Source organism: Candidatus Accumulibacter contiguus, assembly GCF_036625285.1.
In the GTDB taxonomy this organism is placed as follows: domain Bacteria; phylum Pseudomonadota; class Gammaproteobacteria; order Burkholderiales; family Rhodocyclaceae; genus Accumulibacter; species Accumulibacter contiguus.
Map to the genome: position 1 here is coordinate 3,598,754 of NZ_JAZKUC010000001.1, position 57,671 is coordinate 3,656,424.

Below are 57,671 nucleotides of genomic sequence, written 5' to 3' on the forward strand. Positions count from 1 at the left end.
GTCCGGAGGTGATGCGGGATGTGGTCGCGCAGGAGCCCGAAGACCTGCCCTCCTGGTCAACACTGCTGACCTCGGTGACCCTGGAACCCTGGGCTGAAGCGCTCGCCGAACTCGTCCTCAAGGACCCGAACGGCGACCAGTTCATGGTGGTGACCGCCGGCCTGGAATATCTGCAAGGGCGATCTGCGAGTTCATCGGAACCAGCTCAGCAGCGGCCGACGAGCGGATGCGGCGATGCTGACGGCGATGGCGACCAGAACGACCGGGACTTCGATGACGACCTCGACCTCGAAGAGGCGGGCGCCGACTGGCTTGCCGAACAGGGTTTTGATCGGAAAGATCGATTTTCGGGGGATCACTGATGAGCCATCCGGTGCTGGTGAAAGCCGGGAGACTGATCCAGGTCGGCGATATTGTCGGTGCCGAGGCTGCTCTGTCTTCGCTGGTGGAAAGCGATGGTGACGATGCCCTGGTAGTGGCTCTCGACGATTTTCCAGCGAAGGACCTGCTGGCCGTCCTGCGCGACTTCGATTCATCTCGGGAATCGGTAGTGAACCTGTTGGTCTCCCCAGAGCAGTTCGCCCGCGCGATCGTCCTTGAACGGCGTTACGGCGACCAAAGTCATGAGCGACTGCACGGCATGATCAATTCGGTGGTCTTCCGGGCCGGCAGCGATCCCGGTGAGTTCATCGAGGCCATCGGTGAGATCGAAGGTGGCTGCGAGGTGCTGGCCGATTATCTCTGCGAGCGTGGCGAAAACATCGAGCATTTCTTCAAGACGGCAACCTTTGATTTTTTCGCCGACGCCGACGAATCTGCTGACGACATGACCGACGAGGAGCGTCTGGACGCGCTCGCCGATCCCGGCGTCAATCGTCCTTTCCTGACCCACAGCGAAGTCAACGATCACGACTGGATGGAACTGGCGTGGACGCTCCGTTACCAACACCCGGAGATCTTTCGCGATGTCCTGCTGATCCTGCGTGCGCGTGCCAGGGCCGAAGGACTCGCGCCGGCTGGCTCTGCGCCGTCGAGCCCTGCGAACAGGCCTCCTGCCGAGCCGGAGGAAGAGTCCGCGCTGTAGGCCACAAGAAGGATGTCACCGCCCATGCCGCCTAGCCGCCACGAAGTCGCCGTTTTCGACACTCGGCCGTTTTTCGAAAAGGCGCTCGTTTACGGGGTGCAGAACGGGATCATCAACCAGGACAGGGTCGCCCATATCCTGAACGATGCACCGAAAGGGATGCTGCAGATTGCCGAGTATTTCGGCACACAGTACCTGCGGCCGAATATCGAAGAGGCGCGTACGCGGATCGTTAATCTCGTCAGCCTGTTCCTCCTGGACCGCAGCGGCGGTGATCTCGACAAAGCAGCACGCTCGCTGCGGGACAACACTTTTCTGTCGCATTCGCGGGGCGGATCGGAAATGCTCAAAGCGCTCTGGGCAATGCCCGAGTGCGACGTCATTGGCAGCGTGGACGAGAGGTCCCAAAGGGAGTTCCTGGCTGACTGGTCGCTGAGGGATCTGGCCGAATATCGACTCACCCGCGAACACAGGCGGGAGTATCACCTGGCGATTTCAGCAGCACTCTGGTTTGCCGAACACCTTGGCGTGGCCCCTGCCAGCCTTTCGATGGTGCCCGTTGGATCCTTCTTGCGTACGGCCATGCTCGTCCATCTTGCTGGGAACAGCCCGCCTGCAATCCCCAATGCCGCCGGTTTCGTCAGCATCCTTGAGGCAATCAGGAAGAAGGGGGTACCGGCGAAGGGCAGAAAGCGAATCAGGGAGGTATTCCAGATACTGCCTGAATCGTACCAGGCGATTGCCAGACGGTATCTGCAGGAAGTCGAAACCGAGGACCTGCCAAGGATTCTCGATACCTCGTACCCGCTCGACAAACTGCTGGAAGAGCTTGTTCAGAAAGGGTATTTTCTGCGGGATTTTGATCTCGAAGATGCCAGTCTTTTCGATGCAGCGGTCTCGAAGAAATGGCAAAAGATTACTGGTGGCAAGACCGACGATGATTCGCTGCTGACGATTTTTGTCTGCATCGCTGCCGACATGCTCCCCAAACCCGCTCTGACGCGAGCCGTAGCGAGAGCCTTGATCCGCAAGGTCCGTACCGACGGATTCCAGCGAGAGCCGGTGCTCGCTTTCATCCGTGCCTGTGCGCCCCATGAGATGCAGGACGGCCTGGAAAGGCTATGGAATGAATTTTTCCAGGAGGCGGAGACCTATCTGCTCGACACCTCCGATAGCACACTCGGCGAGGCCCTGGCCTTCCTCAAGGAAAACTGTTTCGTCGTGTAGCGCGCCGGTCCTGCGGGTGACTCTGCGGTCAGCACGCCGATTCGGGCGGCAGATCGGCGCCGTTGCTCGCTGCTGCTGGCATCGGTGAGGGTGTCGAGACGCGGCCATCACTCGCCAAGCACCCTGCCTTCACGCCGCGGATCGGCACCACCGGCATAGCCGCCCGAGGTCTTCTCGATGGCTTGCAAGCCGCTGTTCATGCCGACTTCGTTCACCACGTGGCCTCTGGCCTTGAGCGCTTCGACAAAGGACGGAGAAAAGCGCTTTTCCTCGAGCAGCGTCGGGCCGTTCAAGGAACCAAAATTGGGCAGGTCGATGGCCTGCTGTGGCGCCAGCCCCCAGTTCAGCATCGCGTAGAGCAGCTTGGCAGTATAGTGGATGATCAATGCGCCGCCCGGTGAGCCGCCGCTGATCACCAGATCGCCGCTGTCCTGGGTAAAGACCAGCGTCGGGCTCATCGACGAGCGCGGGCGCTTGCCTGGCTCGACGCGGTTGGCGACGGGCAAGCCGTTGCCGTCGGTCGGGGTAAAGGCGAAATCGCTGAGCTGGTTGTTGAGGAGAAATCCCCTCACCATCTGGCGCGCGCCGAAGGCATCCTCGATGGTGGTGGTCATTGCCAACGCGTTGCCGTGCTGGTCGACGACGCTGAGGTGCGAGGTGCCGTATTCCGGCTGTTCGGGCATCGCTGCATGGCTCGCGGGTCCCGGCGATGGCGAGCCCGGTCGGGCGACCTGCATGCTCTTTGGGCCGATCAGCCGTGCTCTCTCAGCGAGGTAGTCCGGCTGGATCAATGAGTACCAATTGCCCGCCGGTGCGGCGACGAAGTCGGGATCGGCGACATACTGGGCGCGATCGGCGAAAGCCAGGCGCGATGCTTCGCTGTAATAGTGCATCCAGAGCGGGTCGGCAAACGGCAGGAATGCGGCCTCGGTGGAATCGACGATGCCGAGGATCTGGGCGATGGCAATCGCTCCCGAAGCGGGTGGAGGAAAACCGCAGATCAGGTACCTTCGCGGGGGCTCGACACGCTTCGGCGTATAGCTGCTGCACAGCGGCGAACGTCGCTGCGGCTGGTATGCAGCCAGATCAGTCATGGTGAGTTTGCCAGGGTTTTCCGGGTGTTGCTGCACCTTGTCGACGATCGCCTGGGCGATCTCACCTTCGTGCAAGGCTCGCGATCCTTGTCTGGCGATCCTGCGCAGGACCTCTGCCAGTTCCGGGTTGTGCAACAGGCTGCCGACGGCGACTGGCTGACCATCGGCATCGTAAAAATAGGCCGCGGCTTGCGGATCCTTCCTGAGGTGGGGGTCGACCTTGAGCAGCGTGTGCAGGCGCTGGCTGACCGGAAATCCGTTCTCGGCAAGCCGGATCGCCGGATCGAACAGGCTCGCCCAGGGTAAGCGGCCGTATTCGGCGTGTGCCATTTCGAGCATCCGCAGTGCCCCCGGCACGCCGACCGCGCGGCCACCGACGATCGCTTCCCGAAAAGTCATCGCTTTGCCGTCGGCCTGGACGAACAGTGTCTCGCCGACTGCTGCCGGCGCCGTCTCGCGACCATCGAAGGCGACCGTATGGCGACCGTCGTGGTGGAGCAGAAAGGCGCCGCCGCCGATGCCGCTGGATTGCGGTTCGACGAGGGTCAGCACCATCTGCGCGGCAACTGCCGCGTCGATCGCCGCTCCTCCGTCTTTGAGCACGGTGAGTCCGGCGGCGCTGGCCAGCGGATTGGCCGTGGCGATGGCAAACTTCTGGCCGTGCCATCCGGGCTGAACGCTGACGCCTGCGGCGCCTTCCGGCTGACGGTTGTCGACAGTCGCGGGCGCGATCCTCGATGGGGAATGAGCGCAGCCCGCGAGCAGCAGGAACAGGACGAGGTAAAGGATGTGCATGCTCATACTCCGATCGGGAGACCCCTGCTTTGTCTCATTCCAGGCCCTCTCTCGTCAAGTCCGCAAGCTTGTGCCCTGGTGCGCACATTCGTGTCGCTTGCACATTGTCTTGGTGAAATGGCGATTTCCGGCAAAGTTTTGCCGTTCGCACACAAAAGATCGAAAAAAACGACTCAACCATAATCGCTGCGCAGCCGTTAACCAATGCAGAGGCCTCGTTCTAAGGAGAAATGTCATGATGCATATCTGTACCGACCGGACCGATCTCGACGAACTGATCGGCAAGCAAGACTGGGAAGGGCAAGATCTGCTTTTTCGTTACGGACCGCTTGCGCAAGCCATGAAACGGGGGGAGGAGTTGATTCTCGAACATAGTGACGCGCTCTCCCCCTTCCTGCTCGCCAAGGTCGAGTTCCTGCGGGGCGACCTCTTCATTGACGACACGGCGGAGCAGATCCACCCGCACGACGGCTTCCGGCTTACGCTCCGGCGCTCGGTGGCGATAGAGAATGTCAGCGAACCGACACCCGCACGAGGAGCACGGTGAAACGTAATGGTTGCCTCTCAGAACGACGCAAGGCCCTGCAGGGCTTGCCGGAGAGCGTGCAGATCGCTCTTCTTGTCGTAGAAAGCATAAGCTCCGGCTTCCAGGCACCGCCGGCGATAAACCGGCTCGGCGAAGTTCGTGAAGACCATGACCTTCACGCCCGGATGCTCCGTGCTCACCGCACGCAGGACCTCCAGCCCGCTGCCGTTGACCAGTTGAATATCGAGCAATACGACGTCCGGCGGGTGGTTCCGAATGCTTTCGATGGCCGGGGCGGGACTTTCGAATTCACCCACGACTTCTGCACCTTCGATCTTCGCGAGCATCTCGCGCAACATGCCGCGGACAACAGCTGAGTCATCGACGATCAGGATTGACATCACGTTCGGTCACAAAAGAGGGTGAATCGAAATGCCCGGTGCCGGGGGTGTGCGCTTAGCACGCATGCAGCGAGGGATGTTCCGCACCTCCAGCGAGTGCGCCGCTGGCGGAATGCTGGCAGAATAGATGTCAGTGAAGTAGCCTAGGGGGCTTCGACGAGTTGTGCCGGAGCATCAACTTCTCGATCTGCTCATGCACCAGCAGCGCGACATTGGGCAGGAGACTCAGCGAGGTCAATCCCGGGATGCTGGTGATTCCTCGGGGCAGCACGATCACGATCAGCGGCTTGGTCTGGGCGGAGGAGTGGTTCGCCAGTACGGCATGCACAAAAGCCCGCGACGCCTTTCCCCAGCTGATGACGATCACATCAGGCTTGTGCCTCGCCGTGCAATCGTAGGCATCTTCAATGGAACGGGCAATCGCCACGACATCGATGTTTTCGTTCGCTTGTAGCGCGCCACCCACGCCGTCGAGAAACAGATTATCCGTGTCCACCAGAAGGAAACGGGTGGGGCTGTGCTGCAGGGCGGTCGATGCGCAGGCATCCATGATGATCTCCTCTGTGATTGAGGCGCGCCAGGAAGAAGCTCTTTCTCGCGCGAATCGATATTTCCAGGACGCATCATCCCGCACACACCAATCATCGACTATCGGCAACGCGTGTAATTTTCCTGTAGGCGATCGCCGACACTGCACCCGTCGGGAATTCCCTACACGGCCAGCGTGCCGATGCCATGCACGCTCGAACAGCCGATGGACACGCGCTGCCTCGTCGCCGAACAAGCGGTACCGGACTCGTTTGGCGTTGGATTCCGGTCGCCCCGGCTCAAGAGAGCATGCCCTTTTCCAGGGCATAACGAGTGAGTTCTGCGTTGCTGTGCAGCCCGGTCTTTTCGACGATTCGGGCACGATAGGTGGTCACCGTCTTGGGACTGAGATACAGCGCTTCGGCGATCTGGTTCAAGCTCTCTCCGGAGGCAATCCGCCGCAGCACTTCGATCTCCCGATCCGAAAGTGCTTCAGAATCGGATTTCCTGCCTCGCCCCACCTCGACCGCCAGACGCTCCAGCAGCGCGGGGCTCACATGCTTGCCGCCACTGGCGACTTTGCGTATTGCCGCGAGGAGCGTGCTTGGGGGGCTGTTCTTGGTCAGGTAGCCGGATGCGCCGGCTTTCAGCGCGCGTACGGCATAGACCTCCTCGGCGTACATGCTGAGCATCAACACGGCAAGCTTCGGCCGCTCCGTCTTGATCTGTTTCAACAGGTCCAGACCACCCTTGCCGGGCAGGCCGATATCGACCAGCGCGACGTCGAATTCGCTTTGGCGGATCATGAGGATCGCCTGTTCGGCGTCCTCCGCCTCGCTCGCCACCTCCATATCGTCGGTCTGATCCAGGATCAGCCGCAAGCCGCCGCGGACCACGGCGTGATCATCCACCAGCAGGACCTGGAGCTTGCTTGTGCTCATCGCTCCTCAAACCGGCATGTGCAGAACAATGACCGTTCCCTTCTTGACGCCGCGCGACAGTCTGATGTTGCCGCCGAAGCGGGCGGCACGTTCCTGGATCCCCAGCAGGCCCCAGGATTCGGTCTTGATCCCGGCCTCGTCGCCAATGCCCACCCCGTCGTCCTCTACTGCGATCATCACGGCGCCGGCTTCATGGTGGATACGGATCTCGACGTGCGCAGCCTGGGCATGGCGGACACAGTTGGTCAACGCTTCCTGGACGATGCGAAACATCGCGGTGGCACGCTCGGAATCAAGCTCGATTGCCAAGGCCTCGGCAGAAATCGCAACCTTGCATTGCAGACCGGTCTGTTCTTGAACCTGCCCGGCGTACCACTCGATCGCCGTCCATACCCCGAGCTGGTCGAGGACACTTGGCCGTAGATCGCTGATGATACGGCGCATCGTATCGACTGCCGAATCCAGCAATTGCGACGCGCGGACAAGCTGTTCGTCGCCAGGCAGCGCTGCCTCTTGAGCGCGATCGATCGCCATCGTGACCGCCCATTTGACACCCGTCAGCGTGCTGCCGAGGTCATCGTGCAGCTCCCGCGCGATGCGTACCCGCTCCTCCTCGCGTATCCGCTCCAGGTATTGGGTAAGCTGACGCAGCTTTTCGTTGGATTCGATCAGTAAATCCTGACTGTGTTTCAGCGCGGTCATATCGACCACGTTCACGAGGACGCCGTCGATGTCGCCGTTGGCGTTCCGATGGGGCGCATAAGAGGATAAGGTCCAGAGAAGATGCGGATCGTCGCGACGCAGCGTCGCGGCCTCCGGCGCAAGGAGTTCCGTCGTGCCAAGCAGGCGCGGTACGAACTCGTCGGCAACGACCATCTCGCCCGCCAAGGCACGCATCAGGTACGCTTCCAGTCCGAGATCTCGCGCGTCCGGGAAAAGCGCATGGAGATGCTTGCCGATGGCCAGTTCGCGTGGCACCCCGGTGGCGTGCTCGAGGAATCGGTTCCAGACGACCACCCTGAGCGCTCGGTCATAGACGACAAATCCTTGATGGACATTGTCCAGCACCTCCTGAGCGAAACCCTCGGCCTGCAGGCGCGCGGTGATATCCTGAACGGTCGCGACGAAGAAGTCCACGCGTCCGTCTTCGTGCCGAACTGCCCTCACATCGGTCATCGCATTGATGACTTTGCCATCCTTGCGAACGAAGCGCTTGTCCATCTGAAAGCCGTTCCTCGCGCCGCTCAACACCTGCTCGAACTGGATCCGGTCGGCGTCGACGTCGTCGCGGTGCGTGAGCTGTGCCCAGGTCTTGTCGATCAATTCCTCGCGGGGGTAAGCCAGGATTTCGCACAGGCGGTCGTTGAAACGCAGCCAGCGCATGTGGTCCGTCGAGAGAAATGTCATGCCCACGAAGGGAAGATCGAAGAAGAACCTGAGCAGGCGGTCCTTCTCCATGCCCTGGGTGGCCAGCTCGAGTTGGTGAGTGCGCAGTTGCTGGCGCCACAGCAGGAGGATCAGGAGCGCGACGACCAGGACGGCGGAGGTCGCGACCAGGCCGACCCAGAACACCAGGTGGCGCAGCGGAGAGAGCACTTCATCGCGGTCGACTTTCGCCACCAGATGCCACGGCGTAGCTCTTATCGGGCGCGTCGCAGCCAACACCCTGACTCCGCGGTAGTCCTTTCCCTCCATGACCTGCGCCGCACTGCCCAAGACCGCGCGGGCAGATGGCAATTCGGGATCGTCGAGGGCCTGGCTGAATACCAGCGCGGTTGCCTTGCGATGGCGCAATTCGTTCAGAAACAACACGGAATCTCCCTCCCGGCGCACCAGCAGGGTCTCGGCGCTCGGGCTCGGTGTCGGCCAGCTCTGGATCAACGGGAAAACGATACTTTCGACCGGAGTGTCGAGGATCACGGCACCCACCACCTGCCGCGCGCCATCGATGGTCTTCACCAGCGGCGCAACCAGGTCCAGGTGGACGTGGCCCGACGCGCTCAGATAGAGATCGGTCATCGTCAGCTGAGTGGTCTGGAATGCAGTCTGGAGCGCCCTCCGGACAGGTGCCTCGGCCAAGATGTCGTGTAACCCCAGGCTGAGGATTCTCCGGGCGCTTCCGTCTACCAGCACGAAGCCGTCGTAGGCGTATGCCCGTTTGATCGTCTCGAAACGTTCCACCAGGCGCTGCCGTGCATGGACATCCTCGTCACGCGCCATCCGTACGGTATCTTCTATGAGGCCGGGGCTGGCGCCAAGGATCATCGCGTCTCCTCTGCGCTCGTCCAGCCATGCTTCGATCTGGCCGGCCTTCAGGCTGGCGATGGCGTTGACATCCGCAAAGGCCTGCTGCTTCAGACGTGGGTGCTCCAGATACACGATACCCACGCCGAGCAGGGGCACGATCGCCAGCAACCCCAGGATGACCCCGACCATGCCGCGCCACCGCGATTTGGGCAGCATACCAGCGCTAACGGTCATGACTTTTCCAGGCACCCCCGACCAGGAAAGTCATGACCGATTCTCTCTGCCACGACTCCTCCCACGGCCCGAGCTGCATCGCGGGCCGGCTGCGGCGGCGCGGAGCAGCGCTCCGCGAAACCCCGCCTTCGCCTCCCGCGAGTGGGGATGGGAGATTCCGGACTGATTGGCCGCATCTGGGTCCTCAAGACTGGCCGGCAAAAACCAGAAGTTGAACGAACAGTTGAATCTTCATGTTCGCCTCCGGCGGGAGTGAGGTGAACTCGGAACCCATGCGAACAATCCCGTTCGCAGGCTTGCGATTCAGGATCTTGGCGTAAACGTCACGCGCCTGATAGGCGACTATCGGCAAGTCAAGACTGAGCTTTATTTCACAATAAATGGGAAGCTGACATTCCAGTTCAAGAAGAGCGCCGTGGTAGCCAAGATCGAGAATCGTGCCAGGGCGCATCTCGGGAAAGACAATGCCGTTTTCGATGATCTGGTAGCCGAACGGCAACTTGACCTGAATGCGGTGAGAACGACGTTTTTCCTGGCGGGGAACATGGAGACCCAGCGAAGGAATGCCAATCAGCTCGCGCAGGCTAACGGGTACTGGTTTCCCCTTGAGATAGATGTCGATCGGACCTCTGGTGTCGACGAAGTCCTTGCAGCGCTCATAGGTGCTCTGACTGATCAGAACCTGACCGCGCAAGCTCAAAGCCTCGATGCGCGCAGCCAGATTGACTTCGTCACCAATCACGGTGTACTCGTTATAGAGGTTCGATCCCAGCGTACCAGCCAGAACTTCTCCTGTGTTGATGCCAATGCCCATGTACAGTTCCGGCATTCCCTGCTGCCTGTGCGCAAGGTTGAGGGTATCCATCGTCATCTGCATTTCGACAGCACAGGCAAGTGCTCGCTGAACATCGTCGGGGCGCCGCACTGGCGCGCCGAACAGCGCCATGATCGAATCACCCATGAACTTGTCGATGCTTCCCTGATACTTGAAAATGATCTCGCTCATCTGGACGAGGCAGGGATTGAGAATCCTGATGACGGTATCCGCCGGTTGATTTGCGAGCATTGCCGTAAACCCGCGCAGATCGGCGAACAGTATGGTGACCTCGCGGTTCAGGAATTCCTGCCCGAGTTGCGAAGGAAGGGACTGCGTGTCGAGTTCATCGAGCAAGGTTTTGACCTCTGCTTCGGCCGAGCCGCTGAGCATCTTGCCCGTATCGCTGGCGATGATGTCGTGCAGACGTTGCAGCACATGCTGCACTGAACTAAGTCTCATATCGTGAGGAGAATGCAATGCTCCAGCCATTCATCATTGATTTACAGAAAGTCAGGCATGCGCAGCTGCAGTGCGTCGTGTTCACGTCTGGCAGACTGTCGAACTTCAGCAAACTAAGCGATAATGTCGCGAAAGCGAGCCAAAAACTCTATTATTTTGATTGTCCTGGATTTTACTCGTTTTTCCCTTGCTTCCTTAGGGTGAACGCAATACGGGCTGATGCCAACCCCTGGTTGCCGGTCGAAGGTGAGCGAGGCCGAGGAGTGAACGCAATGAAGAAACCCCTGCTTGGATTTGCCGCACTGGCGCTATTTGCGATCATTGGGGGTAGCGCCATCGCCCAAGGTCGTGGAAGTGGAGGCTACTACGATGGCCGCAGGGTCGTCCATGTGGGTGGTGGAAACTGGCACGCAGGCGGCTACTACGGTGGCTGGCACGGCCATCGCGGCACATGGGGAGGCAGGTACTGGGGTCCTGGCGTCGGATTGTATTTTGGTGGACCTACTTATTGGGGGGCCTGGCCCTATGCTTATCCCTACGGCTACGGCTACGGCTACGGCTACGCCCCGTATGCAAGCTACGCGGTGGTGGGGCCGACAGTCTATGTAGAGCAGCAGATCGAAGTGCCCACCCCGCCCCAATACGATCCAAATCCGCCGTCCGTAGCGGGTAATCCTGATTCACCACCGACATTCTGGTTTTATTGCACCAAACCGGCGGGTTACTACCCTTACGTGCGAGATTGCAGCAAGACTTGGTTGCGGGTGGTGCCGCAGGCAAATACGGATACGATGACCCGGCCCAAGCTGGCCGAGTAGGCCGTAACGGAGATCCATCATGGAAAAGCGAATTTTTTTACTGCCGCTTGCGGCCAGTTTGTTCCTGACAGGATGCGTGACCCTTCCGACAGGTCCCACGGTGCTGGTTCTGCCGGGACAACAAAAATCCTTCGACCAGTTCCGGATCGACGACATCGCGTGCCAACAATATGCGCTGGCGGTCACCGCGCCCGCTGGCCAGGCCGCTGCCGACGCGGCGGTTGGCACGGCGGCCGTGGCGACCGCCATCGGCGCCGCAGCGGGTGCGATCATCGGTTCCGCGACGGGACAGGCGGGCCAGGGTGCCGCGATCGGCGCGGGGACCGGATTGCTTTTCGGCAGCGCTGCGGGCGGCAACACCGCCTATGTTTCCTCCTACGAGCTGCAGCGCCGCTACGACACCACCTATTTGCAATGCATGTACTCGCGCGGGAATCAACTACCGGGACAAGTCGTGTATCGCAGGGCACCGCCGAGTTACCCGCCACCCACAGTGCCCCCATCCGGCTATCCACCAGCGAACACGCCTGCCCCGTACCCATCGCCGCAGTCCGCTCCACCGGCGAGCTATCCGCCGCCGCACACGCTGCCACCGGAGGGCATTTCTTCCAAACGATAACGGTCAGGGCTTTCATCATCCGGGGTGTCTCACAAAGCCATGACCGTTAGAGCGAACATCGCGACGGCCGCCAGCCGATCGCTTGTGATTCCACGCACATCACACAGACCGATCAAGAACTTATACTTTCCGGAGTCGAACAGGAAAGGGTCGTGATGATGAAAGAGCTGCTTCGCCATGCTCGGTTGCTGCGTTTGCTGCTGGTGATGTGGGTGCTTCTGGCGCCGGCGTCGGCAGTGCACGCGTCCGCTGCCGTTGGCGAAGTGACCCTGTGCATCGGCAGCAGCCAGATTCAACGCGAAGGCAGGAGCGAGCCCGTCTCCAGGGGATACCGTATCGTCCCCGGCGATGTCATTCGCACCACCACCAGCGGACATGTGCATATCCGTTTCGTCGACGGTGCGCTGGTCAGTGTCCGGCCGGATTCGGTGCTGCAAGTGGTCGAATACCGCTACGACGCGGCCAATCCCTCGGCGTCATTGATCAAGTTCTACCTCGAAACGGGGACCGTACGCGGCATCTCGGGACTGGCGGCACAAGCGGCCCGTGACAAGTTTCGCCTGAACACACCGCTGGTAGCCATTGGCGTCAAGGGGACGGACTTCGTCACCCAGGCCGATGCGAAGCGCGCGGTCGTCCTGGTCAACCAGGGGGCGATCGTACTTGCCCCGCTCGATAACATCTGCCGTGCCGATGGTTTCGGGCCCTGTGCCACCCCCCGTTCGCGGGAACTGGCGGCGACCATGGACGGCATGGCGCTGGTGTATCGCCAGGCAGCCCGCGAGCCGCTGCTGCAGCCGGTCAATTCCCTGCAAGGGGCCGACAAGATCACTCCGGCCTTGTTGCAGGAGCGGGTCAGCAACGCCAGTACGGCGACCGCAGTGGCGGACAGCAGGAGTCCTGGACAGGCTCTGGCGCAGGAAGCGGCCGCAGTGGCAGAGAGCCGGGCGCGGGCGGAACGGGCGCGGGCCGAGCAACAGACGCCACCCCGGACCGAAAGCCTGACCTGGGGACGCTGGGCCACCGACCCGCGGCCGGGCGACAACCTGACCATTCCTTTCCGGGAAGCGCGCAACGACAAGAAGATCACGGTCGGCGAAGACTACTACATGCTGTTCCGCAACGAGACCATCACCAATACCCTCACCAATGCCAGCGGTCTGGCGAACTTCCGACTGGAGAGCAGCACCGCCTCTTATCGTGATCCATACAGTGTGCTGTCGGCGGCGACTGTGAACGGCGGCTCGCTGAGCATCGATTTCGGTCGCAACACCTTCGCCACACAGCTTGCCGTCACCGCCCAGAGCGTCGGCACCCAGGCGGTGACCGCGACCGGAACGATCGATCGGACGACCGGGGTCTTTCTCAGCAACGGCGCCGCCGACCGGGTATCCGGCGCCGTTTCACTGGATACCAGCCAGGCCGGCTATTTCTTCAGTAAATCCATAGGGAATGGCGCCCTGATGGGTGCCACGCTCTGGCGTCGCTGAAAGCCCGTGTCCATGACCGATCATTCCAGAGGGGTTTTCCGTCGCATCCCTTCGGCATTCACCGCTGGCCTGCTGCAGAAACCGGTGCGACTGCGACTCGCCGCGCTTTTCGCCGCGATGGCCCTGACGCTGCTGGCCATTGGCCTGTCGGACTTGTCCCAATGGGACGAACTCTCGGCCAGCCTGTCCTGGCGAATGGCCGACCAGCAGGCAGTGGAGCGGCGCATCGTGGTCGTCGATATCGATGAAAAAAGCATTCAGGCGATCGGCGCCTGGCCATGGCCGCGCGCCCGCCAGGCCGAGTTGCTCGAGAAACTGGACCAGGCGGGCGTCAGCCTGAAAATCCTCGACATCCTCTTCGAAGGTTCCAGTCCGGACGATGCCCGCCTGTCCAGCGCCCTGGCGAGCCCGGTGCCTACGGTCATGGCGCAGCTCTTCTCCTTGTCGCCCGAGCCGGTAGTGCACAGCGGCCAATTGGCGGGTGCACTGCCTTTCCCCGACTGTCCCCGGCCGACCGAGCGGGCGTACGGCTACATGGCCAGCGACGACCAGCTTCGCACTCCGCCTTTCGCCGGCCACATCACGCCGCTGGTGGATCCCGACGGCGCCGTCCGCCAGGTGCCGGCGCTGATCTGTCACGGCGGCAAAACCTACGCCTCGCTGGCGATTGCCGGTGCCATCGCCGCGAGTCAGGCCGTCCCCGAACTGCACTCCGGCGTATCACTGCTCGATCCGCCCTGGTGGCTGGACCTCGGCGGCCTGCGTCTGCCTCTGGACGATGCCGGCCACCTGCGCGTCTCCTACCAGATGCCGCGTTCCGGCCTGCTGGCCGTCTCGGCCGCGGACCTGCTGCAGGGCAAGGCACCTGCCGACCTGCTGCAGGGAGCCTGGGTACTGGTGGGCGCCACCGCTTTCGGTGCCCGCGACGCCATCCCCACTCCGCAGGGACGCGCGGTCAGCGGCGTCGAAGTGCATGCGCAGTTGCTCTCTGCCATGCTCGACGATCGCACGCCCTATCGGCCACTCGGCGCTGCGCTGTGGTCCTGGCTGCTGGGCGGCCTGAGCGCGCTGCTGCTGCTCGCTGCCTTGCGCCTGGCGCCGCGCAGCGCAGCGATCGTCCTCCCCATGGTGGCCCTGGCCAACATCCTGGCGATTTTTGGTTTGAGCACCCTGCTGCTGCTCAAACAACACCTGTGGCTGGGCTGGGTTGCTCCCGGCTTGTTCACCGGATTCGCTGCGACGCTGCTCAGCGCCGGTGAATTTGCCCGCCTGCGCTGCGAGCGCGAGCGCCTCTACTCCCATCTGGCCAGCTACCTGCCCGAACCGGTGGCACGCCAGGTGGCCACCCAGGAGCCGTGTGCGCAGGTCCGCGCCACGCGCTGCGAAGCCACTGTGCTGCACGCCGATCTGCGCAACTTCTCCGCCTATTGCGCAGGCCGTCCGCCGGAGGAAACCGCCATGGTCCTGCACCTGTTCTTCACCACCGCCAGCCGCATCGTCGAAGCGCACGGCGGGGTAGTGGAACAGATGGTCGGCGACAGCCTGCTGGCGGTCTGGAACGGCTCGGCGCCCTGTACCGACCACGGCGCCCGCGCCCTCGATGCCGCGGAAGAACTTTGGCGGGTCTGTACGCCGCAGTTACCGCGCATCGCTTCACGGCATGTACCGCCGCTCGATCTCGGCATCGGCCTGGAAACCGGCACGGTCCTGATCGGCTCATTTGGACCGGCCGCCAGACGAACGCACGCCGTATTGGGCGAGGCAGTGACCGTCGCCACGCGCCTGCAAGCGCTGACCGGCGAATTGGCCCATCCCATCCTGATCGGTGCCACGGTGGCCCGCGCCGCCTCTGGACGTACGCACCGGCTCGGCGACTTCCTGCTGGCCGGACTGACCGAGCCACGCACGGTATATGCGATCCCTGTAAAATATCCCGCGGGTCATCTACGCCTCGTTTTCGATGCGGAAGCCGAGCAGCAGACCAGCGGCTGACTGTGGCATGGCCTCCGCTGTCGAGTACAGACCCCCTCTCCCCCAACCCCTCCCCCGCGAGGGGGAGGGGAGCAGGAGGGTCGAAAGGTAGTGCTCCAGACGTGGATATGAGCCTCATATAGTATTTTATAATCAATATCTTATGGTTTTGTGTATCCACTTGAGAAACATCGCCGATTGCTGATCTCCCCTCCCCCCTTGTGGGGGAGGGGTTGGGGGAGAGCAACTGTGTTCCCAGTCAAGCTTTTTTAGGCGCATTTTGCATGCTCTGGATTCCACGGAATACCCGATTTGACTATGGCGTTCATGATCGTCAGCATCTTGTGCATGCAAGCGACCAGCGCGACTTTTTTGAGTTTTCCGTTAGCAAGCAAACGTTCATAAAAGGTCTTGATGACGGGGTTGTAACGTATGGCACTTAAGGCCGCCATGTATAAAGCGGTACGGACCGTCGCTCGACCACCCCAGGTGATGCGCTTACCCTTGTGGCGACCACTGTCCGCGTTTAATGGAGCGACTCCGACCAACTTGCCAATCTGCGCATGGGTGAGTTGGCCCAACTCAGGCAATGCCCCCATCAGACTCGCTTGCGTACACGGTCCTACCCCTTTGAAGCCTTTGAACAAAGCGAGCTTCTCGGCAAAATGCTCTTTCAGCATGCCAGCCATGCTTTTATCAACCGCCACGATCTGTCGATCCAGTATTTTGAGGACTGCCTTGATGCTCTTGTGTTGCGAACCATGGCTCAGGGCCAATCGGTTTCCTTCCGCCACGCGCATGCCAATGAGCTGGTTGTGGCGTACAAGCAAGGCTTCCAACGCCTCCTGGTTGGCATCGGGCAGTTTCATCAACAGCCGTTCCCGCTGCGCCGATTGGTGCAGTGTCCGCGCAAAGTGCGACAGGACTCGCGCATCAATGGCGTCCGTCTTGGAAAGGTATCCCATGGATTTGGCAAAGTCTCGCGCCTGCCTCGGATTGACCACCATCACCGGCAGCCCGGCCGCACAGAGTGCCGCCGCCACCTGGCGCTCGAAGCCTCCCGTGGCCTCCAATACGATCGCCCCAATCTCCTCAGAACGTGGAACGAGCTCTTTGACCAACGCCGCTATATCAGCGTCAGCATTGGCAATGCATTGGGTTTTTGATTGGTCGTCTAAAGCGATCTCCAGCGTGTCTTTGGAAACGTCAATACCCACAAACGTTGATTCAGAAGCGTTCATCTATAGCCATCCTTGCAAATACGTGGTCACGGCTTTCCGGCACGTGCCAACCAGCAACTGTTCGGTATTCAGACAAACGGCTGACAATGCACGCCAAGTGCTCTCCCACGGGCTTGATGTCCCAGAGGGGCGTCGGGCTGTGCGTCGCCTTCCGAACTCGTTTCCACCACACCTCCGTGGCACTCTACGACCTAAACCTTGGGGCTCTGCCCCAAACCCCGCACTCGCCGTGAGGCAGCGGCCGGGGATGATCAACCCCTCCCCAGCCCCTGCCTCAAGTGTACTTGGCTTACAGGATGTCAAGAGGCTTTCGCGGCATAAACGCAAGAGAAAAATACCTCTCTCGCATTTATTCCACGGTCCTCTTGACACCCTTCCAGCCATGACTTCATCTCCTCTCTTGAACGAACGAAAAACCACAAAACGAAGCATACAAGGGGGAATGGTCGCACACGAATTCGTCAAATCCCTGCGCCAGCAAATGACCGAAGCCGAAAATCTGCTCTGGCAGCATCTGCGAGGGCATCGGCTGAACGAGGAAAAGTTCAGGCGGCAGCAAGTGATTGGCCCGTATGTGGTGGATTTCGTGCATTTCGGTGCTCGTGTTGTCGTAGAAGCCGACGGTGGGCAACATAATGAATCGCCAGGCGATGCAAGACGAGATGCATGGTTGAAGTCACAGGGATTCCGGATCCTGCGATTCTGGAATCACGAGATATGCAATGACACCGAAGCCGTTCTGGAGGCAGTGCTGGCCGCAGTCGAGTGCAGGCCACCCTCTCCCCCGACCCCTCCCCCGCGAGGGGGAGGGGTCGGGGGAGAGGGGGAATGGTTGCACAAGAGTTCGTCAAATCCCCGCACCAGCACATAACCGAAGCTAAATCTGCTCTGGCAACATCTGCGAGGGCATCGGCTGAACGGGGAAAAGTTCAGGCGGCAGCAAGCGATTGGCCCGTATGTAGTGGATTTCGTGCATTTCGCTGCTCGTGTCGTCGCAGAAGCGGACGGTGGGCAACACAAGGTATCGCCAGGCGATGAAAGACGAGAGGCATGGTTGAAGTCACAAGGATTCCGGGTCCTGCGATTCTGGAATCACGAGATATGCAATGACACCGCCGTCGTTCTGGAGGCAGCGCTGACCGCGGTCGAGTACAGGCATCCCCTCTCCCCCGACCCCTCCCCCGCGAGGGGGGAGGGGAGTACATAGGGTGGAAGGGTACATCGCCATCCACCCAACACTTTCATTTGCACCCCATCGCCATGAGCCGGTCGCCCTTTTTCCACTTTTCCCCCGGCTCCATGATCCTCTGCGGGATCGCGCTGTTGGCTGCGGCCCTCGGCCCGGCGGCGGCATCCGAGCCTGCTGCCACCGATACCACCTGCCCCACCACCTTTCCCGTCCAGCCGCCGGCGCAGCCGGCCCAGCGCCAGCTCGAAGTGGCCCGTCTCTCCAGCCTGGAAGAACCCTGCCAGGATCGGGCCGACTATTTTGCCTACCAGGGGGTGCTGCAGCTGACCCTCGAGCATCCCCAGAAAGCGGCTCTGGCGCTGGAGAAAGCTCTGCTGCTCAATCCCGACCTCCCCGGCGTGCAGGTCGAGTACGCGCGGGCACTGGCTGCAGTGGGCCAACGGGAGTCCGCCATCAGCATCCTCATAGATGTATTGCAACGCCCCGACATCCCGTTAGCGTTACAGGAGTGGCTGTCCAAGCAATTCCGTGTCCCGCAGGGAGACGGCTGGCTGCTGGACTGGTCGATCGAGTTTCTGTGGGGCGCCGAGTCGAATCTCAACAGCGCCCCCGGCATTCAGTTCCTGACCCTGACCCTGCCCGGCGGCAGCGTCCCGGTGCAACTGGCCGACAACGAGCGCATTCCCGGTGGCGCTGCGCGCACGACCTGGGTCGGTTCCGCCGCCCACTCCTGGGGTCGCGGACTGGTCCTGTTCAGCGGCGAAATCAACACCCGCAACAGCCCCGGCAAGCCGGACACCAACCAGGCGATCGTCAGTGCCAACGCCGCCTACTTTCATCCCTTCCTCGATGGGCAGATCGGCCTCCGCTTCGGCCAGACCCGGCTCTGGATGGCCAATCAGCCGACGTACCTCAGCAGCGGCTGGGGTCTGCTCTATCAGCTCCCGCCGCCATTTGCACCCGCCGGCTGCGCCAGCAATCTCGGCTACAGTGTCGAAAACCGCGACTTTCCCGCGGCCCCGCTGCAGGCCGGCCGTTATGCCGGCCCCAAGGCCTGGTTATTCTGTCGAGGCGACACCTGGGACCTCAACGTCCTGTTGCAGGATCGCGAAGACCGCGCGCGTCACTCCGACCGGCTGGGCGGCGACCAGCGGCGCTCCGACATCACCCTCGGCATTGCCCGCAGACTCGGGTCCGACACCGTTTCGCTGTGGGTCCAGCGTGGCCGGGACACCGACGATCTTCCATACAGTTCGCTGCTCGGCGGGCAGCCACGCCGCGTCGATCGCCTGGCGGGCCGCCTCTCCTACGAACATCCAGTGGCAGATCAGTGGTCTATGGTGGCTTATCTCGAAAATACGTTGCAAAAAAGCAACATCGCCCTGTTCAATATGGAAAATCATGCGATATACTTCGGCCTCAAGTTTCACGGGCGCTGATCCGGGTTTTTTCTTGCGGCCGTGGGACTGATGGTTTTGTCATAGACAGGGCAGCGAACCGCGAGTTAGTTCTTTGTGATTGCAATCACAAACAGGCGGGATTCCGGCAAGCTACCATGTGCTCGTCTGATGGTGTGGCAACTCTGGCGAAAAACAGGATCGCCCGAGACCAAGCGGTTCCGGGGAAGCAACGCAGCGAAAGCAGACCGGACACGAGATGAAGCACTTTGCCTCAGACTGTTTTGGTGAGTGTCCAAAAACCAGGCCTCGGCTTTGTGCACAAAATTTGTTAACCTTTGAAAGGAAGTTTGATGATCACCCCCTCCACCAATAGTGTCGTCACTGCACGCTTCGCCGGTGCGATGTACAACCTGGCTCTTGACTACAGCACGACCCAGCAGGTTCTGGCTTCGACCGCAGCCCCCGGCGCCATGACTGATCTCGAGAACCAGTTGTTCATCCGCGACTTCTCCAATATGGCGACCGGCGACGTGGCAACCATCGTCGCCACCAATCTGGGGCTGACCGGCGATGCCTTTGATGCGGCGGTCGTTTTTCTCACCGGCTGGATCACCGGCACCGTCTTTACTGAGCGGGGCGCAGTCATCGCCCAGATCGTGAACAACTTTTCCCTGATGACCAGCGACCCGACCTTCGGTACTTTCGCCACGGCCTGGAACACCAAGGTAGGGAACGCGGTTGCCTACAGTGCGAACTCCTCGAGCACGGCCTCGGTCGCTTTCGGCAATGTTCCTACTGCACCCGAAGGTTCGTTCACGCTCACCAACGGTACCGACATCGCCACCGCCAACATCTTCACGGCGGGTCTGGTCTATACCCCGGGCGGTGACGACCGCATCAACTCCCTGCAGGACGAAGACCAACTGACCGGCACCGGCACCTCGCCGACGACCCCGACGACCCTCAACGCCACGCTGGGTAACGCCAACGACAACGGCGCCACGATCATCACGCCGAAACTGACCGGCATTGAAGTCATCAACACGGCCTTCACCGGTTCTGGTGGCGCCGCTGTCGTTGCGCTTGACCTCCAGGATGCTACCGGCCAGACCGAGGTCAACATCACCCGCATCTCCCAGGCCATCAACAGCGCTGAAGTAGGCAACCTGATGACGCCTGCCGCCACGCTTTCCCTGGCCAATACCAATGCCAACCAGCTCGGTACCGCCGAGTTCTCCTACGGTGCTGGCGTCCTCCAGGGCCCCAACGCGGGCAGTCTCAAGGTTTCCAACGTCCAGATCGGCACCCTGAACGTCGGTGAAAACACCTCGGCCATCGGCGCCCGTGGCGTTGGTCTCAACGGTTTTGAAGAACTGGCCCTGACCTCCACGGGCGGCGCATCCAACACCATCGGCATTCTGGGTCTGCCGATGGATACCGGTACCGCGGGCAAGCTCACCATCACGGGCGATCAGAACCTGGCCCTGGGTGCCCCGGTGCCCGTGATCCTCGGCAATACGGTCGAGTCGCTCACCTACCAGAATGGCGTGACGCAGGCCAATGGCCGCCTCTCCGCCATCGATGCATCCGGCTTTACCAAAAACCTGACCCTGAACATCCAGGCGGGATTGCTTTCCGCGGGCAAGGCGGACACCTCCGGCGTTCCCCAGAACGTCACCATCACCGGTGGTTCGGGTAACGACAAGTTCATCCTCGGCGACACCGTTCAGGCCGGCGACAGCCTCACCGGCGGCGCCGGTACGGACACGCTGATTGTCACCTCCGCCGGCACGGTCAACTCCGTGTCTTCAGTCGTTACCAGCATGGAAAACCTCGAGGTCCGCGCTTCCGCGGGTGGTGCCGTGACGGTTGACTTTGACAAGCTGCCGGATACCCTCCTCACCCTGGTTCGCAACGAAGGTTCAGCCAATAACGCTCCGCTCGCCAGAACCCTGGTCACCAACCTGAACAACCTGACCGCAGTCGAAGCGGCTGCACTGAACACCCAGCACAGCAACACCGGCTCCAACGGCATTACGCAAAACACCATCAACGCCACCCTGAAGACGGCGGCCGGTGCCACTGATCTCGTATCCCTGACCATCGCGGAAGGTCTGAACATCGACCCGCGCTTCAACCTGACCCTGGGCACCCAGAACGCCCCTGGCGCGACCGGTGCGGTTGAGAACGTCACTCTCGTGGATAGCGATACCGAGTCCAATACCGTTGCTCTGTCCGGCGTCGCTCAGCACACTGGCAAAGTCGTCCTGACCGGCGGCCTGGCGGGCACCTTCCTGAACCTGGATACCACCACTGCTGGCGCCAACGGCGGCATCTACCAGTATGAGACCAACGGTGCAGCCGACCTGAACAGCTCCAACGCCGGCCCCACGGTGGCGCGCATCGCCGACCAATCCCTGACTGCTGGTCAGGTCAAGCTGGTGGCGGCCACGATCGACGCTGCTGCCGAAGTGAGCAACGTCGTCGTGCGGGTCAGCACCAATGCCCTCTCCGTGGTCGGTGCACAGAACATCGCCATGGGTTCGGGCAACGACACCGTGATCTTCGATAACGTACCGGCCGGGGCGGTCCCCGACACTCGTGCAGGCCTGACGATCTCCGATACGGTTACCGGCGGTGCGGGTAATGACACTCTGGCTGTTGATGGTCAAAATACCCCCATCACCCTGGGCGCTTCCGAGTGGACCAACGTCTCCGGTTTCGAAACCATCCGTCTGGTGGGTGACGGTGCCGCGGCCAACAACGCTGCTGGTGCGGTCAACAGTTATAACCTGACCTTGACCAACAACCTGCTGGCCACCAACAAGGATAGCAATGGTTCTCTGGCCATCGTTGCCGACAATGACCTGTTCAACAACACCGGCCGTACCGCTGCTCAGGCTGCAGTGCCTGTGCCAGTGACCAATCAGGACGGTACGGTCGTCGGAGTCCCCAACGATGCCGGCCTGTCGTCCGGTGGGGTCACGCTCGATGCCCGCACTCTCAATGCCGGCAGCAAGTGGTCCTTCAAGGGCAACGAAGGTCCTGGTCGTTCCGCTGACCGCATCATCATGTCCGATGCCAACATCGATGGCAATGCGATCATCGACGGCGGTGCGATTGACAACATCACCAACAACAGCGGTATTGCCTCGCTGAACGGCACCACCGTCGTGGGTAACGGGGTGGTTGCCAACCTGGGTAACGCTGACGTCATCGAAGTTCGCAACGCTGCCGTGGTGGCTCAAGGCGACTTGGCGAATGTCAAGAACATCGGCACCCTGTCTTTCGTCAACGATCTGGCGGTCACTCAGGTCAGCACGCTGCAACTCAATGACAGCATCGTTGATTCCATGGTGGATAGCTACCAGGCCTCCGTTTCTCGTGCGGCAGTGGCCACGCAGACCACCGGCGGTGCAAACGTGGAAATTCTCACGATCAACGCCCTCGATAACCTGAACGTGGCCGGGGCGACGACCGGCCTGACGATTCAAGCCGAGACCCTGACCGACAAGTCCGACCTCGGTATCACCCTGGGCCGCGGCGCAAACAACGTGGCGACCGGTGGTGGTCAGGACAATGTAGTTCTGCTGGGCAACTACCTGACCGGTGTCTACGCTGGGGTCGTAAACAACGGGGTCGACATCAACGCTCAGGCCAATGTGGCGGTCGGTGTCGTGCCTACGCAACGGGTGATCACCGATACCATCAATCTGGGTGGCGGTGTAGACACGCTGACGACCTACGGTGCGATCAACCTGGCTGGCGCAACGCTGACGGGTATCGAGAACATCGTTTTCAACTCCGACGTGACCCTGACGCAAGCCCAGTACAACGCACTGAGCAAGATCACGTTTGTCGGTGCCACTCCCCACACCCTGACGATTACCGATACGCTCGCCGCGAATCCCGGTGGTGCTGATCCCATCAACCTGAGCAAGATTGTCGACACGACCTCGGGCAACATCACCATCACCAATAACGCCGTTGAAGGCGCTACGGGTACGCTGACGGCAGGCACCGGCACTGGTGGGACCAACACCGTCACCGGTGGTGCTCCCACTTACGCCCTGACGCCTTCGGCGGCCAGCGTGAACGAAGGAAGTTCGGTCACCTTCAACCTGGCTACGACCAACGTCGCAGCCGGTACGGTACTCAACTACGTCCTCTCCGGGACCGGCATCACCACGGCCGACACCACCGTCCCGCTGGAAGGGACCCTGACCGTCGGCGCCACCGGTGCCGCGTCTCTGGTCGTTATCCCGACCGCGGACGTAACTACAGAAGGTACAGAAACCCTGACGATGACCATCACGGGAACGGCAGCGACCAGCAATGTCTCGATCATCGATACCAGTACGACGCCTCCGGGACCTGTTCGTGTTCCTGTCAATCTGGCAGCCGGCACCGTCACCGCCAACCCGGCAGTGGCTGAGGCGTTTACGTATGCATACCAGATGGTTGGTGGTCGAGCAACCAACGCGGGTGATAACGAGGTTACCATCAATGGTTTCGATCCATTGACGGATAGCCTGGTCTTTGAGGATAGCGGTGTGGGCACTGTGTTCACGGAAGCGCAATTCGCCGTACTTCCGGGGGTGTCGATCAATGCAGATCCGTTCGCGAACCAAACAACGCTCTTTTTGGATCCGAATGGTGGCGTCGCAGGTGGTGTCACATTGACCGGTATTCAGGATGCAGCCCTGACACAAATCGTGTTGGAAACCCTGGCTTAACCTGAAGGTCAGATGTTGTTAGCGCTACAGCATGGAGCTTTCGTGCTGTAGCGTTTGACACGATGATTGAGCTAAGTCGACGTTTCACTAAAATATAGGAATTAAACACCATGGCTACTTCTGTTTCAGGGACAACCTCTGACGACCTGCTAATCCCGACTGTTAATGACGCGACGTATCGTGGAGGCGCGGGGAACGACACGTATATACTTACCAGCGCTATCCCAGCCAGCGCAATTATCACCATCAGCGATACCGAAGGGACCAACAGAATCCAGTTGGTCGACGGCTTGTCTATTCAATCCAGCTCATTCTTGAACAACGCCACGGAGCTAACTTTGTCCAGCGGCGCCAAGATCCGTATCCTCGGCGCCGTCAATTTTGTCTATGACGTTGGCGCCAACGCCACTTCGGGCGATGTCGCGGAGCACCCCAACGCCAGTTATTCGGAATTTGCTGCGGCATTGGGCGCCTCAGTGCCAGCGCCCGGTGCGCCAGCGGTGGTTGGTCCCCCAGTGGTCATCGGCCCCGGCCCCGTCAGCAGCTACACGCTCGCCTCCAGCACGGATGTCGCGATCGAAGGTTCGACGGTCACCTTCACCGTTACCCGGACCGACACCACCGCCGAGAAAACGCTGACCTTCAATACGGTTGGTGATACCAATGGCGGGACCGTGAATGCGGCTACCCCCGGTACCGATTCCACCCCGGCTTCCGGCGCCGTCACGTTTGCTGCGGGCGCGGCAACCGCCACCTTCACGATCAATGTCACAGCCGATCTGGTGTCGGAAGGTCTCGAAGGCCTCAAGGTCAGCCTGTTCGACGGCCTCACGTCGATCACCTCCAAGACCGTGCTGATCAACGAAGATCCGATCACCTACAACCTCACGGCGAGTCCGTCCAACGTCAATGAAGGCGCTACCGTCACCTTCACCCTGGCCACCACCGGCGTTGCCGACGGTACCGTTCTGCCCTACACCCTCTCCGGCACCGGTATCACCACAGACGACGTCACCGGCGGCCTCACCGGCACCGCTACCGTGCTCAGCAACAAGGCCACGATCACCGTCCCGGTGGTGGCCGACTTCACCACCGAAGGTGACGAGAGCCTGACCCTTGCCCTGGACAGCGGCAAAGCGTCCGTCTCCGCGCTGATCAAGGACACCTCCACCACCCCGGTCTTCACCGTGGCCGCCGGCGCGGCCAGCGTCGATGAAGCGGCCAATGCCACCTTCAACCTCACGGCTGACAACGCCGCGTTCAACGGCACCGTGGACTACACTCTGTCCGGCACCGGCATCACCGCGGACGACGTCGTTCCAGCCTCGCTCACCGGCAAGGCCACCTTCGTCAATGGCGTCTCCTCCGTGACGGTGGCGCTGGCCGATGACTCCACCACCGAAGGTACCGAAACCATGACCCTGACGCTCGGCGGGAAGTCCGACAGCATCGCGGTCAAGGACATCTCGGTTACGCCGGCGATGGGCGATGATACCGTGGCCGGTACCATCGTCGCTGGTCAGGGCACCGCCATCTTCACGCCGGCCGAAGTCACGGCTTTCCGCAACAACGATTTGACCAATCGGGGCGTTTCGTCGACGGGTACGGTCAACATTGATTTTGGTAGTGGGCAAGGTGGCCAGGTGGTGGAGCTGAAAAACGGCAACACCATGTTCGTTGCTGACAGCGGCGTTCGCGTCGGCTCGTTCAAGTACTCCGTCTCCGACATCGCCGGCCTGCAGGGCACAGTCAACGTCACTCTCGATACCGCTCCCACCATCGATCCGATCGCTGATCAGGCGATTCTTGAAGGCGCCAGCACTAAGATTACCCCGGTCGTGGCCGATGCCGACGGCGATGCCCTCACCACGACCGCTACCGATGGGAAGTACGGAACGGTCGTCGATAACAAGGACGGCACGTTCACCTACACGCATACCGATACGAACACCGCGGGTACCGACCTGAAGGCGGGTGAAGTAGTGAATGACACCTTCGTCCTCACGACCACCGACCCCTATGGTCTGTCAGCCTCGACCACGGTCAAGGTGGCGGTGACCGGTACGGAGGACCCTCCCCCGCCCTATACGCTCACGGCCGCTTCGACCTCCGTGAATGAAGGCGCTTCTGCGACATTCAATCTGGTGTCGACGGGAGTTGCCGCCGGGACGCTGGTGCCCTATACGCTGACCGGTGTGAGTGCCGCCGACGTGACCGGCGGTCTGACCGGAAAAGCGACCATTGGTGCCGATGGCAAGGCCACGATCACGGTCCCCGTGGTGGCCGATGCCACGACCGAAAACGTCACGGAAACCCTGACCGTGACACTCGACGGCACCACAGTCTCTGCCTCGACCATCGTCAACGACACTTCCGTCGGGCCGGAAGCCTCGTACTACCTGTTGAAAACCCAGGACATTGCGACGGCGAACAAGTTCTTTGGATCGCAGACCTACTTCAATGTCGATGGTGTCGGTCCGACGCTGAACACGGGCGACTTCCTGACCGGTACGGCCGGAAGAATCGACAACACCTTGACCGTGACCGACCTGACCCCGGGGGTTGCCAACGGCAACATCCCGGCCGGCGTGACGCTGCTCAACATCCAGAACGTCATCCTGAACAGCTCCAACAACACCTCGGCAGGTACGGGCTTCAGTACGGTCGGCTACGCCGACGTGCGCAACCTCACGGTCACTACCAACGGTGATTTGCCGGATCTCATTGCCGCCAAGAACGGTACGGACGGCACCGTCGTCACCGCCACGCATAACGGTTTTGCTGTCGCTGGTAACATGACCGTCGTCGGCGGCACCGATGTCACCACCACCAGCGTCGGTGGTAACATCGTGGTGGGTAGTCCCGCGCAAGCGCGTGTTCCGTTGTCCACCGAGGTCGCTACCGGTGCCATCGTCGTCAACCAGAACTCCACGAGCACCGGCTTGGTGGGCGTTTTCGGGGGCACGACGGTCAATGTCACCACGAGCTCGACCAGCAATACCGGTACCATCAACGTCGGCAACACGCCAGCCAATACCGGCAACACGTCCTCCGGCATCCTGGCCAATCCTTCGGGCAACATCAACGTCAAAACCTCCGGAACGGGTGTCGTCACCGTCTTTGGTGGCCAGGATATCGTCGTGACCGACAGCGCGCTCAAAGGTGCGGGCGCCATCACCGTCGGTGATGTCACTCGTGTGGATAGCGACAACCAGCCCGCCGGTACCGTCACGATCAACGAAGCGGCCCAGATTGCCTACAACGGCCTGGCGGGTTCCAGCAACAACAACACGGCGAGCGGTACGATCGGCGTCTTCGGCGGCACCAATGTCTCCGTCACCACCAACGCCGCCAACGCGGTCAACATTGGCAACCTAGGCGCTGTCAAGGAAAACAGCCTCAACCCCACCGGCACGATCAGCGTGACCAATACCGGAGTGGTAAATAGCGCGGCGGGTGTAGCCGCTACAGCCGCCGCGATTGCTGGCGCGACGCCTGCCTCCGTTGCGGCCGCCATGGCTGGTACGGCCTTCGCAACCGTGGCCAACACAGCCGCCGCGGCTGGTGGCGCGACGGCTGCCAGCGTTTCGGCGGCGGTTGCTGCCGCGACACCTCCTGTCGAGGGTGCTGTCCTGATCACCGGGGGCACTGACGTTACCGTCAGCACCACCGGCGCTAACGTTACGATTGGTCGCGCGGCCAACGCGGTAGTCGATCAGGTCAGTAACCCCACCGGCAACGTGAGCGTCACTGAAACCATGAATGGCAATGGCGCGGCTCGTACCGTCACTGTTGACGGTGGCGCGGCGGTCACCGTCAACGCCAAGGGTCAGAACGTGAACATCGGCACTGCCGTTAATAGCGCTCCGACCGGTGCCGTTACCGTGACTCAGTCCGACATGCTTACCGGTAACGGCGCCTACCTGGCCGGTACCAACGCCGGCAATGTCACGGTTGATGGCGGTACCTCGGTCACCGTGAATACGACGGGTGGTAATGTTGTCGTGGGTGCTGTCGTAGGCGGGGTCAACACCGTTCCGAGCGGCGCTGTAGGCATTACCCGCACTTTCAGCGGCCCCGGTCAAGATACAACGGCGGTTCTAGGCGGAACGACGGTGGACATCACCACGACCAAGACCCGTGGCGGCATCAATATTGGTACGGCTTCGGACACCCTGAACGCGGCGGGCAGCGCGCTCAAGGACGCCGCACTGGCACCGACGGGCAATGTCAACATCGTCAATGCCACGACAGTCGGATCCACGACCGCCTATGGCACGTCTGTCTCGCAGATTCGCACCAATGGCGCGCAAACGGTTTCCGTCAAGGGGGCTGACGTCGATGCCATCATCGACATCCAATCGACCCTCGCGACTGGCGGTAGCAACGCCGGTAAGGCCGTTGGCGTCAGCGCGCTGAAGAACGTCGTGATGGAAGGTCTGGCATTCAATGACGGTTTTGTCCTGCGGTCGGACGCGCTGGAAAGTTTGTCGGTCCTCAATACCCAAGGTGGTGCCAACACCATTACCATCACCAATAACACGGCTGCCCATCCCCTGAGCATTACCCAGGGCGGGAATAGCGCGGCCCTCTGGGTCAATGGTGCGCCGATCAACAACGCCGTATCCGTAGTTGATGCCAAGGCCACCAGCGTTACCGTGACCGACAATGGGACGGCCTCGACGGCAGTTCTGGCAGTGCAGGCGGTCAAGGCAACGGATCTGACGGTCAACAACACTGCCGCCGCAACGGTCAACCTCAACCTCGACGCCGAGCTGAAGAACATTACCCTCAAGGGCACCGGCGCCGTCACACTGCAGAACGTTGGCACGCTGGGCAAGATCGCTTCGATCGATGCGCTCGCCAGCTCGGGTGCCGTGACGACCGATCTGACCGTGACGTCAACTGCTGGCGTAAGCCAAAAGTTCACCGGCGGTACCGGCAAGGCTACGCTCACGGTCTCTAGCAACGCTTTTTCCTATGGCAATCAGGTTCTGCTGACCGGTGGTTCAGGCAGCACCGATGTCATCGTGGCCAACTACGTCGCGGCGGGCACCGACCTCGCCATGGGGAACACTGCGGCGGTCAAGGGCTTTGAGTTCCTGGGTCTGGGTACGCTGGCCAACGGCACCTACGATGCCACGGGCTTCACCGGCGTCACTCTGGGTGCTGTGGCGGGCGCTCCCACTCTCACCAACATGGCCAAGGATGCGTCGCTGTCGATTACGGCAGCACCGGGCTTTGCGACGACGCTGACCCCCAGCGCCGCCACGTTGGGGACAACCGATGGCTTGACGATCAACCTCAACACCAACACCGTCAATGCCATTACCGGCGAAACTGTCGGCATCAATGCCAATACGGTGACGGCCAACGGCTACGAGACCCTCTCGATCGTCAGCAACGGTGCCGGCGGCAACAAGCAAATCCTGGCGAACACCATGACCTTGGTGGATACCGGCACAGCGGGAACCGGCACCCTGGCCATCAGCGGCACCGGTAAGCTGACCTTGACCGATGCCAGCACACGCTTCAGCAGTATCGCCGTCACCAACTCCACTGCGGTCGATCTGGACGCTGTGGTCGTCTCCAACAAGGGTGCCGCCATCTCTGGCGGAGCAGGTTCTCTGAAGGCGACTGGTGCAACGGGGGGTACAGAGGTGGTCGTGGTCAGCCTCGGTGCGACGGCAGGCAGCGCAACGCCATTTGCAATTGCCGATACGGCTGAGGTGGTAATCGATGGCACCACATTCACATACACGGTTGCTGGTGCTGCCGCTAGCACCGCAACGGTTGCAACGGGTCTGGCCGCATTGATCAATGCCGGAGCAACCGGGGTGGTCGCTACCGCCAGTGGTGGGAATGTAGTGCTCACCAAAGCCGCCCTTTTCTCTGCGACGGTATTCCAGTCAGTTAATACCGGTACGGGTACGGTAGCCGCCTCGCTGGTTGGGGGGGCCGAAGAAGCCACGATCACGCTTTCGGGTGTTGGCGCCGCCTTTGCCGCGGGTGATACCGTTCGGGTGGTCCTGAATGGTGTTAACGTGACGTCTGCTGCCGCTGGGGCAGGGGGAGAAACCGCCGCACAGATGGCGGCCCGGCTGGTTACGGCGATCAACGCGGTTGCTGCGAATGCGGCGGCTGTTGATGCGAAGGACGGCCTGTTTTCCGCAGTCGCAAACGGAGCAAACGTGGTTATCACGGGTGGCGGGACGCTTGGTGTCGTGCAGATCGGTGCGGTGTCTCAACCAGTAAATACCGGTACGGGTGGTATTGCAATCAACGCCCCCGCGATCAACTATGCCACCGCGAACGATTCCTTCACTTCCGGTTCGGGTGGCGGCACCTACACCGTGGGTCTCGGTGGTTCCTGGAGCGATACCGTCCATCGCTACTCGTCGGGTAGCGAGACGGTCAACCTGGCCGCTTCCACCGCCACGGTGGATACGCTCAAGCTGGCAGATGGTCGCGTTGTCACCAACAACGGCACCACCGGTGGCGTCACGAGCTTCACCGTTGGTAACCTGTTGCTCAGCGATTCGCTGAACTTCGCCACGGCGGGCAAGACTCCGGTGAGCAATGTCACCGTCGCTGCTGCCGTGTCCGCCGTGACCGGCGCAGCGACCATGGCCAATGTTCTTGATCCTTCCGGTGCGCTCCTGACGGCGTTGGGCAACCTGACCTACACCATCAGCAACGGCGTGATCACCTTCAGCGCCACCGGTGGCCACAGCCTCTCGGAGTTCACTACGGCACAATTGATCAGCGCCGCCGAGCTTTTGGTGAACTCCACCTCGACCGGCGGCGCCAACAAGGTGGCCGTGTTCTCCACCGCAGGCAACAGCTATGTGGTGGCATCCGACGCTGCCGCAACGCTGGCTGCTGGTGCCAATGCCAAGGATATTCTCGTGCAACTGAGCGGAGTGGCATCGAGCACGGGCTTTGGCAGCACGGGTGCGCAGGGGGCCGTGGTCAGCGATACGGTGACCAACGTGACCTCGAATGCGGTCAACTCGGGCTCGGCAGCGGTTGCGGTCTACAACCAGGCCGGCTTCTCCGCCGACACGATCGTCGCAGCCGAGATGGGTTCGGTTTCCACGAGCATCACCAACCTGGCACCTTCGGCCAAGCTGACCCTTAACGGCGCGGCGTCCAACGAAGCGGTGAGCGTCACCCAGACCGGCACTGCCGGGCTGAACAGCCTGACCCTGGACGTCACCGCAGGTCCGCTCTACAAGTCAATCACCACCACCGGCGATGGCCTGCTGGTTCTCACCCCGAGCGCCGCAACCACCATCAACTCACTGGTCGATGGCGGCAGCACCAACACCCTGGCCACCATCAAGGTTGTCGGCGGAGGTGCGGCGCTTGATGTCAAGGCGATTACCGATACCGCGCTGACGACAATCGACTCGTCGTTGGCAACGGCAGCCGTCACGCTGGGCAGCACCACCGCCATTGCCAACAGTGGCGTGACCTTCAAGCTGGCCGTTGGGCAGAACAGCACCATTACGGCGACTGGTGCCAGTGATGTCTTTACCCAAGGCGTCCCTGGTTCGCTTCTGGCGGCGGACTCTGGTGCAGGTGTGGTCACTTTGACCGCCTCGGGCTCTGCCAACACCATCACCCTGAGCAATGGCAACAATGTAATCACCGCCAGTGGTGCCAACGACGTCATCTCGGTCGGTACGGGCACCAATACGATCACGGCTACGGGGGCCAGCGATACGATCAACGTCGCTTCGGGTGCGGGTACGACTTCTGTAACCGTGGGCACTCTCGCCACGGTCAACATCGGTACGGTGAATACAGCCAATGCCGGTGCAGAAACGGTTGTCGTGACGGCGGCTGTCACGGGAGGGACGACAGACACCTACGCCAAGACCACGGTCAATTTCGCCAGCGGTTCGACGATTACCGGCAACAAAGTCAGCTTTGCTGGAACGGGCGATGCCTTCTCCATGCTCGGTGACTCCACGCCTGGAACAGATGCTACGGCGGCGGAAGTGGCCGCGTCGCAGATCAACGTGGCTGCCGCGAGCAGTCTGGCAGACGCGCTGAACATGGCAGCCAACTACACTCTGCTCAAGCAGGCGCAGGGTTCGACGGCGGCTTCGGCCAATCTGGCGGCCAACACCGGTGTGATCGACTGGTTCCAGTACGGTGGCGACACCTATCTGGTGGCCATGGTGAACAGCACGGCTGCTGCAGTTCAGCAAACCGGGCTCGATGCCAACGACATTGTGGTGAAGATCGCGGGTCTGGTCGATCTGTCGTCGGTTTCCACCTTTACCCAAGCTACGGAACTCTTCACGATCTGACCGATCGTGCAGAGTTTGACCCACCGCCCCAGGGCGGTGGGTAGAGATTCACTAAACCCCACACCTCACAAGGGTGTGGGGTTTTTCACTCCCGCTCACGTATTCGCTATTCAGGAGCTTTCATGGCAACGATCACTATCGACGGCAAGGACTACGATGCCGACACCCTCTCCGCCGACGCCCGGACGCAGCTTATCAACTTGCAGGTGACCGATCAAAAGATCGCCGATCTACAGACCCAGATAGCCATTTATCAGACTGCGCGTGCAGCCTACGCACGCAAACTGCTGGCCCTGCTGCCCCGGGAAGGAATCCTGGCCGACCCCGATCCGGCCAACCTGGTGCACTGAACCCACGGCGAGTCCGGCTCGCCTTTTTCAAGACACTCGAACGAGGAATCCCTCCATGTCAGATTGGACTGCCGGCTACGTGGCCGACATCGGCTACACTTTTGGCTACTATAGCGAACTCAATCCGCAGCGCATCAAGCTTGCCTTCCTTAATGCGGGACTGGCCTTTCCCGAAATCGGCGCCGCTTGCGAACTGGGCTTCGGCCAGGGCCTGAGCACCAACATCCATGCCGCTGCTTCCATCGTGTCCTGGCACGCCACCGACTTCAACCCCGCCCAGGCCGGCTTCGCCCGGCAACTTGCCGCCGCTTCCGGTGCCAATGCCCACCTCTTCGACGATGCCTTCGCCGACTTCGCCCGCCGGCCCGAACTGCCCGACTTCGATTTCATCGGTCTGCACGGCATCTGGAGCTGGATCTCCGACGAGAACCGCGCGGTGATCGTCGACTTCATTCGCCGCAAGCTGAAGGTGGGTGGGGTGCTCTATATCAGTTACAACACCCAGCCCGGCTGGGCGGCCATGGTGCCGATGCGCGATCTTCTCACGGAGCACTTCGACGTCATGGGCGTCGCCGGGCAGGGAGTCGTTCCCCGTATCGACGGCGCCATCACTTTCGCCGAAAAGCTCCTCGCTACCAACCCACTCTATGCCCGCAGCAATCCGTCGGTGGTCGAACGGCTCAAGGGAATCAAAGCCCAGAATCGTAACTATGTGGCTCATGAATACTTCAATCGCGACTGGTTGCCGATGCCGTTCTCCAGCATGGCCCGGTGGCTCGCACCGGCCAGGCTCAGCTTTGCGACCTCGGCTCATTTCCTTGATCATGTCGATGCGATCAACGTGACCGGCGAGCAGCAGGGCTTGCTGCATGAAATTCCCGACGCGATGTTTCGCCAGAGCGTGCGCGACTTCATGGTCAACCAGCAATTTCGCCGCGATTACTGGGTCAAAGGCGCACGCAAACTCAATGCGTTGGAGCAGTCTGAGGCGCTTCGCGCGCAGCGCGTCGTTCTTCTCCAACCGCGGGCCGACGTTTCGCTGACGCTCACCGCCGGCCTGGGCGAAGCCAAGATGCAGGCGACGGTGTACGCCCCGATCCTTGATGCGCTGGCCACTCACCAGCCGACGACGCTGGGACAGATCGAACACGCCATCTCCGGGCAGGGTATCACCTTTGCACAGCTGGTGCAGGCGGTGGTTCTCCTGACCGGAACCGGCAGCCTGTCCGCCGTACAAGACGACGCCGCGATTTCGAGAGCGAAACCGTACACCGCAAGACTCAACGCGGCCTTGTGCGACACAGCAAGAGGCAGTAACGACATCAGCTATTTGGCCAGCCCCGTGTCCGGAGGCGGTATCGGCGTTAGCCGGTTCCACCAACTCTTCCTGCTGGCGATTGACCGGGGAAAAGAGCAACCCGTCGAATGGGCCCAGCTTGCCTGGGAGATCCTTGCGTCCCAAGGTCAGATGCTCCTGAAGGAAGGCAAACCCCTGGAAACCGCAGAGGCGAACCTTACGGAGTTGACCGCCCTGGCCGCCGACTTTGCCGTGAAGCCGTTGCCGATCCTGAAGGCGCTGCAGATTGGCTGATGCCGTCGGTGGTTGGGAAAGTCAATGGGGTCAGAGACTCATGGCGCTACGTTACGCATTCTGGCTGCTCGCTGGGCGAGGATTTTCTGGCGAGCGATAGGCCTGGGCTCGGTCAATAGTGAGAGCGGTTTGGGTCGTCGTTTAATGTGAAAGAAGCCACCCGGAAGGCGAACGAAGGCCTGCTCACCATGGGTCATGCAAATGGGTTGGCGTGAATCAAGCAGCTGCGGGGATGAAGCCGAAGCGAGTCAGCGCCTTGATCCAGCGAGGAGCGTTACGCTGCACGGAGAGCTGCTCATAGTGGGTGGCGGAATCCCGGTAATATTTGCCCCGCTTGAGTATGAAGAAGAGGGTGCGCAACATGTTGTGAGCCAAAGCGACGATGGCGCGTTTGTAGCCGCGGCGAACGATCAGCGACTGGAACGTGGACTGGAACGGGTGAGCACGGTCAGCTCCATTGATGGGAAATCGCCCCACTACAGACCTCCCGGAATCCGCTCAAACCTCCCTCGATTTTTGGACAAGGCATAGGCGATGGGCCGCTCATACGGGAGAGTCGCCGACCTCGATGCGCAGCCATTTACCGCCGGGGATTCTGGCGCCGAGGCCAGTGAGCTTGCGGCATAGTTGTTCCTGGGCATAACGACGCGCCGGTTGCTGGCTCCAGGCGCACGACCACCCAGCGCTCGTCGCTGCGTACCCAGCCGTGACAGTTGAAGATCGCGTAGAGCAGGTCCACCCGATCGCTGTCCTTGGCATAGCTATCGTCAAGCCAATCGAGAAGCTGGCGGCGCGCATTCCATACCGAACTGGTGACGAAGTCAAAGAGGTTTTTCCCTTCGTTGTCGATGGCCTGGAAGGAGCGGTAATCGGACAGTCCCGCGACATCGACGCGCTCGGGCAACTGAGCCTTGTCCGACTGCCGTTGTTTGAGTCGCGTTTCGCTCACGGTGATGGCTTCAGCGAGTAGCCGGTGCCGACTGTTGTTCCGCTCGCTGCCGTCCCGATTGAAGCGGGGTTGGGTCTTGGCGTATTGCTGGTAGAGCCTGGCGAGATGCCCCTGGGTGGTCGCGATCTGCAACACCGGCTTCCCACTTAAGCCGGGACAATCTCTAACTTCAATGGGTTATGCACAACCCGGTGGCGGGACTTCCTCGGTAAGGGAAGTTCCCCCATCTGGTTGAGCAGCCAATCGAAAAGATCAGGGAAAGAGGTGCTAAACAGACGTTCGGCTGCGATAGTGCCGTCACTACGTCTCACCCCATAGTTGTGGATAACCGTTAGCGCAGCCAGGCGGCATTTCGTCAGACCTCGCCCGTTATGATACAACTGGGACAAGCGGCCATTGCGCCCTTCGACGGCGGAGGAGCTGCGATGGAACTGTCGCACCATCCATTCCCCCCATTCTAGCCAGCGCTGCAACTCACTCTCGGAGAATCCCGAATGGAACGGGTCTGCTTTCCAGGCCTCTAATGCTCGCTGCCAAGCCTCCTGATACCGTTTCCGGTGAACCCTGTTTTGCGTTTTCCGCATTTGGTAGTGCCAATAGAGTACGGGCAACAGCTTGCTCGTCAGCCATTGCCGAGTCGCTTCATCCAGAGACCAGCCCAGCAGGATTTCTTCTACCCAAAGCCACCAAAAGCTGACGTGACTCGATAAGGCGCCGATCTGGGCACGGAACTTCTTCAGGGCGGAACGGGTATCCTGGATCCCTTGTTGCGCCGCCAGAGTTTCCAGGGCCTGTGCTCGCGTTTCCAGTCCTGCCACTACGCTCTCCGCCGTCGTGCGAGTATTCTCCTCCAGGGAGAAGGGATGGATTTCCTCGGCGATTCCCAGCAACTGCTTCTGGTACTCTTGCTGCGCCTGTTCCACTTGCGCGCGGGCTTCCCAGGCACAGGCCTGTTGTGCCGCCAAAGCCGCCTTTTCCTCGGTACTGGCTCCGCGCGACGGCTGATCAAGGGCCTTCTGGGCCAGTTCGCAGCACTGATCCGCCTTGGCTTTTCGACGTCCCAAGGCCGGTGACAACCAGCGACTGAGGCCATATTGCTCGTGGAACGTATCCGCGCCCGAGGTACACTCAAAGCCTGTGACCGCTAATTTGATCAGGGCCTTCGCCCGGTCACTGATGGCGTGGTTGACTTCGATACCCAGTGCTTCCAGGCGCGGGGTCACCTGGGCAAACCAGGTATCGAAACCCCGGTCCTTCTGAATCGACTCCAGCAATAGGTAGCCCGAGGACAAATCCATCAGCACCAAGATCAGAATCTCCCCAAAGAACGTCTCATCCGCGGCCACCACCGCTTGGCGTGTCCGCGTCGGTACCGAGGCTTCACACTGTTGCTGAAACAGGGGCAACAGCGCTTCCATCCGGCTGAGTTGGGTCTGCAAGGCGCTGGGAGACACCCCCACATGGGTATGAAGGCGGATCAATTGGAAGAAATCCGACAAGGCACCCGCCCCCACATGATGTTGCAGCCCGAACGTGTACAGCACAGCAAATACCAGCAATCTCAGCCATGCCTCCCCCTCTTCGGTTTCCCAAAACCCCGATTCAGGATGTCGGTTCCTACGGGCTTGCGCTTGCAGGTGGCGATGAACACTGCTTTTCGGGCGATGAATTAATTCCCCCACTGCACGCAGGCTTCGTTTTCCCTGGTCTGTAAGTGCGGCAAAAATGACGCGGCTGGTTGTCCGTATGGCTTGAGTCGTAGAGTTTTTTTGTCATAAAACTGATGATACAGGAGATGCGGCAACCAGTTCCCATCTCCTCAGCTCCCTTCATCCTCAGACTCTATCGGTAGCATGACTTCCCGCTTTAAGTGGGAAGCCTCAACACCGATTGAAAACTGACACAGTTTTTCCCTGGTCACCGATTCAAAACTGATACCCCCCAATGCTGCTTGATAGCGGTGGTGGGGCCTCCTGGAGGGCGGGCCGTAGGCCCAACCGGAAGGAGGCCCCACCACCGCGGCGGCGCCTACCCTCCGGCGATCGCCTTCCGGGCCTGAACCATCCCCGCCTGCCGCTGACGTTTGAGCCGGTAGCTTTCCCCGGCGATCGGTACGATCTGCGCGTGGTGCAGCAAGCGATCCAGCAAGGCCGCCGTCAGCGTGGCATCCTGGGCAAAGGTGGCATCCCATTGGCCGAACGACAGGTTGCTGGTGACGATCAGGCTGCCCTTCTCGTAGCGCGCGGCAATGACCTGGAAGAACAGGTTGGCCTGCTCGCGGCTCATCGGCAGATAGCCGATTTCGTCGATGATCAGCAGGCGGTAAGCGGCGATCGCCCGGTGCATGAGCGCTTTCAACTGGTTTTGTGCGTGCGCGGCCGACAGCGTCAGCAAGAGATCGGCGGCGGTCGTGAAACGGGTCTTGATACCGGCTTGCGCGGCGCGATAGCCCAGGGTGATCGCGAGATGGGTCTTGCCCACCCCGGAGGGGCCGACCAGCACGACATTCTCGTTGCGCTCGACAAAGGCCAGACCGGCCAGTTCGTCGATCTGGCTTCTTTTGACGCCGGCGGCGAAGGCGTAATCGAATTCCTCCAGGGTCTTGATCGCCGGGAATCCCGCCAGACGCGTCAGCAGGCTTTGCTTGCGCACCTGGCGTCCCGCGCTTTCCGCTTTCAAGAGCGCTTCGAGAAAGTCGCTGTAGGCGCTTTCCTGCGCGGCGGCTTCCTGGGCGGCGCCGACGTAGTTCTGCGCCACGAACGGCAGGTTCAGGCTGTCGCACAAGGCGAGCATTCGTTCGTACTGGAGATTCATGGCCGCCTCTCCGCAACGGTCTGCAGTTGGGTTAGCAGTTGCGCGTAGACGGCGAGCGGAGGCTGCTCCGGCGTGGGCAACGCCATTCTCTCGGCAACCGTCGGACGGACAGTGCCCGCCTCGACCAGCGGCTGCGAGGCGTCCAGGGGACGAGCGGCGGCGATGTCGCCGCGCCATGGCGGGGGAATGCCTTGCCGATGCGCCTGCTCTTCCTGCAGGCGTGGTGCAGGCTGCAGGTGCGTGCTGGCGTGGATACGCACGTTGGCCACTTCCTTGAGCCAGCGCCGGACCTCGGCATTGGCGGTCACGGCGTCCCGTGGCCGGCCTGCTTGAGCCGACTGACCAGGGGAACGTAGAAGGAGCGGCGCAGGTACCCGTTGAAGCGCTCGACCTTGCCTTTGGTCCGGGCGCGATAGGGGCGACACAGTTGGATGACGAACCCACAGGGCTTGGCGTAGTCGAGAAAGCCGGCGTGATCGCGGTGTTCGCCTGGGGCGTCGACGTCGCGTTCGAGCACCACGGTCTTCATGTGGTCGTAGAGCAGGCGCCTGGCCACGCCACCGAGCGCCTCAAAGGCATGCTGGTGGCAGTCGATCAGGGTACTGACTTTCCTGTCGGTGACGAATTCGACGTAACTCGCCCGGCTGTATCCAAGGGTCGCGCAGAAGGCATACAGCGGATCAGCGCCTTTGCGAAACTCGACCCAGTCGATTTGCAGTTGTTCGCCTGGCGCGGTCTCGAAACGAACGACCGGATCAGCAGCGACCTGCGGTCGAATCGTGCGCAGGAAGACCCGCAATTGGCTGACACCGCCGGTGTAGCCCAGGGCGCTAATCTCCCGGAACAGAACCGTCGCCGGAATCCACTGCGGCTGCGCTGCAGCCTGTCGGTCGCGCAGGTACGTTTCATGGGTCGAGAGCTTGGTGGCCTGCTTCTTCTGGCGCTGGTAGCGCGGCTGGCTGCCCTGCGCCAAGTGGCTGCGCACGGTATTCACCGCGCAGCCCACTTCGGCTGCAATCTTGCGCAGACTCAATCCATGCTTCCTCAATACTTCGATTTCCACATACACCTCCATCGTAATCATCGGCGCCTCAAAAAATCGCCGATCTTCTCCGTTCGGTGTATCAACTTTCAATCGGTGCGCTGTATCAATTTACTTCCGTTGCTGACAGAAGCCATCGGCGACCTGATCGCCCTACTCGACGAGTGGCTCGTCGGCCGCCCCGGCCTGCGCCGGATGTTCGCCGTCTGGATCCGGGCGACATTGATGCGCAAGGGCGAATACCGTATCCTTTTACCCGAGATCAACGACTTACAGGAGCTGAAAGTCATGTTGGCTGAACGACTGGAAGAATGGGCGCTCGGCTACGAGGCGAGAGGCGAGGCGCGGGGCGCGGGGCGCGGGGCGCGCGAGCAAAAAGGGTAGAGTAGAGGACAGGCTTTCGCCTGCCCTCCCTCATCAAACCGTGCATGCGATTTTCCCGCACACGGCTTTCCGATGTTCTTCACGCCAAGGCATGCGCCGAGTGCCAGCCCGCCTTCGTAGGAACTTTGTACAGCCTGTAGCGCCCGTAAAGATGAGCACTTGGAAGCCGGCGGAAGCCAGTTCCTCGATCCTTCACCTGATGACGCTTCATCAAATGGGTTCGCAACCGGTCTTCCGCATGGTTTCTGACTTTGTTCATCGACAGACTTGAGTTTCGGTAGTGGAAGTAGTTTGCCCAGCCTCTCAGGCTGCGGTTCAGGCTTCCCACGATGTCTCTCAAGGGGATGTGAGTGCGGTCAGCGGATTTGATGTTGCGATGTTCACGTACGGTGATGGTTGGTGGTAACGGTTTTTGGCCATTCCGATGCCCGGACGTCATTCCGATCGGCTGTTGGCGAGAATGAAGGAAGGTTACCGTATCTGCGCGTTAGCCAAGGAGGGGCGAGAACACACCCTGGGGCGCTGCCCCAGACCCCGCACTCGCCGTGTGGCAGCCGCCGGGGATGAAGAAACATCCCCGACCACTGCCTTGAGTGTTGGCGGCCTTCAGGGCATCAAGGGGCTTTCGCGGCATAAACGCCAGAAGCAGGCATTTATTCCACGGTCCCCTTGACTCCCTTCCGCCCGCGATTCACGGGGCTCGCCCCCCTGTCAAGCAACAGTCTCCAGCGAGTCTGCGCAAACTGGATGAGAGTACGCTAGCGTTACGGCGTAACGAATTCCTGGGCTAATCGTCGGTGTTTTTCGTAGTAGTCGCTCAGCCCATTGGGAAGCTGTGAGGCACGGTCCGCAACGTCGCCCTCTGCCTGACGAAGAAGACCGTCAAGAATCTCGCGTTGCGTTACGCCGTAACAGAATGCCAGGCGCTCCAGGGCACACTTGGCGTGGAGATCAAGAACGAGATTCAAGCGCTTACCTTTGCCTTCATCTTTGAAGTGACGTACTCGATAGTCCGCCTGTCGTTGTGCATTGCTCTTGGCCATACCTACCTTTCTGTGGATCGTTACGCCGTAACGTTCGGATAGAGCGATTGCAGCGCCGGACCTTCCTGAATTTCATCAGAAAGGGGGATCGTCGTCTGGAAGGCGGGAACGCGGACGGAGATCAGCGAGGTTGCCGAAGGATCGATCCTGGTAGAAACGGCGAATCTGATCCCCATAGTGGGATTCGAAGAGACCCAGGAAGTCGATGAGGAAGTCGTCCATCTCGACGGCGGCCTCATCGGAGAGGGGCGGCAGGCCAATTTCAACGGAGAATGAATCGGTTCGCATGAGCAGTTTCCTTCGGTCATCAGCGACCTGCCGCGACACGGCGCGGCGTGGGTCTCTCGGGTTGGGCAAAGACTTCCAGGTAAAGCTTCTCATCGAGTTGTGGGAGATCACGCTGCGCCGCAGCCGCCAGCAGCTCGGCGGCGAGGGTGGTCAGGATGCGGTAATTGCCTGCGGCGTGATCAACCAGCGTCTGCTGCAGCATCGGCGTCATCAGACTCGCGTGACCAGCGCCCGCCAGGAGGTGGTTTAAACAGGCCAGCAGCTCTTCACGACTTGCATGCTCGGTGGTGAGTCGGGTTCGGATGCGAGAGCCGAGCGGGATCAGTTCCTCACGCCGCAGTTTCTCGATCAGGCGTGCGTCACCCGCGAGCACCACACACAACAGCGGCTGCGAATCGAAGCGTGCGCTGGCCAGAAGACGGAGTTCGCAAAGCGCCGCCGGACTCATCTCCTGGGCCTCGTCGACCCACAGCACGGCTCGCCGACGGGTCGTCTCCAGATGGGCAAACCAGACCTCACGCAAGGACTTGAAGCCACCCCAGCGGTTGTGCGGGCGCAAGGGTACAGCAAAGATATCGCCCATTTCGCGATAGAAGTCCGCCAGGTTGCTCTGCGGATGATTGATCGCGCCAATCGTGACATCGGGCAAGCGCGCGAGACGTTCGGCCAGGAGGCGCAAAACGACGCTCTTCCCGGTACCGGGGTCGCCATGGATCATCGCGAAGCCCCCTTCCCGGATCTGAGCATGCTCGATCCGCCAGCAGAAGTTCTCGATCCTGGGCGGCACATAGATGGCCTCGATCGGCAATTCTGGGGAGAAAGGATTCCACTTCAGGCCGTATAGAGCGAGGAGTTTCTGGTTCATGCGGGGTCCTTGTCGAGGGGAGGTAAATACGCGGGCGGCAGGCCAGTGGCGGCGTATTCGGCAAGCAACTGGTGGAGCAAGGGGGCCCTGCCCGAAGGCGGTAGCGGCGACAGATCGAGGGTCACCGGGGTCAGGCGCCGACGCTGGCCATCGGCGTTGGCGGACTTGTCGAGCGGCTGGATCGGGCAAAGCACGGCGCCGGTCCGAGGATCGACCAGATCGACCCGGGTCAGATCCCAGCGGGCGTAACGCAGGTGCACCACAACGAGATGGCGATAGCGTGCCGGAATCTCGAAGCGCTCGCCGGCCAAGCTGACCGTGCCATCGGAGCGGCGTTGCCGGCGCGTCACCTCGACGCGAAACGCGGCAGAGAGTGCCGCGGAACTCGGGCAATCGCGCCGCACGTTGGGTCCGGCAAGATGGCGCTCCAACGGCGTCGTCTCGATCTCGGAATGGATCGTTCGGTGATATTCCTGTTCGACCCAGGCTTGGGTCGCCTGATTGAGAGACTCCAGGGTCAGGGACTCTTCACCTTCGAGCATGGCCATCAATCGCCCCTCGACACGCCCCCAGAACGACTCCTGCTTGGCGTTCTGATCAGGCGAATAAGGAAGCGTCGTCTGATGAACGATCCCCAGGGAAGCCAGGCCGGAAACGGTCTCATCCGCCAGCATGGCGGCGCCGTGGTCGGTCATCAGGGCGCGTGGCAATCCGCGCTTCATGAAGGCTTGCGACAGCCCGTGAATGAGGCTCTCGGCCGTCTCGTCGAGATACCACTGCAAGTGGCAGGCCAGGCGCGAGCGGTCGTCAAGAACCCCGAGCAGCAGGGGTTTGACCCAGATCCCGGTGCGCGTCAGCACCTTGCGTTTGGCGTGATGGAAATCGAGGTGCCAGAGTGCCGACACATGATCGACCTCGAAACTCCTGACCTCCAGCCGGTCGAGCCGGTCGCGAGCCAATAACGCGCCGTCAGTGGCGCGTATCGGACGAGCTTGGCGGAACATCCCCTGCGCCTTGAGGTAGCGTCGAACCGTGGGGTAGGACGGCAACGGCGTGTCGCTGCTGGCCAAGGCGACGCGCAGGTTGTCGAAGTGAAGTTGCGCTGTCCAGCCGGGATGCTCACGGTACTGGCGCGTCAGGCCCTCGACGGCCGCGGGCAGGAGGCTGGGGAAGCGACCGATGTTGCCGCGCAGCCGGTCTCTGAGACTGGCCACCGGATCGGCAGAACGTCGTGCCGCGTAGTACCAGCGCTCCAGCGTCGACAGACCAAAGCACACCTCGAGGCCGGAGATAGGATGTCGCCAGGATTTGACGGCGAGCGTGCTCAACGCGGCCTGTAGTTCGCCGACAGCGGGTGGTGCGGCCAGCAAGGACCCGATGATCGAGAAGCGCAAGCGCGCCCAGCGATCACGTTTCGGTGGATCGATAAAAGAACTCAAGAGAGTTTCCCAGTGAGGCGGCGCCGACGGCGCCAGAACCGGGAATGAAGGCTACAAAACCTCGACCAATCTGCCTATCGCCATCTTCTGCGGGTGATCACCGGCCCTCACGCAAGTTGATCGGCTTCACCGTCAGCGGGGACAGAAAGACCAGGAGTCGCATCAGCGCTTCTTCGGCAGACCCTGCAAACCGTTCGAGCAGACTGGCAGGGCATAAGTCGGTCGCTACCGGGGGCATGAACCGTGCACAGCTGGCTTGCCAAAGCTGGGTCAGTGGAAATTGCTTCTGCCACCACTCCCGCCAACGTTGCAGGGTGCGTACCGGAATGTCCAGCATCCCGGAAAGCCGCGCCGCCGCTGGGGTCTGCCCGGCATGCCGGGCAGACCCCAGCACCACCGCCAGCCCGAGATACACACGCCGGCCCAGGAAACGCACGGATCTTGACGTCGTACGCCGCCGACAGCGATTGCAGCAGAAGCTGAAGCGCGACTCGTAAGCCGATCGAACCTCTTTCGGACAAGCGCGTGGTTTGCGCGGGTAGTTGGCGCGGTGAAGAACACCTCCACACGCGCACCCTCCTGAGCGTGCCTCTTCGGCCAACTCTTCGTCAATGCGCAGTAAAAGGAGAAAAAACGGGGGCGATTGCACTAGGGCGTGGCACACTTGAATGGTCTCTTGGCTTAGTAACCGGAGACTCCCCCAAAGGGCACGTTTGTTCAAGTTCCCCGAGGGGGGTCACCTGCCGTCCATCACGCTACTTGACCAAAAAACCACCAAACGCCATCGCGATCAGTGACCGTACTCAGATGGGGGTCAGATTCCGTCCCGTCAGTGCCGTCAGCTTCGCCTTGATCTTCTTCAGCGATTTGTCTGCTGGCCGGACATTCGGGTACGGTTTTCCAGTCTTGGCCCCTCGACTCATCTGAATCGTGAAACCCAGGAAGTTGAAGCTTGCTTGGGTGGCGTCCACGATGTGGGTCTTCGTCTCGTTGAGGCTGAGGTCCAGACGGTCCAGGACATGACGCACCACTTTCAGCGGTTCCTCTACCTCTTTTCGGCACAGGATGACAAAGTCGTCCGCGTAACGCACGAGATGTGCGGATAGCTTGCCCTTCAGGTGCTGCCGTTGCCATATTCGGTCGAGAATATGCAGGTAGCAGTTGGCCAAGAGCGGGGAGATCACGCCGCCCTGCGGCGTGCCTTTGCGATTGGCTTTTCCACCACCTACGGTCTTCTTCACTCCGTTGTCGTCTTCGCCGATGACCGGGGCTTTGAGCCATTGCTTGATGAGGTGCAGAATCCCCCCATCGACAACACGCTCGGCCACCACGGCCAGTAGCTTGGCATGCGGAATGCTATCGAAGTACTTTGATAGATCGGCGTCTATGACTTGAGTGTAGCCGGCCCATAACGTGTGGGCGATGTCATCCACGGCATCGTGGGCCGACCTCCTGGGCCGGAATCCGTAGGAGTGCTCACAGAAGTCGGCTTCAAAGATCGGTTCGATGATGAGTTTCACCGCCATTTGTGCGACCCGATCGCGGAGCGTCGGTATCCCGAGCGGGCGCTGACTGCCATCCGCTTTGGGAATCATGACGCGCCTTACCGGCTGGGCGCGGTAGGTCTTGTCTTTCAGATCACGGGCCAGCTCCCGCAGAAACGTTTCTACCCCTATGCCGTTTTCTATGGCCTCGAAACTGATCCCATCCATACCGGGACTGCCTCGGTTCGACCGGACAAGCCGCCAGGCGTGACTGAGGATGTCTTCCCGGCTGATCTTGTCGTAGAGCGCGTAAAAGCGGTAGGCCGGTTCTTGCTTGGCCTTGGCGTAAAGCTTCCTCTGTAGCGTCCTGATGGTGTCCGGGGTGACTAGCGACATGGCAATCCCCTCATCCTCCGCTCTTCGGTTGCACGAACAAAGTAGGGTCCCTTCCCTCGACCGGGGTTATGTTGTCCCGCGATCTCGATCGGTACTATGAACCCCTCCGACTCCCGCCTGCAGCCGCTGCGCTTTCGTTTCCTTATACGCAGCGGTCGGTGGTCTCCCCACCCCCACAGACGGGTCTCCAGCACTGGGCAACAAATCTTCGAGAACATGCCGACCCTGCTACCCCGGGAGTCGATGAGTGCCACTTCCGTTATTCCAGCGCCCATCCAACGGCCTTCCCCTTCTGACCACAGGGTCGGCTTCTCCATTTAGTGTGACGAGGCTACTCATAGGTTCACTTGCGTTACGGCCTGCTCTCTTGCTGTTGGAAAACTCATGTTAGTGGCTGGAAGGAAGCGCGCATAAATGGCGCAGAAGAATGGCAGAGAATGCTGGACTGATTGAGTGGACAAAGGAGGGGCCGGTAAGGGCCCCTTGAGGATTGGAAGGTTGGTAGCGGTTAGAACGGCGGCTCTTCGGTCCAGGGGTCGTAGGGATTGGCGTCGCTGTCCCTGGATTGCTCGTCACGAAGCAGTTCAAAGAGGGCGGTCTGGTAGTGAGCGCAGATCCGGTCCCGCAAGTCGTCGAGCAGTTCGACGACGGCGAAAGCCTGGGCCGGTGTCCATTCGGCGGATATCAGGCAGTCGAGGCTGTGGTTCAATCCGGAGGGTTGGGGGTAGGGTTTCATGGGGTGCTCCCGGCGGTTGCCTTGCGTTTTCGGGAGCGCTGCTCGGCGTGCTCGCGGGCCTCTTTGTGGCGATAGGATTCGCCCTTGAGGGCGATGATCTCGGCGTGATGGACGAGACGATCGATGAGCGCGACGACGCAGGCGGCGTTGGGGAAGACCTCCGCCCAGTCCGAGAACGAGCGGTTGGTAGTGATCAAGGTGCTGCGGGTTTCGTGGCGGCGGTTGATCAGTTCGAAGAGCCGATCGGCATGGCGGTTCGAATAGGACAGGTAGCCAACCTCGTCGACGACCAAGAGAGACGGTGCGGCGTAGTGGCGCAATCGACGGCGCAGAGCCGAATCGCTATCGAGGGCGGCGAGATCATTGAGAAGTTGGCCTGCGGTCGTGAACAGCACGGTGTGGCCGTGCAGGACGGCCTGATAGGCGATGTTCTGGGCAATGGTCGACTTCCCCAGCCCGCTACTGCCGACCAGGATGACGTTGGTGGCGCTGTGCAGGAAATCGAGCCCCATCAATTCGCTGATCGCCGTTCGGTCACACTGCGTGGGCCAGTTCCAATCGAAATCGGCCAGCGGCTTGAAGCGGCCGATATGGGCGCAGCCGAGGCGGCGTTCGAGGCTGCGCCGTGCCCGTTCGGCTTCCTCCCAGGCCAGTAGCGGCTCAACCCAGGTGCTGTCGGCCAATTCTGGCCAATGGGCGAGCAGGCCATGCAGGTGCAAGGTCTCTGCGCGCCGGCGCAGGCTCTCAAGCGGGGTCATCGTCGGCCTCCGTGAGTTGGTCATAACTTGCCAGGCGGTGTGGCTGGACCGGCGTGTCGCGGCGCTGGACCTGCTCGGACAAGGTGATTTCGACCGGCGGCGGCTGATCTTGGGCTTCGCGCCGACGTTCCAGAGCCAGGCGCACCGCGTTCACGTGCGGCACCTCGCGCGCCAGTGCGTCGAGGACGCCGACGCGCAATTCGGCCGCACCATAACGATCCAGCAGGCGCAACAGAGCCCTGGTGATCGCGCCGAGATGGCCGCCACGCTCGGCAGCCCGCACGAGGAGGTCCCGGCTCTCCGGCACCGCCTGGGTCAGGCGGTCAGTACCGCGGTGCTGACTGGCCTGGTGCTTGTGTGCGGCGAGCGTCTCGAGATGGGCGGGATTCTCGATGCACTGCCCCCGATCATAGCTGCGCGCATGCGTCGCCAGGAGCGTCTGGCCCTCGAGGATGCGCACCTGCCGGGGATCCGCGACGACGCTCAGCGTGCGTTGCACGTGGGTATGGGGAACCGAGTAATCGTTGAGGTCGAAACGCGCATAGGGCGTCTTGGCGACCTTTACCGCCACCTGCTCGTCGGTTGGATAGGGATTGTCCGGCAGGGCCATGAGATGCGCCGATTCCAGCGCAAAGGCTTCGCGTACGGTCAGGGTCACGTCTTCCGGGCCGCGCCGGTCGGCGGCTTCGCCGGCGCACCAGGCATCGGCCTGAGCATTGAGATCGGCCAGATCGGCAAAGCTGCGGCCGGCAAAGAAGGCCTCTCGGATATACCGGATGGCGCGCTCAACGCGCCCTTTCTCATTTCCTCGGTACACTGCCACGGGCCGTGGTTCGTAGCGGTAATGACCGGCGAAATGCAGCAGCGTCGGGTTGAATCGGATCGCCTGGCCTTGTCGCTCCAGGACGGCGCTCTTGAGGTTGTCATAGAGCAGGACCCTCGGCACGCCGACCCAGGTCTCGAAAGCAGCGGAGTGACCGCGCAGGAAATTCTCCATGCGGGCATCGAGAAAGAAGCGCAGGAAGATCTGTCGCGACCACGACAGTACCATCACGAAAGCCATCAAAGGCCGGCGGGCGCGGCCGATATCGAGATGACCAAAGTGGGCCCAGTCGATTTGTCCTTGTTCACCGGGCAGCGTGCGCAACCGCAGGTAGGCTTCGGCGGTGGGCCGCGGTCGGTGCAAGGCGAGCAAGTGCCGGAAATGATCGGGCTGCCCGCTGTAGCCGCGGCCCTTCACCATGACGTATAGCCGACTCGCGGTCAGGCGGGGAAACTGTTCCAGGGTCTCGCGGATGAAGGGCAGGTAGGGGTCGATGCGGGAAGCGCGCCGCGGCGCGCCGACCCGTGGCAAGCCGGCCTGCGTGATGACGCGCGAGACGGTGCCGTGGTGCACCTTCAGTTGGCTGGCGATAGTGCCGATGCGCCAGTGTTCGGCGTGGAAGTAGCGCAGGATTTGCGCTTCCAGTTCAGGGGAAATGGTCAAGTGGGGTTCCTCTTCGGTCAGGTGGGACAGCGGATGGAACCCGGCAGCTGCCCAGAAAGCCCTGCCTGAGCAAGCCCGAACAGCGCGTACCGCAGAAATGGCAGCGCGCCGTTCGGGAAGGGTCGGTCGGACCGACTGCCGTCGGTTCCCGGCCCACCGCCGAGTTCGCCGCCAGTAGATCACTTTGTGCCGCTGGCATAGAACCCTGATGCGTCACATTCTGCCGGCGCAGCCGGTAACGGCGGCTTCTTTCGGCATGCTTGAGGCGGCCTCTTCGGCTCTTCTGGTAGCGGTGGCCGGCTTCCTGGACCGAAGCGCGGCGTGCGGCTTGGGCGCAGCCTCTGGCACAATAGATCTGGCCCCGGTCGCAGCGGCGGCAGACGACGACCTGGGTTCGGCAGCCATGACAAAGGAAGAGTCGGCCCGTGATTTCCATTGGCGGTTTCCGGCATGCCAATGCGCGATCGACAGGGAGATGTCGATCGTGAAATACTCTCCCTGCACCCGTGCCCAGCACGGTGTGGGGCACGGCATCGGTGTCAACTTTGCGGGTTTGGCCGGTGTCGTGCTCGTTCTTCTTGGCGGGCCCTTTTTACCGCATCGCGAACGGGCTTGTCATCTCCGCGTTGCCCCCTTCGCCGATGAGCGGCAAGCTTCCCCGATGGCCGGCGCGCGGCAGGGGGGCGTGTCGGAAGGAGCCCGAAGGGCGACTGGAGACACGCCCCCCTGCCGCATCATCGGTGACCCGGCCGCTCCGAAACCCCAATCCGTCTCGACTACGGACCATCCCTCGCCGGGAGCCTCTCCTACGCTTCTCCGCCAGCTATCGGCGGGTTTTGACCGCCACTGACACCAGACGTTCCATGGCGACGATTCGTTCCGGTGCCCAGTTCGTCAGATTGGCGATGGTTCGTGTGCAGACTTTGCCTCCCTCGCGATAGGACTCGCCAAGCAGGATGGCCGGCCTGGACTTTCGGTTGGGGACGCGGGCGATGTACATGCCGACAATAATAGCCAATAGCACATTGCTTGTAAATAGCTATTATTATATTTACATGCCTACATTTTTGCCGATTTTCTGGTTTCTTGCCATGAATCAACGACTTACCTCAAGGGCTCCGGGAAGGTCCGTCGGAGCACATTCGCGCCTACCGCCAAGTGCGGTTCGAGACCGTCAGGAACCCATAGGATTTTTCTGAAAAATTTTGTTCGCACTCGCCCGCGATCTTACCCATCCCCCCTTCCCACAAACCCGCCCCCCGGTTCGGATTCGCTTTCCATTCCCCGAAAAAGGAGTCTCTTTAGCCTCTAGCTGACGAGACTCCTTTTCTTCGTCCGTTCTCCGGACAAACGTCGTTCCCCATTGAGTCGGTCTGGCGCTGCGCCCAGCGCACCCGCCAGCCTTCCCCATAGTCGAGGTCCAGGACAACCGTCCTGATCCTCACATCCGTAGCGGCATCGTCTCCTCTGGAGCGGTGCCGCTTTCCATTGGTACCTTCAAAAGGAGCAACCCCATGAAAACCCAGGTTCAACCCATCCCCCTCACGCCGACTGTTGCCGGGAGCGAAACGCGCCTCATCAAGAGCGCCGCGCTCGTGACCTTCCGCTTCGTGCGCGCGACCATCAACGCCGCCAAGACGGTGCCCGGCATCGTCGGTCAAGCAGCCTCCGATGTCCGTGACGCGTGGGAGGAGTCCTCCCGCCCAAACGCCTGAAGGAGGAAGATCATGCTGACCACCGGTTTTACGATCTTTCTCGCGGGCGCACTGCTGCTGGCGAAACTCCCCCGGCGAGTCATGCTGCGGGCACTCAAGCACGACCTGTTGCTCGACCTGGCGGTGACGCTGCTGGTCTTTCTGATTCACTGGGGCACCTTCAGCGGTGTGATGGCAGCGACGGTGGCGGGTCTGCTGACCAGCCTGGCGACTTCGGGCCTGAAACGCCTGATCGGCTACGCGGACGGTCAGAACTACTATCCGGGACGCATCCGCCTCGACGTGTGAAGTGCAGCGGTCAGTCGCTGCGCTGGGTCCTTCTCGCTGCCGCAACCGGTGAAGCCGGACGCCAGGGGGTCCGCCTGATCCTGCGTTACAGCCTGCGCCTGCTGAGATAGCCTGCAGGCGATCTTCCCTTCCTTCCATCCCTTTCGCGCCCCCGTCCGGGTCATCCCCGGCTGGGGCGTTTCTATTTGGAGACTCGCAATGAACGACATCTATCAAAGCATCACCGACAAGATCATCGCCGAACTGGAAGCCGGCACCGTGCCGTGGATACGACCGTGGTCCGGCGGCGACGATCCGTTCCCGCGCAATGCGCTCTCGCAACGTCCCTATCGCGGCATCAATACCATCGTCCTCGGCCTGGAAGCGTTCTGCCGCGGCTACACCACCCACCAGTGGCTGACCTTCCGGCAAGCGCTGCAACTTGGAGGCCATGTCCGCAAGGGCGAGCGCAGCTCGACCATCATCTACTACGAATTACGGCAGGTCGAGAAGGAGCCTTTTCCAATGTGGTATGAGCCTGAACGAGGCGCGTATTTCCAACCAGGAATGAGCCTGAGGGAAAGAAATTGAGGGTGAACTGAAGTGTGGGTTGATCATCGCAAGGATGGTGATCCACATGAACGAAACACGGCTATGCACGATCGAGCAGATCGAACAATTTCTCAGCGCCACCGCGTCAATCGAGTTCTCGGCGACGGGCGACGACAGGGAGCGGTATGGGCACATCAGTCGCGTACTCACACGCTTTGACTACCCTGGGCGGAGCAAACGGGAGCGGGGTGTGCTGCACAGGTACCTGCAACACACCAGCGGCTACAGCCGGGCGCAGGTCACGCGTCTGGTGACCCGGTGGCATCGCAACCGGCTGGCCTCCGTTCCCTTGGCCAAGCGCTACAGCACGCCTGCTGCACCCTTTGCACGCAAGTACTCCGCGATCGATGTCGAGTTGTTGGTCGAGATGGACAAAGCCCATGAAGACGTCTGCGGACCGGCCATAGCGCACCTCCTGCAACGGGCCTACAGTGAGTATGGCGACGTGCGCTATGAGCGCCTGGCGACGCTGTCCGTCTCGCACCTGTACAACCTGCGCAAGAGCACAGGCTATCAAGCCCAGCGCATCAGTTTCACCAAGACCCGCCCGGTGTGCAATGCCATCGGGGTGCGCAAAGCCCCCAGCCCGGAGGGACGCGTGGGCTTTGTGCGCATTGATACCGTTCATCAAGGCGACCAGGACGGTGTCAAAGGGGTGTATCACATCACCTGTGTGGATGCCGTCAGCCAGTGGCAGGTCGAGGCTTGCGTGCAAGGCATCAGCGAGGCGTTTTTGTTGCCCGTGTTGGCTTTGATCATCGCCCAGTTTCCGTTTGTCATTCTCGGCTTTCACTCCGACAACGGCTCCGAGTACATCAATCATCAGGTCGCGAAGCTGCTCGAGAAACTGCGCATCGAGCAAACCAAATCACGCTCGCGCCACAGCAACGACAATGCCCTGGCCGAGAGCAAGAATGCCAGCGTGGTGCGCAAGCACATGGGCTACGATCATATCCCTCAGGAATATGCAAACCCGATCAATGCCTTCTACCAGGAAACCTTCAATCCCTGGCTCAATCTGCCCCGCCCGTGCCTGTTCGCCACCTCGATCGCCAACACCAAGGGCAAGATCATCAAGCGCTATAAGCATAAGGTGATTTCCGCAAAACGCCATACCAAGAGTCATCGCGTTAGGCCGGGCTCAGGGGCTAGCAACACAAGCCGCTGTGGTAGTTGTTCGGGATCTTGATTCCCGGAAATCGCCTAAGGATGTCAAGACGCCGCTGGAACAATTGACACTATTGGCTGCGCAGGGCTTGGTCACCCTCAAGCCGGGCATCACGATGGCGGCCCTTCAGGCTCAGGCAAAAGCGCACACCGACTTGGCCGCCGCTCAGGCCATGCAAGACGCCAAGCGCGAACTCTTTGCCAGCTTTGTCAAACCCAAACGCCGGGCTTGACTCGGACCCACCACAATGCCAAATGGATTGCTGCCGCGCTCCGCTTGCCAGACAGACGAATTGCTGCGCAATCCGCCTGCCGGAAGCCCTGCGGGCAGCAAACCGTACAACCGGCATAAATATGCCTTTGACAACAAGGTCAAAAACAAACCGCCGCGCCCATCCACCCGCCCACGTAAACCTTTAAACTTACCTTTTCAACCCGTCAACCCACATCACACAGACGCCCTTGCCGTAGCTCCTTCAGGTTCATACCTGAATTGGAAAGTACTGAAGGCCGACAGCGAAGCACTCGCCGAGGGCGACGATTCCGAGAAGCGGCTCCTGCCGCTGCTCAAGGTCTTCCACGTCTTCAATCTGGACCAGGTCGATGGCTTGCCCAACGAATACCGGGCGGCACCGGACACGGGAACCGCCTGGGAACCTTCCGAGATCGCCGAGCGGATCATCGAGTGTTCCGGCGCCGAGATTCGTCATGGCGGCTTCCGGGCCTTCTACTCGCCCCCCAACGATCTCATCTACCTGCCGCTCCGTTCCTCCTTCAGGGACCAGGCGAGTTACTACAGCACGGCACTCCATGAGCTCTGCCACTGGACGGGCCACGCCTCTCGCCTCGGCAGGAAGCTCGGCAAGCGCTTTGGCGAATCGGCGTACGCGATGGAAGAGCTGATCGCCGAGATGGGCGCGGCCTTCCTGGCCGCGCACTGCCGGCTTGAAGGTCAGGTGCAGCACGCGAACTACATCACCAGTTGGCTGGAAGTCCTCAAGCGCGACAAGCGCGCGGTGTTCACCGCTTCCGCGCAAGCCCAGAAGGCAGCCGACTATCTGCTTGAACACGCCGGGCTGATCACCCCGGCCGACGCCATGCCGCTCGCTGCCTGAAGCATACAGACGCTGTGGACAAGCCTGTGGACAAAGCTGAGGACAGACTGTGGAGAGCCGGCTCATCCACAAATTCTGTGGATAGATCGTCGAACAAGCCTGTGGAAACCTCCCGGATTTCCCGGCTGCGCTGATGTCCCGTCGGTGCTGCTGACCTATTGGGCAATCTCTTCACCGAAACGCGATCTGTCCCTGCGCCCCAGGGCGCTGGGGGGCTCTGCCGGTGACCGGCGGGGCTTCCCCCAATCACCACAAGACTGTTTGGCGACATTGATGCGGTCGATAAATCTGACAACGTCGCAACCCTGATCGCCGCCATTCCGGCGGTTCCCTGACAACGCCCGACCTGGCCCTGTGCCGGTCGGGCGTTGTCGTTTCTCGCGTTCTCTTCTGGAGTTCATCATGGAAAACACGTCCCATTCAACCAATCCCTTCCGTCGCCTGTTCCAGATCGATGTGTCGAAGCACGTCGAGAAGAAAGGCCTGTTCTCGTATCTCAGTTGGCCCTTCGCCGTGGCACAACTGCGGCTCGCCGATCCCGAAGCCAGTTGGGAGGTGCGCCGCTTCGACGGGCTGCCGTACGGGTGTAACCCGTCCCCCGCGCGGAGTTCCCCCAGAAGGCTAAGGCTTGCTTACTTCTACTTTGCCACATTTCTAAAATGGTTGAAATACAGGCTATTGAGCTACATATCTAATGCTCTACCACATAAGGAGTATGACGATGAAATCGCCAAATTTATTTATTTGGGATCGGGCGTGCGGTGGCCAGCTGCTGCGAGAATCTGACCAGCCATTTTCAGTCGTTCCGGGAGTGTTTCCGCAGTAAAACGCGAAGCACGGCCGAGCAAGCTGAACAGTACTTGCGGGGCCTTTTTCAAAGCCCTCGTGCGAACCTGGAACAGATGAGCGAGACGGTGGCGGAGACCGAGTATTACAGCCTCCACCACATGTTGAGCGATGCTGCATGGGACTTTGAGAATGTGCGTCGGGAGACGGCGCGACAAGCGGACGAGTGGATCGGTGGGCCAGAGACGGGACTGTTGCTCGATGAGTCTGGGGTCCAAAAGAAGGGCGACCATTCAGCGGGCGTGGCCAGGCAGTACAACGGTCGCCTGGGTAAGGTCGAGAACTCGCAGGTTGGAGTGTATGCCGCCTTGGCACGAGGGTCGCAGGCGGCGATCATCGACTTCGAATTGTTCCTTCCAGAGCGTTGGGTTGAAGACGCCAAGCGTTGCCAGGAAGCGGGGATTCCGGAATCGGCACGGGTCTTTCGGACTAAGCCGCAGATGGCTGCCGAGATGGTCAAGCGGGCACGAGCCGCCGGGGTGCGCTTTGGCTTCATCGGTGCCGACGGCCTCTATGGCCACGCGACTTGGCTGCTGTTTGATTGGGACGATGCAGGTGAGGTATTCGCCACCGAGGTGCACAGCGACCAGCAGTTTTACTTTACCGATCCGGGAAAGGCGTGGGTACCGGCCTGGGAAGCCCGCGAATGGGCCGCGCGCCTGAAACGAAAGGAGTGGCACCCGGTGATCCTGCGCGACGGGGAGAAGGGTGAAGTGCGCGCGATGTTTGCCCATACCCGCGTGTGGATCAGTCATCCGAACAGCGCACAGGCCCGCCAATGGCATCTCCTGGCACGCCGCGATGGCAAGGAGGTGAAGTTCATGCTCTCCAACGCGGCGCCCGACACGCCACTTCGCGAGCTGGCACGCATGCAGGCACAGCGCCACTTCATCGAGCGCGCCTTCGAGAATGCGAAAGGTTGCTGTGGGATGGCCGACTACCAGGTACGCAAGTGGCGGGCTTGGTACAACCACATGGCGCTCGTCTGCGTTGCACTACTCTTTCTCGTCAAGGAGCGGCGGCAACACTCACCCTACGCCGAGTTACTGTCCTGTGCCGATGTCGTCGACATGCTCGTGGCGCAGCTCCCGGTGAAGATTCACGGTCGCGAAGACCTCGTGCGAATCATCGCCGAGCGTCATGCACGGCGACAAAGCGCCCGCGACAGCGCCTACCGAAGGCAGCCGCCAGCACCCAAAAATGCCATTAGAATCTGTTAATGTAGAATTAATGCGGGAAGTAGGAGAAAAGTGAGTTCCTACGATATCCACCGGGAGTGTGAGGGAGGGGGATAGTTGGCACAGAGCGGGGGCGGGGGAATTGTGAGGCGGGGGGGATGAAAGGCTTGCTGTGCAAGGGTTTGAGGGGTGGGGGGCAAAAATGGCCGGCGGTTTTGGGTTTGGCACAAAATGGCTGGATTTCCGGTCCGAATGCCCGGCGTTAAGGTGGTATTTGGCACAAACTGCACAGCGTTCGGGCCTTTGATCTGGAGCAGGCGGGGCGGGGGGCGTTCTGCGTGGGGCGGCGTTACATCGGGGTCCAGGTTAGCGTCGCGAGGGATGGCGACGATGGGCCGCAACGATCCAAGGTCGCGGCGGTTGCTTTCGGTCAGGCGCTGTTCGGCCCTGCGGAGCGCCTCTATTCTGGCTTCGAGCCAGCGCATCAGGTCGGCGTAGCGGGCGGCGGGAATGAGGCGGTGCGCCGTGACCTTGGCCTTGGCGTTGAGGGCTTTCCTGGCATCGCTGCGGGTGATCTGGCGGGCCTTCAGGGTGTTGTGCAGATCGACCCATTGGTCGCGCCGTTCGACCAGGTCGGCCTTCTGGGCCTTCGAGATGAGCACGACCGACGGCGGCGCGAGCAGCACCACCTTGAGCTGCATCTGCCCCCCGCCGAGGTGGTTGATGCCGCCCTTGATGACCACCTTCTTTTCCTTGATTGGCAAGGGTTTGAGGCTGGTTGACGCTGTTTCGGTTTGCTTCATCAGGCCGATGACCTTGGCTATTTTTTCTTCTTCTTTCACCACGTTCCTCCTGGAAATGCGGCGCTACGCCGCGAGTTTGACGATATTCATGACTTTCTCCTCGGTGACGCTGGAGTCCTCCAGCAGGTCATAGACCGCCAGCAGTAACTCGGCTTTTGCGGCGGGCGCCATGACGCGCTCGGTCGCCTTCAATCCCATTTCGATGGCCTTCAGGGAGATGCGCATGCGCTCCCGATCGAGCGCGCCGGGCGTTTCCGCGCCGGCCAAGTCCTCGATCCGCATGGGACCTTCCCCCGTCATCAGCCAGTTGGCGTTGATCCCCGCCCGAACGAACGCCGCCCCAAGGGTGATCCCCGCCTCGTTACGCCCCTCCTCATTTCGTTGGTAGGTACGCACGTTGTAGCCACTTTGTACGCAAAAATTGGCTTGGCTAAGGCCGAGATACGTCCTGGCTGTCTTCATCCGAGTGCCAATTTGCTGCCTTTCAGTGGGCGATTCGACAACAGTGGAAGTGTCAACGAAAGTGTCAACGAAAGTGTCAACTTGGGCAGTGTCGTTGACACTTTCATTACCCGTTGATTTGTCTATGTTTTTCACTGTTTTGGCCGAATATAAGCAAACTCTAAAGTGTCAACGACAAACGTGTCTGTAAACGGTGTTGACTAACGACAAATTTGCGTATCTAATACCATCCATTCCAACACAAACCGATGCCGACACCAGATGACAATCCAGACCCCAAAAAAAGCCAGTCAAGAGGACTGGCACCCGGCGGACATCGTAGCCGCTTTGCATAAGCGCGGCATCACCCTGCGCGCCCTCGCCAAGCAGTGCGGGCTGACCAGCCCGACGACTCTTTCCAAGGCGATGACGCACTCCTATCCGGCCAGCGAGAAGCGGCTGGCCGATGCGGTTGGCGTCCCTGTTCAGGTGATGTTCGCCGCTCGCTACCACCCGGACGGGACGCCCAAAGGGCGCGGTATCCGGGGGGCTCACGTGCTTCATTCTAGCCATTCTGGTTGCTAACACAATGGCAATAACGCACGACGGAGTAAACACCATGAAAACGAGTTTTGATCCTCTGACCCGCGACCTTTTCGAGGTGCCTGTGGAGGTGGTTCCGGTACCCGGTTCGCTCGATTGCGGACGGGCGATCCGGCACGTGTTGACCGACCTGATGAAGCGCTCGACGCACTCTCGGCAGGCCGTTGCAGAGCAGATGAGCGCGCTGACCGGGGCGCCGATCAGCAAGCATCAACTGGACTCCTGGACGGCCGAGAGTCGCGACGGCTGGCGCTTTCCGCTGGAGTACGTGCCGGCCTTCGAGGTGGCGGTGGAGACGCGGAAGCTGACCACCTGGCTTGCCGATTTGCGCGGCTGCAAGGTGCTGGTGGGCAAGGAAGCGCTCGATGCCGAGATCGGCAAGCTGGAGCGGATCAAGGAGGACGCGGGCCGGCGCATCCGGCGGATCAAGGACGTGATGGGGACGATGCAATGAGCACATTGAAAGCCCTGTGGGCAAACGCGCTGCTGTGGTTGATTCGGCCGGCGCTGGAGGAGCAGCAGCGCCGGGAAGATGCGTATGACGAGGCGCTCATGGAGCTTCTGGAAGAGAAGGTCCACAAGCCTCATCGGGAGCGGCAGTTTCTGGAGATGCAGGCGGCGCATGAGGAGCGGGTGCGGGAGCAGCAGGCGTTTGAGGCCCGCCATGCAGCACGGAGAGCCGCTTTCGCCGCTCGCTCCGCGACAACGGGCGCAACTTAGCCCCGTCGGCCGTGATGATCGTCACCGAAAGCGCGTCATGCGCGTCCCGCATCCGTTCGATGAAGCTGCGCAGCCAGGGAAGCGCGAAATCGTTCTCGTCGAACAGTTCGCGCTTCGCGGCAATCTCTTCGAGGGTTTTGGCCCAATGCAAATTCGCTTTCGGGTGCCTCAAGAGCATAGCGCTCAGTGCTTCCAGAACCTGCTGCTGGGCTTCGCTGCGCTGCCACAAGGCCTCTGTCTTGCGGCGCAGTTCGTGGAGTTCTTCGTTGATTTCGTCGAGCGGCGATTCATTTTCCATGAGGGGTCTCCAGTGAAGTGGTTGGGTTTGCAGATTGGATGCCTGCCTGCCCATTTTAACGACGCCGGCTGACCCCTCACCCCTTTCCAGAATGCCCCCCATGAACGCCCCTTTGCCCGCTGTTTCCGTGACCGCCACAATGG

General features: G+C 61.1%; 52 protein-coding genes and 2 pseudogenes (2 of these 54 running past the window's edge). 27 read left to right on the forward strand and 27 right to left on the reverse strand.

Annotation, left to right across the window (positions count from 1 at the left end; translation table 11 throughout):
• The 3 genes in view from V5B59_RS16955 to V5B59_RS16965 are tightly spaced (at most 24 nt apart) and all read left to right on the forward strand, a layout consistent with a single transcriptional unit that may run on beyond the window.
• On the forward strand, positions 1-362 hold the 3' portion of the coding sequence (locus V5B59_RS16955) for a hypothetical protein (RefSeq protein ID WP_169072036.1). 202 nt of this gene lie to the left of the window's left edge; the window shows 362 of its 564 coding nt (coding positions 203-564); the start codon falls outside the window, past its left edge; it ends in the stop codon at positions 360-362.
• Positions 362-1,084 carry a hypothetical protein gene (locus V5B59_RS16960; RefSeq protein ID WP_034915568.1) on the forward strand — a complete coding sequence of 241 codons (723 nt, stop codon included), beginning with the start codon at positions 362-364 and terminating at the stop codon, positions 1,082-1,084. Before V5B59_RS16955 ends, V5B59_RS16960 begins: the two co-directional genes overlap by 1 nt.
• A 24-nt stretch (positions 1,085-1,108) precedes the next feature.
• Complete coding sequence (locus V5B59_RS16965) at positions 1,109-2,311, forward strand: hypothetical protein (protein ID WP_169072037.1); 1,203 nt, start codon at positions 1,109-1,111, stop codon at positions 2,309-2,311.
• A 107-nt stretch (positions 2,312-2,418) separates the two neighbouring features.
• Here the strand turns inward: V5B59_RS16965 and ggt are convergent, their stop codons facing one another.
• Positions 2,419-4,206, reverse strand: a complete 1,788-nt coding sequence (ggt, locus tag V5B59_RS16970; protein ID WP_169072038.1) for a gamma-glutamyltransferase — start codon at positions 4,204-4,206, stop codon at positions 2,419-2,421.
• 229 nt (positions 4,207-4,435) lie between these two features.
• On the opposite strand from ggt, the gene V5B59_RS16975 reads away from it, so the two are divergent.
• A complete protein-coding gene (locus V5B59_RS16975) occupies positions 4,436-4,747 on the forward strand; it encodes a hypothetical protein (RefSeq protein ID WP_332352058.1) in 312 nt (103 codons plus the stop codon).
• A 17-nt stretch (positions 4,748-4,764) separates the two neighbouring features.
• Here V5B59_RS16975 and V5B59_RS16980 read toward each other — a convergent pair whose 3' ends face one another.
• The 5 genes from V5B59_RS16980 to V5B59_RS17000 all read right to left on the reverse strand — a co-directional run bounded on the left by V5B59_RS16980 (position 4,765) and on the right by V5B59_RS17000 (position 10,353).
• A complete protein-coding gene (locus V5B59_RS16980) occupies positions 4,765-5,127 on the reverse strand; it encodes a response regulator (RefSeq protein WP_169072039.1) in 363 nt (120 codons plus the stop codon).
• 130 nt (positions 5,128-5,257) lie between these two features.
• Positions 5,258-5,677: a hypothetical protein gene (locus V5B59_RS16985; protein WP_332352060.1), complete on the reverse strand. Its 420-nt coding sequence runs from the start codon at positions 5,675-5,677 to the stop codon at positions 5,258-5,260.
• 277 nt (positions 5,678-5,954) lie between these two features.
• Positions 5,955-6,596, reverse strand: coding sequence for a response regulator (locus tag V5B59_RS16990; RefSeq protein ID WP_169072041.1), 642 nt, complete (start codon positions 6,594-6,596; stop codon positions 5,955-5,957).
• Positions 6,597-6,602: 6 nt separating this feature from the next.
• The gene (locus V5B59_RS16995) at positions 6,603-9,077 is read right to left on the reverse strand and encodes a sensor histidine kinase (RefSeq protein WP_169072042.1); all 2,475 of its coding nucleotides are present in this window, start codon (positions 9,075-9,077) and stop codon (positions 6,603-6,605) included.
• Positions 9,078-9,261: 184 nt separating this feature from the next.
• Positions 9,262-10,353: an adenylate/guanylate cyclase domain-containing protein gene (locus tag V5B59_RS17000; RefSeq protein ID WP_169072043.1), complete on the reverse strand. Its 1,092-nt coding sequence runs from the start codon at positions 10,351-10,353 to the stop codon at positions 9,262-9,264.
• A 17-nt stretch (positions 10,354-10,370) separates the two neighbouring features.
• Here V5B59_RS17000 and V5B59_RS17005 point away from each other — a divergent pair, with 17 nt between their 5' ends.
• From V5B59_RS17005 to V5B59_RS17020, 4 genes are all read left to right on the forward strand, one after another.
• A complete protein-coding gene (locus V5B59_RS17005) occupies positions 10,371-11,171 on the forward strand; it encodes a hypothetical protein (RefSeq protein ID WP_169072044.1) in 801 nt (266 codons plus the stop codon).
• 19 nt (positions 11,172-11,190) lie between these two features.
• The gene (locus V5B59_RS17010) at positions 11,191-11,790 is read left to right on the forward strand and encodes a glycine zipper family protein (RefSeq protein WP_288130746.1); all 600 of its coding nucleotides are present in this window, start codon (positions 11,191-11,193) and stop codon (positions 11,788-11,790) included.
• A gap of 155 nt (positions 11,791-11,945) precedes the next feature.
• Positions 11,946-13,280, forward strand: a complete 1,335-nt coding sequence (locus V5B59_RS17015) for a FecR family protein (RefSeq protein WP_169072045.1) — start codon at positions 11,946-11,948, stop codon at positions 13,278-13,280.
• 12 nt (positions 13,281-13,292) lie between these two features.
• Complete coding sequence (locus V5B59_RS17020) at positions 13,293-15,272, forward strand: CHASE2 domain-containing protein (RefSeq protein WP_169072046.1); 1,980 nt, start codon at positions 13,293-13,295, stop codon at positions 15,270-15,272.
• Positions 15,273-15,520: 248 nt separating this feature from the next.
• On the opposite strand, the gene V5B59_RS17025 is transcribed toward V5B59_RS17020, so the two are convergent.
• Together V5B59_RS17025 and V5B59_RS17030 are read right to left on the reverse strand one after the other, a co-directional pair.
• Positions 15,521-16,492, reverse strand: coding sequence for a transposase (locus V5B59_RS17025; RefSeq protein WP_332351565.1), 972 nt, complete (start codon positions 16,490-16,492; stop codon positions 15,521-15,523).
• A gap of 388 nt (positions 16,493-16,880) precedes the next feature.
• Complete coding sequence (locus V5B59_RS17030; RefSeq protein ID WP_332352213.1) at positions 16,881-17,126, reverse strand: hypothetical protein; 246 nt, start codon at positions 17,124-17,126, stop codon at positions 16,881-16,883.
• On the opposite strand from V5B59_RS17030, the gene V5B59_RS17035 reads away from it, so the two are divergent.
• The 7 genes from V5B59_RS17035 to V5B59_RS17065 all read left to right on the forward strand — a co-directional run bounded on the left by V5B59_RS17035 (position 17,007) and on the right by V5B59_RS17065 (position 34,079).
• Entirely contained in the window at positions 17,007-17,363 is a 357-nt protein-coding gene (locus tag V5B59_RS17035; RefSeq protein WP_332352203.1) for a DUF559 domain-containing protein, read from the forward strand. The genes V5B59_RS17030 and V5B59_RS17035 overlap by 120 nt on opposite strands.
• Positions 17,364-17,405: 42 nt before the next feature.
• Positions 17,406-17,699: an endonuclease domain-containing protein gene (locus V5B59_RS17040; RefSeq protein ID WP_332352204.1), complete on the forward strand. Its 294-nt coding sequence runs from the start codon at positions 17,406-17,408 to the stop codon at positions 17,697-17,699.
• A 116-nt stretch (positions 17,700-17,815) separates the two neighbouring features.
• Positions 17,816-19,120 (forward strand): hypothetical protein, encoded by a 1,305-nt coding sequence (locus V5B59_RS17045; protein WP_332352061.1) that lies wholly within the window; start codon positions 17,816-17,818, stop codon positions 19,118-19,120.
• A 311-nt stretch (positions 19,121-19,431) separates the two neighbouring features.
• Positions 19,432-23,817: a beta strand repeat-containing protein gene (locus V5B59_RS17050; protein ID WP_332352062.1), complete on the forward strand. Its 4,386-nt coding sequence runs from the start codon at positions 19,432-19,434 to the stop codon at positions 23,815-23,817.
• Positions 23,818-23,927: 110 nt separating this feature from the next.
• Positions 23,928-32,138 carry a beta strand repeat-containing protein gene (locus tag V5B59_RS17055; RefSeq protein WP_332352063.1) on the forward strand — a complete coding sequence of 2,737 codons (8,211 nt, stop codon included), beginning with the start codon at positions 23,928-23,930 and terminating at the stop codon, positions 32,136-32,138.
• A gap of 122 nt (positions 32,139-32,260) precedes the next feature.
• Positions 32,261-32,488, forward strand: a complete 228-nt coding sequence (locus V5B59_RS17060; RefSeq protein ID WP_169071571.1) for a DUF6447 family protein — start codon at positions 32,261-32,263, stop codon at positions 32,486-32,488.
• 55 nt (positions 32,489-32,543) lie between these two features.
• Positions 32,544-34,079 carry a class I SAM-dependent methyltransferase gene (locus V5B59_RS17065; protein WP_169071572.1) on the forward strand — a complete coding sequence of 512 codons (1,536 nt, stop codon included), beginning with the start codon at positions 32,544-32,546 and terminating at the stop codon, positions 34,077-34,079.
• A 216-nt stretch (positions 34,080-34,295) separates the two neighbouring features.
• Here the strand turns inward: V5B59_RS17065 and V5B59_RS17070 are convergent.
• The 5 genes and pseudogenes from V5B59_RS17070 to istA (V5B59_RS17090) form a co-directional block, all read right to left on the reverse strand.
• Positions 34,296-34,538, reverse strand: a pseudogene (locus tag V5B59_RS17070) (IS110 family transposase); the annotation flags it as partial.
• A gap of 121 nt (positions 34,539-34,659) precedes the next feature.
• Positions 34,660-35,160 carry a hypothetical protein gene (locus V5B59_RS17075; RefSeq protein WP_169071573.1) on the reverse strand — a complete coding sequence of 167 codons (501 nt, stop codon included), beginning with the start codon at positions 35,158-35,160 and terminating at the stop codon, positions 34,660-34,662.
• Between the two features lie 14 nt (positions 35,161-35,174).
• Entirely contained in the window at positions 35,175-36,710 is a 1,536-nt protein-coding gene (locus tag V5B59_RS17080; RefSeq protein ID WP_332351228.1) for a DUF6399 domain-containing protein, read from the reverse strand.
• Positions 36,711-37,056: 346 nt separating this feature from the next.
• Positions 37,057-37,842, reverse strand: coding sequence for an IS21-like element helper ATPase IstB (gene istB, locus V5B59_RS17085; RefSeq protein ID WP_332352064.1), 786 nt, complete (start codon positions 37,840-37,842; stop codon positions 37,057-37,059).
• Positions 37,839-38,926: pseudogene (gene istA / locus V5B59_RS17090) on the reverse strand (IS21 family transposase). The gene istB (V5B59_RS17085) and the pseudogene istA (V5B59_RS17090) overlap by 4 nt, the downstream one beginning before the upstream one ends.
• On the opposite strand from istA (V5B59_RS17090), the gene V5B59_RS17095 reads away from it, so the two are divergent.
• Positions 38,879-39,268 (forward strand): hypothetical protein, encoded by a 390-nt coding sequence (locus V5B59_RS17095; RefSeq protein WP_332352214.1) that lies wholly within the window; start codon positions 38,879-38,881, stop codon positions 39,266-39,268. The pseudogene istA (V5B59_RS17090) and the gene V5B59_RS17095 sit on opposite strands and share 48 nt — an antisense overlap.
• A 79-nt stretch (positions 39,269-39,347) precedes the next feature.
• Here V5B59_RS17095 and V5B59_RS17100 read toward each other — a convergent pair whose 3' ends face one another.
• The 11 genes from V5B59_RS17100 to V5B59_RS17150 all read right to left on the reverse strand — a co-directional run bounded on the left by V5B59_RS17100 (position 39,348) and on the right by V5B59_RS17150 (position 48,763).
• A complete protein-coding gene (locus V5B59_RS17100; RefSeq protein WP_332352065.1) occupies positions 39,348-39,707 on the reverse strand; it encodes a group II intron maturase-specific domain-containing protein in 360 nt (119 codons plus the stop codon).
• A 325-nt stretch (positions 39,708-40,032) separates the two neighbouring features.
• The gene (locus V5B59_RS17105) at positions 40,033-40,311 is read right to left on the reverse strand and encodes a hypothetical protein (RefSeq protein WP_169072209.1); all 279 of its coding nucleotides are present in this window, start codon (positions 40,309-40,311) and stop codon (positions 40,033-40,035) included.
• A gap of 75 nt (positions 40,312-40,386) precedes the next feature.
• Positions 40,387-40,599, reverse strand: coding sequence for a hypothetical protein (locus tag V5B59_RS17110; RefSeq protein WP_169072237.1), 213 nt, complete (start codon positions 40,597-40,599; stop codon positions 40,387-40,389).
• Positions 40,600-40,618: 19 nt separating this feature from the next.
• Positions 40,619-41,464, reverse strand: a complete 846-nt coding sequence (locus V5B59_RS17115; RefSeq protein ID WP_169072236.1) for an ExeA family protein — start codon at positions 41,462-41,464, stop codon at positions 40,619-40,621.
• Positions 41,461-42,903, reverse strand: coding sequence for a DDE-type integrase/transposase/recombinase (locus tag V5B59_RS17120; protein ID WP_169072235.1), 1,443 nt, complete (start codon positions 42,901-42,903; stop codon positions 41,461-41,463). Before V5B59_RS17120 ends, V5B59_RS17115 begins: the two co-directional genes overlap by 4 nt.
• 97 nt (positions 42,904-43,000) lie before the next feature.
• Positions 43,001-43,339 (reverse strand): hypothetical protein, encoded by a 339-nt coding sequence (locus V5B59_RS17125; RefSeq protein ID WP_308240219.1) that lies wholly within the window; start codon positions 43,337-43,339, stop codon positions 43,001-43,003.
• 367 nt (positions 43,340-43,706) lie between these two features.
• Complete coding sequence (gene ltrA, locus V5B59_RS17130; protein WP_332352066.1) at positions 43,707-44,783, reverse strand: group II intron reverse transcriptase/maturase; 1,077 nt, start codon at positions 44,781-44,783, stop codon at positions 43,707-43,709.
• Between the two features lie 508 nt (positions 44,784-45,291).
• Positions 45,292-45,519 carry a hypothetical protein gene (locus tag V5B59_RS17135; protein ID WP_332352067.1) on the reverse strand — a complete coding sequence of 76 codons (228 nt, stop codon included), beginning with the start codon at positions 45,517-45,519 and terminating at the stop codon, positions 45,292-45,294.
• Positions 45,516-46,277 (reverse strand): IS21-like element helper ATPase IstB, encoded by a 762-nt coding sequence (gene istB, locus V5B59_RS17140; RefSeq protein WP_332352068.1) that lies wholly within the window; start codon positions 46,275-46,277, stop codon positions 45,516-45,518. Before istB (V5B59_RS17140) ends, V5B59_RS17135 begins: the two co-directional genes overlap by 4 nt.
• Positions 46,264-47,763, reverse strand: coding sequence for an IS21 family transposase (istA, locus tag V5B59_RS17145; RefSeq protein ID WP_332351729.1), 1,500 nt, complete (start codon positions 47,761-47,763; stop codon positions 46,264-46,266). Before istA (V5B59_RS17145) ends, istB (V5B59_RS17140) begins: the two co-directional genes overlap by 14 nt.
• Positions 47,764-48,586: 823 nt before the next feature.
• Positions 48,587-48,763, reverse strand: a complete 177-nt coding sequence (locus V5B59_RS17150; RefSeq protein ID WP_332352069.1) for a hypothetical protein — start codon at positions 48,761-48,763, stop codon at positions 48,587-48,589.
• Positions 48,764-49,277: 514 nt separating this feature from the next.
• On the opposite strand from V5B59_RS17150, the gene V5B59_RS17155 reads away from it, so the two are divergent.
• The 8 genes from V5B59_RS17155 (at position 49,278) to V5B59_RS17190 (ending at position 54,705) form a co-directional block, all read left to right on the forward strand.
• Positions 49,278-49,478 carry a hypothetical protein gene (locus V5B59_RS17155; RefSeq protein WP_332352070.1) on the forward strand — a complete coding sequence of 67 codons (201 nt, stop codon included), beginning with the start codon at positions 49,278-49,280 and terminating at the stop codon, positions 49,476-49,478.
• A gap of 12 nt (positions 49,479-49,490) precedes the next feature.
• Positions 49,491-49,766 (forward strand): hypothetical protein, encoded by a 276-nt coding sequence (locus tag V5B59_RS17160; protein ID WP_332352071.1) that lies wholly within the window; start codon positions 49,491-49,493, stop codon positions 49,764-49,766.
• Between the two features lie 198 nt (positions 49,767-49,964).
• A complete protein-coding gene (locus V5B59_RS17165) occupies positions 49,965-50,336 on the forward strand; it encodes an ArdC family protein (RefSeq protein WP_332352072.1) in 372 nt (123 codons plus the stop codon).
• A 46-nt stretch (positions 50,337-50,382) separates the two neighbouring features.
• Complete coding sequence (locus V5B59_RS17170; RefSeq protein WP_332352073.1) at positions 50,383-51,546, forward strand: integrase catalytic domain-containing protein; 1,164 nt, start codon at positions 50,383-50,385, stop codon at positions 51,544-51,546.
• 67 nt (positions 51,547-51,613) lie between these two features.
• A complete protein-coding gene (locus V5B59_RS17175) occupies positions 51,614-51,757 on the forward strand; it encodes a hypothetical protein (RefSeq protein ID WP_332352074.1) in 144 nt (47 codons plus the stop codon).
• Positions 51,758-51,772: 15 nt separating this feature from the next.
• Complete coding sequence (locus V5B59_RS17180) at positions 51,773-52,639, forward strand: ArdC family protein (RefSeq protein ID WP_332352076.1); 867 nt, start codon at positions 51,773-51,775, stop codon at positions 52,637-52,639.
• Positions 52,640-53,041: 402 nt separating this feature from the next.
• Positions 53,042-53,425 (forward strand): DUF1071 domain-containing protein, encoded by a 384-nt coding sequence (locus V5B59_RS17185; RefSeq protein ID WP_332352077.1) that lies wholly within the window; start codon positions 53,042-53,044, stop codon positions 53,423-53,425.
• On the forward strand, positions 53,401-54,705 hold the full coding sequence (locus V5B59_RS17190; RefSeq protein WP_332351419.1) for an IS701 family transposase: 1,305 nt from the start codon (positions 53,401-53,403) through the stop codon (positions 54,703-54,705). The genes V5B59_RS17185 and V5B59_RS17190 overlap by 25 nt, the downstream gene beginning before the upstream one ends.
• 38 nt (positions 54,706-54,743) lie before the next feature.
• Here the strand turns inward: V5B59_RS17190 and V5B59_RS17195 are convergent, their stop codons facing one another.
• Entirely contained in the window at positions 54,744-55,505 is a 762-nt protein-coding gene (locus V5B59_RS17195; RefSeq protein WP_332352078.1) for a hypothetical protein, read from the reverse strand.
• A gap of 24 nt (positions 55,506-55,529) precedes the next feature.
• Complete coding sequence (locus tag V5B59_RS17200; protein ID WP_332352079.1) at positions 55,530-55,928, reverse strand: hypothetical protein; 399 nt, start codon at positions 55,926-55,928, stop codon at positions 55,530-55,532.
• Between the two features lie 261 nt (positions 55,929-56,189).
• On the opposite strand from V5B59_RS17200, the gene V5B59_RS17205 reads away from it, so the two are divergent.
• Both V5B59_RS17205 and V5B59_RS17210 read left to right on the forward strand, forming a co-directional pair.
• Positions 56,190-56,492, forward strand: a complete 303-nt coding sequence (locus tag V5B59_RS17205; protein ID WP_332352080.1) for a helix-turn-helix domain-containing protein — start codon at positions 56,190-56,192, stop codon at positions 56,490-56,492.
• A gap of 34 nt (positions 56,493-56,526) precedes the next feature.
• Entirely contained in the window at positions 56,527-56,964 is a 438-nt protein-coding gene (locus V5B59_RS17210; RefSeq protein ID WP_332352081.1) for a hypothetical protein, read from the forward strand.
• A 96-nt stretch (positions 56,965-57,060) separates the two neighbouring features.
• Here V5B59_RS17210 and V5B59_RS17215 read toward each other — a convergent pair whose 3' ends face one another.
• The gene (locus V5B59_RS17215) at positions 57,061-57,528 is read right to left on the reverse strand and encodes a hypothetical protein (protein WP_332352082.1); all 468 of its coding nucleotides are present in this window, start codon (positions 57,526-57,528) and stop codon (positions 57,061-57,063) included.
• A 100-nt stretch (positions 57,529-57,628) separates the two neighbouring features.
• Between V5B59_RS17215 and V5B59_RS17220 the strand changes: the two genes are divergently transcribed.
• Positions 57,629-57,671, forward strand: the 5' end (the start) of a protein-coding gene (locus V5B59_RS17220) for a DDE-type integrase/transposase/recombinase (RefSeq protein WP_332352083.1). It continues 2,267 nt past the right edge of the window; 43 of the gene's 2,310 nt are visible here — the first part of the coding sequence; its start codon is at positions 57,629-57,631; its stop codon lies off the right edge, out of view.

What these genes read in the sequence shown, in the direction of transcription:
- V5B59_RS16960 (WP_034915568.1), top strand. Translation starts at nt 362, where the DNA reads ATGAGCCATCCGGTGCTGGTGAAAGCCGGGAGACTGATCCAGGTCGGC.
- V5B59_RS16965 (WP_169072037.1), top strand. Translation starts at nt 1,109, where the DNA reads ATGCCGCCTAGCCGCCACGAAGTCGCCGTTTTCGACACTCGGCCGTTT.
- ggt (WP_169072038.1), bottom strand. Translation starts at nt 4,206, where the DNA reads ATGAGCATGCACATCCTTTACCTCGTCCTGTTCCTGCTGCTCGCGGGC.
- V5B59_RS16975 (WP_332352058.1), top strand. Translation starts at nt 4,436, where the DNA reads ATGATGCATATCTGTACCGACCGGACCGATCTCGACGAACTGATCGGC.
- V5B59_RS16980 (WP_169072039.1), bottom strand. Translation starts at nt 5,127, where the DNA reads ATGTCAATCCTGATCGTCGATGACTCAGCTGTTGTCCGCGGCATGTTG.
- V5B59_RS16985 (WP_332352060.1), bottom strand. Translation starts at nt 5,677, where the DNA reads ATGGATGCCTGCGCATCGACCGCCCTGCAGCACAGCCCCACCCGTTTC.
- V5B59_RS16990 (WP_169072041.1), bottom strand. Translation starts at nt 6,596, where the DNA reads ATGAGCACAAGCAAGCTCCAGGTCCTGCTGGTGGATGATCACGCCGTG.
- V5B59_RS16995 (WP_169072042.1), bottom strand. Translation starts at nt 9,077, where the DNA reads ATGACCGTTAGCGCTGGTATGCTGCCCAAATCGCGGTGGCGCGGCATG.
- V5B59_RS17000 (WP_169072043.1), bottom strand. Translation starts at nt 10,353, where the DNA reads ATGAGACTTAGTTCAGTGCAGCATGTGCTGCAACGTCTGCACGACATC.
- V5B59_RS17005 (WP_169072044.1), top strand. Translation starts at nt 10,371, where the DNA reads ATGCTCCAGCCATTCATCATTGATTTACAGAAAGTCAGGCATGCGCAG.
- V5B59_RS17010 (WP_288130746.1), top strand. Translation starts at nt 11,191, where the DNA reads ATGGAAAAGCGAATTTTTTTACTGCCGCTTGCGGCCAGTTTGTTCCTG.
- V5B59_RS17015 (WP_169072045.1), top strand. Translation starts at nt 11,946, where the DNA reads ATGATGAAAGAGCTGCTTCGCCATGCTCGGTTGCTGCGTTTGCTGCTG.
- V5B59_RS17020 (WP_169072046.1), top strand. Translation starts at nt 13,293, where the DNA reads ATGACCGATCATTCCAGAGGGGTTTTCCGTCGCATCCCTTCGGCATTC.
- V5B59_RS17025 (WP_332351565.1), bottom strand. Translation starts at nt 16,492, where the DNA reads ATGAACGCTTCTGAATCAACGTTTGTGGGTATTGACGTTTCCAAAGAC.
- V5B59_RS17030 (WP_332352213.1), bottom strand. Translation starts at nt 17,126, where the DNA reads ATGTTGCCCACCGTCGGCTTCTACGACAACACGAGCACCGAAATGCAC.
- V5B59_RS17050 (WP_332352062.1), top strand. Translation starts at nt 19,432, where the DNA reads ATGATCACCCCCTCCACCAATAGTGTCGTCACTGCACGCTTCGCCGGT.
- V5B59_RS17055 (WP_332352063.1), top strand. Translation starts at nt 23,928, where the DNA reads ATGGCTACTTCTGTTTCAGGGACAACCTCTGACGACCTGCTAATCCCG.
- V5B59_RS17060 (WP_169071571.1), top strand. Translation starts at nt 32,261, where the DNA reads ATGGCAACGATCACTATCGACGGCAAGGACTACGATGCCGACACCCTC.
- V5B59_RS17065 (WP_169071572.1), top strand. Translation starts at nt 32,544, where the DNA reads ATGTCAGATTGGACTGCCGGCTACGTGGCCGACATCGGCTACACTTTT.
- istB (WP_332352064.1), bottom strand. Translation starts at nt 37,842, where the DNA reads ATGAATCTCCAGTACGAACGAATGCTCGCCTTGTGCGACAGCCTGAAC.
- V5B59_RS17095 (WP_332352214.1), top strand. Translation starts at nt 38,879, where the DNA reads ATGCTTCCTCAATACTTCGATTTCCACATACACCTCCATCGTAATCAT.
- V5B59_RS17100 (WP_332352065.1), bottom strand. Translation starts at nt 39,707, where the DNA reads ATGACGTCCGGGCATCGGAATGGCCAAAAACCGTTACCACCAACCATC.
- V5B59_RS17105 (WP_169072209.1), bottom strand. Translation starts at nt 40,311, where the DNA reads ATGGCCAAGAGCAATGCACAACGACAGGCGGACTATCGAGTACGTCAC.
- V5B59_RS17110 (WP_169072237.1), bottom strand. Translation starts at nt 40,599, where the DNA reads ATGCGAACCGATTCATTCTCCGTTGAAATTGGCCTGCCGCCCCTCTCC.
- V5B59_RS17115 (WP_169072236.1), bottom strand. Translation starts at nt 41,464, where the DNA reads ATGAACCAGAAACTCCTCGCTCTATACGGCCTGAAGTGGAATCCTTTC.
- ltrA (WP_332352066.1), bottom strand. Translation starts at nt 44,783, where the DNA reads ATGTCGCTAGTCACCCCGGACACCATCAGGACGCTACAGAGGAAGCTT.
- V5B59_RS17135 (WP_332352067.1), bottom strand. Translation starts at nt 45,519, where the DNA reads ATGAAACCCTACCCCCAACCCTCCGGATTGAACCACAGCCTCGACTGC.
- istB (WP_332352068.1), bottom strand. Translation starts at nt 46,277, where the DNA reads ATGACCCCGCTTGAGAGCCTGCGCCGGCGCGCAGAGACCTTGCACCTG.
- V5B59_RS17150 (WP_332352069.1), bottom strand. Translation starts at nt 48,763, where the DNA reads ATGTACATCGCCCGCGTCCCCAACCGAAAGTCCAGGCCGGCCATCCTG.
- V5B59_RS17155 (WP_332352070.1), top strand. Translation starts at nt 49,278, where the DNA reads ATGAAAACCCAGGTTCAACCCATCCCCCTCACGCCGACTGTTGCCGGG.
- V5B59_RS17160 (WP_332352071.1), top strand. Translation starts at nt 49,491, where the DNA reads ATGCTGACCACCGGTTTTACGATCTTTCTCGCGGGCGCACTGCTGCTG.
- V5B59_RS17165 (WP_332352072.1), top strand. Translation starts at nt 49,965, where the DNA reads ATGAACGACATCTATCAAAGCATCACCGACAAGATCATCGCCGAACTG.
- V5B59_RS17170 (WP_332352073.1), top strand. Translation starts at nt 50,383, where the DNA reads ATGAACGAAACACGGCTATGCACGATCGAGCAGATCGAACAATTTCTC.
- V5B59_RS17180 (WP_332352076.1), top strand. Translation starts at nt 51,773, where the DNA reads ATGCCAAATGGATTGCTGCCGCGCTCCGCTTGCCAGACAGACGAATTG.
- V5B59_RS17185 (WP_332352077.1), top strand. Translation starts at nt 53,042, where the DNA reads ATGGAAAACACGTCCCATTCAACCAATCCCTTCCGTCGCCTGTTCCAG.
- V5B59_RS17200 (WP_332352079.1), bottom strand. Translation starts at nt 55,928, where the DNA reads ATGAAGACAGCCAGGACGTATCTCGGCCTTAGCCAAGCCAATTTTTGC.
- V5B59_RS17205 (WP_332352080.1), top strand. Translation starts at nt 56,190, where the DNA reads ATGACAATCCAGACCCCAAAAAAAGCCAGTCAAGAGGACTGGCACCCG.
- V5B59_RS17210 (WP_332352081.1), top strand. Translation starts at nt 56,527, where the DNA reads ATGAAAACGAGTTTTGATCCTCTGACCCGCGACCTTTTCGAGGTGCCT.
- V5B59_RS17215 (WP_332352082.1), bottom strand. Translation starts at nt 57,528, where the DNA reads ATGGAAAATGAATCGCCGCTCGACGAAATCAACGAAGAACTCCACGAA.